This is a genomic window from Priestia sp. JNUCC 25, from assembly GCF_053667915.1.
In genome coordinates this window covers 3799718-3855510 of the sequence record NZ_CM132211.1, presented here as the reverse complement: position 1 = coordinate 3855510, position 55793 = coordinate 3799718, and the positions used below count along the sequence as shown (strand labels likewise).

General features: G+C 38.2%; 64 protein-coding genes. 48 read left to right on the top strand and 16 right to left on the bottom strand.

Features of this window, described 5'->3' with window-relative positions:
- Positions 1-2 precede the first annotated feature (2 nt).
- Positions 3-575: a YpmS family protein gene (locus tag JNUCC25_RS20330; protein WP_013058738.1), complete on the top strand. Its 573-nt coding sequence runs from the start codon at positions 3-5 to the stop codon at positions 573-575.
- 31 nt (positions 576-606) lie between these two features.
- Here the strand turns inward: JNUCC25_RS20330 and JNUCC25_RS20325 are convergent, their stop codons facing one another.
- Positions 607-1362: a DUF4397 domain-containing protein gene (locus JNUCC25_RS20325; protein ID WP_014458542.1), complete on the bottom strand. Its 756-nt coding sequence runs from the start codon at positions 1360-1362 to the stop codon at positions 607-609.
- A 214-nt stretch (positions 1363-1576) separates the two neighbouring features.
- Here JNUCC25_RS20325 and JNUCC25_RS20320 point away from each other — a divergent pair, with 214 nt between their 5' ends.
- The 13 genes from JNUCC25_RS20320 (at position 1577) to JNUCC25_RS20260 (ending at position 14171) form a co-directional block, all read left to right on the top strand.
- Entirely contained in the window at positions 1577-1738 is a 162-nt protein-coding gene (locus JNUCC25_RS20320) for a hypothetical protein (protein ID WP_013058736.1), read from the top strand.
- Complete coding sequence (locus tag JNUCC25_RS20315; protein ID WP_013058735.1) at positions 1728-2153, top strand: hypothetical protein; 426 nt, start codon at positions 1728-1730, stop codon at positions 2151-2153. The genes JNUCC25_RS20320 and JNUCC25_RS20315 overlap by 11 nt, the downstream gene beginning before the upstream one ends.
- Positions 2154-2244: 91 nt before the next feature.
- The gene (locus JNUCC25_RS20310; RefSeq protein ID WP_075419415.1) at positions 2245-2430 is read left to right on the top strand and encodes a YjcZ family sporulation protein; all 186 of its coding nucleotides are present in this window, start codon (positions 2245-2247) and stop codon (positions 2428-2430) included.
- A gap of 153 nt (positions 2431-2583) precedes the next feature.
- Positions 2584-3984 (top strand): ATP-binding protein, encoded by a 1401-nt coding sequence (locus JNUCC25_RS20305; RefSeq protein ID WP_013058734.1) that lies wholly within the window; start codon positions 2584-2586, stop codon positions 3982-3984.
- A gap of 217 nt (positions 3985-4201) precedes the next feature.
- Positions 4202-5671, top strand: a complete 1470-nt coding sequence (locus JNUCC25_RS20300) for an NAD(P)/FAD-dependent oxidoreductase (RefSeq protein WP_029323946.1) — start codon at positions 4202-4204, stop codon at positions 5669-5671.
- Positions 5672-6201: 530 nt separating this feature from the next.
- Positions 6202-7437, top strand: coding sequence for a dicarboxylate/amino acid:cation symporter (locus JNUCC25_RS20295; protein WP_013058732.1), 1236 nt, complete (start codon positions 6202-6204; stop codon positions 7435-7437).
- Between the two features lie 108 nt (positions 7438-7545).
- The gene (locus tag JNUCC25_RS20290) at positions 7546-8895 is read left to right on the top strand and encodes an aspartate aminotransferase family protein (RefSeq protein ID WP_029323944.1); all 1350 of its coding nucleotides are present in this window, start codon (positions 7546-7548) and stop codon (positions 8893-8895) included.
- Positions 8896-9597 (top strand): CoA transferase subunit A, encoded by a 702-nt coding sequence (locus tag JNUCC25_RS20285; protein ID WP_064472064.1) that lies wholly within the window; start codon positions 8896-8898, stop codon positions 9595-9597.
- The gene (locus tag JNUCC25_RS20280) at positions 9582-10244 is read left to right on the top strand and encodes a 3-oxoacid CoA-transferase subunit B (protein WP_013058729.1); all 663 of its coding nucleotides are present in this window, start codon (positions 9582-9584) and stop codon (positions 10242-10244) included. Before JNUCC25_RS20285 ends, JNUCC25_RS20280 begins: the two co-directional genes overlap by 16 nt.
- Before the next feature lie 13 nt (positions 10245-10257).
- Positions 10258-11523 (top strand): peptidase, encoded by a 1266-nt coding sequence (locus tag JNUCC25_RS20275; protein ID WP_029323942.1) that lies wholly within the window; start codon positions 10258-10260, stop codon positions 11521-11523.
- Positions 11524-11549: 26 nt separating this feature from the next.
- A complete protein-coding gene (ablB, locus tag JNUCC25_RS20270; RefSeq protein WP_078082120.1) occupies positions 11550-12398 on the top strand; it encodes a putative beta-lysine N-acetyltransferase in 849 nt (282 codons plus the stop codon).
- Positions 12399-12465: 67 nt separating this feature from the next.
- Entirely contained in the window at positions 12466-13878 is a 1413-nt protein-coding gene (gene kamA, locus JNUCC25_RS20265; protein WP_013058726.1) for a lysine 2,3-aminomutase, read from the top strand.
- A 14-nt stretch (positions 13879-13892) separates the two neighbouring features.
- Positions 13893-14171, top strand: coding sequence for a YokU family protein (locus JNUCC25_RS20260; protein ID WP_013058725.1), 279 nt, complete (start codon positions 13893-13895; stop codon positions 14169-14171).
- Between the two features lie 35 nt (positions 14172-14206).
- Here JNUCC25_RS20260 and dat read toward each other — a convergent pair whose 3' ends face one another.
- Together dat and JNUCC25_RS20250 are read right to left on the bottom strand one after the other, a co-directional pair.
- Positions 14207-15052: a D-amino-acid transaminase gene (gene dat / locus JNUCC25_RS20255; protein ID WP_013084681.1), complete on the bottom strand. Its 846-nt coding sequence runs from the start codon at positions 15050-15052 to the stop codon at positions 14207-14209.
- A 121-nt stretch (positions 15053-15173) separates the two neighbouring features.
- Complete coding sequence (locus tag JNUCC25_RS20250) at positions 15174-16211, bottom strand: acyltransferase family protein (RefSeq protein ID WP_013058723.1); 1038 nt, start codon at positions 16209-16211, stop codon at positions 15174-15176.
- 408 nt (positions 16212-16619) lie between these two features.
- Here JNUCC25_RS20250 and JNUCC25_RS20245 point away from each other — a divergent pair, with 408 nt between their 5' ends.
- From JNUCC25_RS20245 to JNUCC25_RS20235, 3 genes are all read left to right on the top strand, one after another.
- Positions 16620-16835, top strand: a complete 216-nt coding sequence (locus JNUCC25_RS20245) for a YozE family protein (protein ID WP_029323935.1) — start codon at positions 16620-16622, stop codon at positions 16833-16835.
- Positions 16836-17037: 202 nt separating this feature from the next.
- Positions 17038-17724, top strand: a complete 687-nt coding sequence (locus tag JNUCC25_RS20240) for a hypothetical protein (protein WP_013058721.1) — start codon at positions 17038-17040, stop codon at positions 17722-17724.
- Positions 17725-17989: 265 nt separating this feature from the next.
- On the top strand, positions 17990-18160 hold the full coding sequence (locus JNUCC25_RS20235) for a YozD family protein (RefSeq protein WP_013058720.1): 171 nt from the start codon (positions 17990-17992) through the stop codon (positions 18158-18160).
- Positions 18161-18218: 58 nt separating this feature from the next.
- Here JNUCC25_RS20235 and JNUCC25_RS20230 read toward each other — a convergent pair whose 3' ends face one another.
- On the bottom strand, positions 18219-19280 hold the full coding sequence (locus JNUCC25_RS20230) for a DUF2515 family protein (RefSeq protein ID WP_013058719.1): 1062 nt from the start codon (positions 19278-19280) through the stop codon (positions 18219-18221).
- A 117-nt stretch (positions 19281-19397) separates the two neighbouring features.
- Here JNUCC25_RS20230 and JNUCC25_RS20225 point away from each other — a divergent pair, with 117 nt between their 5' ends.
- The 5 genes from JNUCC25_RS20225 (at position 19398) to JNUCC25_RS20205 (ending at position 22681) form a co-directional block, all read left to right on the top strand.
- The gene (locus tag JNUCC25_RS20225; protein ID WP_078082119.1) at positions 19398-19652 is read left to right on the top strand and encodes a hypothetical protein; all 255 of its coding nucleotides are present in this window, start codon (positions 19398-19400) and stop codon (positions 19650-19652) included.
- A 3-nt stretch (positions 19653-19655) separates the two neighbouring features.
- Positions 19656-20492, top strand: coding sequence for a serine/threonine protein kinase (locus tag JNUCC25_RS20220; RefSeq protein ID WP_013058717.1), 837 nt, complete (start codon positions 19656-19658; stop codon positions 20490-20492).
- Positions 20479-21249 (top strand): sporulation protein, encoded by a 771-nt coding sequence (locus JNUCC25_RS20215; RefSeq protein ID WP_029323933.1) that lies wholly within the window; start codon positions 20479-20481, stop codon positions 21247-21249. The genes JNUCC25_RS20220 and JNUCC25_RS20215 overlap by 14 nt, the downstream gene beginning before the upstream one ends.
- A 235-nt stretch (positions 21250-21484) precedes the next feature.
- The gene (locus JNUCC25_RS20210) at positions 21485-22111 is read left to right on the top strand and encodes a phosphatase PAP2 family protein (protein ID WP_013058714.1); all 627 of its coding nucleotides are present in this window, start codon (positions 21485-21487) and stop codon (positions 22109-22111) included.
- A gap of 246 nt (positions 22112-22357) precedes the next feature.
- A complete protein-coding gene (locus JNUCC25_RS20205) occupies positions 22358-22681 on the top strand; it encodes a hypothetical protein (RefSeq protein ID WP_013058713.1) in 324 nt (107 codons plus the stop codon).
- A gap of 51 nt (positions 22682-22732) precedes the next feature.
- On the opposite strand, the gene JNUCC25_RS20200 is transcribed toward JNUCC25_RS20205, so the two are convergent.
- Positions 22733-22885, bottom strand: coding sequence for a hypothetical protein (locus tag JNUCC25_RS20200; RefSeq protein ID WP_013058712.1), 153 nt, complete (start codon positions 22883-22885; stop codon positions 22733-22735).
- 194 nt (positions 22886-23079) lie between these two features.
- Here JNUCC25_RS20200 and deoD point away from each other — a divergent pair, with 194 nt between their 5' ends.
- Together deoD and JNUCC25_RS20190 are read left to right on the top strand one after the other, a co-directional pair.
- The gene (gene deoD, locus JNUCC25_RS20195) at positions 23080-23784 is read left to right on the top strand and encodes a purine-nucleoside phosphorylase (RefSeq protein ID WP_013058711.1); all 705 of its coding nucleotides are present in this window, start codon (positions 23080-23082) and stop codon (positions 23782-23784) included.
- Between the two features lie 219 nt (positions 23785-24003).
- Positions 24004-25452: a SulP family inorganic anion transporter gene (locus JNUCC25_RS20190; protein ID WP_013058710.1), complete on the top strand. Its 1449-nt coding sequence runs from the start codon at positions 24004-24006 to the stop codon at positions 25450-25452.
- 243 nt (positions 25453-25695) lie between these two features.
- On the opposite strand, the gene JNUCC25_RS20185 is transcribed toward JNUCC25_RS20190, so the two are convergent.
- Complete coding sequence (locus tag JNUCC25_RS20185) at positions 25696-26862, bottom strand: FtsW/RodA/SpoVE family cell cycle protein (protein WP_029323930.1); 1167 nt, start codon at positions 26860-26862, stop codon at positions 25696-25698.
- Positions 26863-27551: 689 nt separating this feature from the next.
- On the opposite strand from JNUCC25_RS20185, the gene JNUCC25_RS20180 reads away from it, so the two are divergent.
- From JNUCC25_RS20180 to JNUCC25_RS20130, 11 genes are all read left to right on the top strand, one after another.
- Positions 27552-28097, top strand: coding sequence for a hypothetical protein (locus tag JNUCC25_RS20180; protein ID WP_050691585.1), 546 nt, complete (start codon positions 27552-27554; stop codon positions 28095-28097).
- 159 nt (positions 28098-28256) lie between these two features.
- Positions 28257-28745 (top strand): hypothetical protein, encoded by a 489-nt coding sequence (locus tag JNUCC25_RS20175; RefSeq protein WP_013058707.1) that lies wholly within the window; start codon positions 28257-28259, stop codon positions 28743-28745.
- Between the two features lie 140 nt (positions 28746-28885).
- Positions 28886-29512, top strand: a complete 627-nt coding sequence (locus JNUCC25_RS20170; RefSeq protein WP_013058706.1) for an FMN-dependent NADH-azoreductase — start codon at positions 28886-28888, stop codon at positions 29510-29512.
- Between the two features lie 254 nt (positions 29513-29766).
- The gene (locus tag JNUCC25_RS20165; RefSeq protein ID WP_013084668.1) at positions 29767-30264 is read left to right on the top strand and encodes a PTS sugar transporter subunit IIA; all 498 of its coding nucleotides are present in this window, start codon (positions 29767-29769) and stop codon (positions 30262-30264) included.
- 37 nt (positions 30265-30301) lie between these two features.
- Positions 30302-31129 (top strand): PRD domain-containing protein, encoded by an 828-nt coding sequence (locus JNUCC25_RS20160; RefSeq protein ID WP_454222393.1) that lies wholly within the window; start codon positions 30302-30304, stop codon positions 31127-31129.
- A gap of 178 nt (positions 31130-31307) precedes the next feature.
- Positions 31308-32687, top strand: coding sequence for a sucrose-specific PTS transporter subunit IIBC (locus JNUCC25_RS20155; protein ID WP_029323925.1), 1380 nt, complete (start codon positions 31308-31310; stop codon positions 32685-32687).
- Positions 32688-33192: 505 nt separating this feature from the next.
- The gene (gene yidC / locus JNUCC25_RS20150; RefSeq protein ID WP_013058701.1) at positions 33193-34011 is read left to right on the top strand and encodes a membrane protein insertase YidC; all 819 of its coding nucleotides are present in this window, start codon (positions 33193-33195) and stop codon (positions 34009-34011) included.
- Between the two features lie 361 nt (positions 34012-34372).
- Entirely contained in the window at positions 34373-35578 is a 1206-nt protein-coding gene (locus JNUCC25_RS20145) for a TolB family protein (protein ID WP_035439114.1), read from the top strand.
- Between the two features lie 35 nt (positions 35579-35613).
- A complete protein-coding gene (locus JNUCC25_RS20140) occupies positions 35614-36123 on the top strand; it encodes a GNAT family N-acetyltransferase (protein WP_013058699.1) in 510 nt (169 codons plus the stop codon).
- Positions 36124-36242: 119 nt separating this feature from the next.
- Positions 36243-37085: an ATP-binding cassette domain-containing protein gene (locus JNUCC25_RS20135; protein WP_013058698.1), complete on the top strand. Its 843-nt coding sequence runs from the start codon at positions 36243-36245 to the stop codon at positions 37083-37085.
- Position 37086: 1 nt separating this feature from the next.
- Positions 37087-37773, top strand: a complete 687-nt coding sequence (locus JNUCC25_RS20130) for a hypothetical protein (protein ID WP_057273894.1) — start codon at positions 37087-37089, stop codon at positions 37771-37773.
- 27 nt (positions 37774-37800) lie between these two features.
- Here JNUCC25_RS20130 and JNUCC25_RS20125 read toward each other — a convergent pair whose 3' ends face one another.
- From JNUCC25_RS20125 to JNUCC25_RS20115, 3 genes are all read right to left on the bottom strand, one after another.
- Positions 37801-38619 carry a glycerophosphodiester phosphodiesterase family protein gene (locus JNUCC25_RS20125; protein WP_013058696.1) on the bottom strand — a complete coding sequence of 273 codons (819 nt, stop codon included), beginning with the start codon at positions 38617-38619 and terminating at the stop codon, positions 37801-37803.
- A 128-nt stretch (positions 38620-38747) separates the two neighbouring features.
- A complete protein-coding gene (locus JNUCC25_RS20120) occupies positions 38748-39371 on the bottom strand; it encodes a class F sortase (protein WP_029323918.1) in 624 nt (207 codons plus the stop codon).
- Complete coding sequence (locus tag JNUCC25_RS20115; RefSeq protein WP_013058694.1) at positions 39368-40177, bottom strand: DUF4397 domain-containing protein; 810 nt, start codon at positions 40175-40177, stop codon at positions 39368-39370. The genes JNUCC25_RS20120 and JNUCC25_RS20115 overlap by 4 nt, the downstream gene beginning before the upstream one ends.
- Positions 40178-40435: 258 nt before the next feature.
- Between JNUCC25_RS20115 and JNUCC25_RS20110 the strand changes: the two genes are divergently transcribed.
- The 5 genes from JNUCC25_RS20110 (at position 40436) to JNUCC25_RS20090 (ending at position 44343) form a co-directional block, all read left to right on the top strand.
- Positions 40436-41326 (top strand): YitT family protein, encoded by an 891-nt coding sequence (locus JNUCC25_RS20110; protein WP_029323915.1) that lies wholly within the window; start codon positions 40436-40438, stop codon positions 41324-41326.
- Positions 41327-41550: 224 nt separating this feature from the next.
- Complete coding sequence (locus tag JNUCC25_RS20105; RefSeq protein WP_029323914.1) at positions 41551-42306, top strand: alpha/beta family hydrolase; 756 nt, start codon at positions 41551-41553, stop codon at positions 42304-42306.
- Between the two features lie 107 nt (positions 42307-42413).
- On the top strand, positions 42414-42782 hold the full coding sequence (locus JNUCC25_RS20100) for a GntR family transcriptional regulator (RefSeq protein ID WP_013058691.1): 369 nt from the start codon (positions 42414-42416) through the stop codon (positions 42780-42782).
- Positions 42779-43648: an ABC transporter ATP-binding protein gene (locus tag JNUCC25_RS20095; RefSeq protein WP_064472062.1), complete on the top strand. Its 870-nt coding sequence runs from the start codon at positions 42779-42781 to the stop codon at positions 43646-43648. Before JNUCC25_RS20100 ends, JNUCC25_RS20095 begins: the two co-directional genes overlap by 4 nt.
- A complete protein-coding gene (locus tag JNUCC25_RS20090; RefSeq protein ID WP_029323910.1) occupies positions 43648-44343 on the top strand; it encodes a hypothetical protein in 696 nt (231 codons plus the stop codon). Before JNUCC25_RS20095 ends, JNUCC25_RS20090 begins: the two co-directional genes overlap by 1 nt.
- 39 nt (positions 44344-44382) lie before the next feature.
- On the opposite strand, the gene JNUCC25_RS20085 is transcribed toward JNUCC25_RS20090, so the two are convergent.
- Positions 44383-44985 carry a DUF3885 domain-containing protein gene (locus JNUCC25_RS20085; RefSeq protein ID WP_013058688.1) on the bottom strand — a complete coding sequence of 201 codons (603 nt, stop codon included), beginning with the start codon at positions 44983-44985 and terminating at the stop codon, positions 44383-44385.
- A 227-nt stretch (positions 44986-45212) separates the two neighbouring features.
- On the opposite strand from JNUCC25_RS20085, the gene JNUCC25_RS20080 reads away from it, so the two are divergent.
- A complete protein-coding gene (locus tag JNUCC25_RS20080; RefSeq protein WP_253880635.1) occupies positions 45213-45584 on the top strand; it encodes a hypothetical protein in 372 nt (123 codons plus the stop codon).
- A 6-nt stretch (positions 45585-45590) separates the two neighbouring features.
- Here JNUCC25_RS20080 and JNUCC25_RS20075 read toward each other — a convergent pair whose 3' ends face one another.
- From JNUCC25_RS20075 to JNUCC25_RS20065, 3 genes are read right to left on the bottom strand one after another with little or no spacing between them, the layout of a single operon-like run.
- Positions 45591-46718, bottom strand: a complete 1128-nt coding sequence (locus tag JNUCC25_RS20075; protein WP_454222387.1) for a Ger(x)C family spore germination protein — start codon at positions 46716-46718, stop codon at positions 45591-45593.
- Positions 46715-47818, bottom strand: a complete 1104-nt coding sequence (locus JNUCC25_RS20070) for a GerAB/ArcD/ProY family transporter (protein WP_064472060.1) — start codon at positions 47816-47818, stop codon at positions 46715-46717. The genes JNUCC25_RS20075 and JNUCC25_RS20070 overlap by 4 nt, the downstream gene beginning before the upstream one ends.
- 21 nt (positions 47819-47839) lie before the next feature.
- The gene (locus JNUCC25_RS20065; protein WP_029323899.1) at positions 47840-49270 is read right to left on the bottom strand and encodes a spore germination protein; all 1431 of its coding nucleotides are present in this window, start codon (positions 49268-49270) and stop codon (positions 47840-47842) included.
- A gap of 118 nt (positions 49271-49388) precedes the next feature.
- On the opposite strand from JNUCC25_RS20065, the gene JNUCC25_RS20060 reads away from it, so the two are divergent.
- The 3 genes from JNUCC25_RS20060 (at position 49389) to JNUCC25_RS20050 (ending at position 50593) form a co-directional block, all read left to right on the top strand.
- The gene (locus JNUCC25_RS20060) at positions 49389-49793 is read left to right on the top strand and encodes a secondary thiamine-phosphate synthase enzyme YjbQ (RefSeq protein WP_013058683.1); all 405 of its coding nucleotides are present in this window, start codon (positions 49389-49391) and stop codon (positions 49791-49793) included.
- Between the two features lie 103 nt (positions 49794-49896).
- Positions 49897-50022 (top strand): hypothetical protein, encoded by a 126-nt coding sequence (locus JNUCC25_RS20055; RefSeq protein WP_016765283.1) that lies wholly within the window; start codon positions 49897-49899, stop codon positions 50020-50022.
- A 445-nt stretch (positions 50023-50467) separates the two neighbouring features.
- The gene (locus tag JNUCC25_RS20050; protein ID WP_013058681.1) at positions 50468-50593 is read left to right on the top strand and encodes a hypothetical protein; all 126 of its coding nucleotides are present in this window, start codon (positions 50468-50470) and stop codon (positions 50591-50593) included.
- A 152-nt stretch (positions 50594-50745) separates the two neighbouring features.
- Here JNUCC25_RS20050 and JNUCC25_RS20045 read toward each other — a convergent pair whose 3' ends face one another.
- Together JNUCC25_RS20045 and JNUCC25_RS20040 are read right to left on the bottom strand one after the other, a co-directional pair.
- Complete coding sequence (locus tag JNUCC25_RS20045) at positions 50746-51288, bottom strand: 5' nucleotidase, NT5C type (protein WP_013058680.1); 543 nt, start codon at positions 51286-51288, stop codon at positions 50746-50748.
- Between the two features lie 138 nt (positions 51289-51426).
- Complete coding sequence (locus tag JNUCC25_RS20040; RefSeq protein ID WP_064472059.1) at positions 51427-52104, bottom strand: C40 family peptidase; 678 nt, start codon at positions 52102-52104, stop codon at positions 51427-51429.
- A 345-nt stretch (positions 52105-52449) separates the two neighbouring features.
- On the opposite strand from JNUCC25_RS20040, the gene pfkA reads away from it, so the two are divergent.
- Positions 52450-53409 (top strand): 6-phosphofructokinase, encoded by a 960-nt coding sequence (pfkA, locus tag JNUCC25_RS20035; protein WP_013058678.1) that lies wholly within the window; start codon positions 52450-52452, stop codon positions 53407-53409.
- 26 nt (positions 53410-53435) lie between these two features.
- Here the strand turns inward: pfkA and JNUCC25_RS20030 are convergent, their stop codons facing one another.
- On the bottom strand, positions 53436-53579 hold the full coding sequence (locus JNUCC25_RS20030; protein ID WP_013058677.1) for a hypothetical protein: 144 nt from the start codon (positions 53577-53579) through the stop codon (positions 53436-53438).
- Between the two features lie 158 nt (positions 53580-53737).
- Here JNUCC25_RS20030 and JNUCC25_RS20025 point away from each other — a divergent pair, with 158 nt between their 5' ends.
- The 3 genes from JNUCC25_RS20025 to JNUCC25_RS20015 all read left to right on the top strand — a co-directional run bounded on the left by JNUCC25_RS20025 (position 53738) and on the right by JNUCC25_RS20015 (position 55213).
- Entirely contained in the window at positions 53738-54136 is a 399-nt protein-coding gene (locus JNUCC25_RS20025) for a universal stress protein (protein WP_013058676.1), read from the top strand.
- 12 nt (positions 54137-54148) lie between these two features.
- Positions 54149-54868: an NAD-dependent protein deacylase gene (locus JNUCC25_RS20020; protein WP_013058675.1), complete on the top strand. Its 720-nt coding sequence runs from the start codon at positions 54149-54151 to the stop codon at positions 54866-54868.
- Between the two features lie 114 nt (positions 54869-54982).
- Positions 54983-55213, top strand: coding sequence for a hypothetical protein (locus JNUCC25_RS20015; protein ID WP_035439113.1), 231 nt, complete (start codon positions 54983-54985; stop codon positions 55211-55213).
- The last annotated feature ends 580 nt before the right edge of the window (positions 55214-55793 follow it).

Sequence of the window (55793 nt, the reverse complement as noted above, 5' to 3'; positions counted from 1 at the left end):
ATATGAAGAAGTGGAAAACCCTATTTATCGCGTTATTAGGGATTAATGTTCTAGGGGCTATCCTTATTATTGCGTTTATTTTTCAACCGGTTGACAAGGCCAATCCAACTCCCTCTGAAAAAGTAGAAGGAGACGCAGAACTAACTATTTTGGCTAAAAAAGCGGACTTAAATGTACTGATTGATAAATATTTAAAAAAAGAGTTTAAGAATCAGCCGCTTAACTACAAAATTACTCTTACCGATGTAGTAAGAGTAGATGGTACGATTCAAGTATTCGGCGATGATATTAATATTCGAATGACATTTGATCCAATCGTACAAAAAAATGGAGATATTGTGCTTGAACAGCAGTCACTTTCTGTTGGAAAGCTGCAGCTTCCTGTCCGCACAGTGCTTCGATACGTGAATAATAACTTTGCGCTACCAGAATGGGTAACGATTGATCCAAAGAATGAATCAGTATACGTAGCGTTACAGCAGATGAAGTTAGAGAGTGATTTTGCTGTAAAAGTACAAAAGTTTGATTTAAAAAATGATGATATTCGCGTACGTTTAATTTCGCGCAGTGAATAAAAAAACCTTCCAAATTGGAAGGTTTTTTTTGTTAACGATCTTGGGAAATCAGCGCTTCTAACGCAGGACGGTTCTTAGCAAATCCGACGGCATATACCGTATATGTTCGATTCGGACGAAGGTTCAGTGCCGGGATTTCGAGTACTACATTTTTGGTTCCCGCTATGCGCACACTAAGTTGAACATGCATGGGGGATAAAGGCAAATATTTTGTGACTTCTTTAAACTGCACTCCAGAAAAAATGACGTCTCCGCCTCTAGCTGCAATATCCACAGCAGGAGCATCAGGAGAAAGATGCACAAACCGAAGCTTTGTTTCTCCACTTGGTACATCCGTATTGTCATAGATAAATAATAAATCAAGCTTATTTAGCTCATCTACCGCCGCTACCGTGTAATTTTGGTTTCCTTCAAATGTAAATGATTCCGTTAAAACAGGTCTTCCCGTTTCTCCAGCGGGATAAATAGAAATTGTATATCTTCCAGGTTCTTGTAATTCAATATAATCTGTTTCTTGTTTATAAGTTAAATTGCGAATCACTCGTTTGTTGTTAATATAAATATCTACAGATGGAGAATCTGGAGAAGCGTGAAGTATACGAATTTGCGGTGGATTTACGCGTAAATTCGTATTTTCAGAAGAAGTTAAGATGGCCTGCTGGATATAGTACAAATGCTTTTGATAATAATGAATATGCTTAGATGGATCACTATACTTATAGTAGTTAGCTAGAAAATCGTATTTCATTGCTTTTTTGATATATTGATCAAAGGAATAATTAGCCATATGTTCAGCTCCCTTATTGTCGGAGTATAAAAACATTTCCATACGTAACCAAACATATGCTAAAACTCATAATTTATGCCGATCACTGATCACTCCCGAGACCTCCAAGAAGAAACAATGAGCCAAATGCCCTCTATGTGCATATACTGAATCAAATTATTGACTGAAGGCTTATTGTACGACCGAATTTAGTATAGAAAAAAGGAGTGAGAGCATGCGCGATTTTTATGCTCGGATGCTACGGTTAATTATGTTAAGTTTTTTACTGCTGCTACTTTTGATTCAATTTACAGGGCGCTCTACTTCATTTAATCACATTACCCCCGCGCTAAATAAAGTAACCGAGCGAATTGAGCTGATTACCTATGATCAATAAATGTATGTTTTCTGCGTTTCGATATGTACTTGTTCTTTATGCTATCTGCTTTACATTTTTATTTGTTAGTACAGTTCCAAGCCTATTTGGTTTCACTGTGACCGTTCAAGAAACGGATTATCACCACCTGCATCGCGGAGATATAGTTGTCTTTAGAGACGAATCATCTTCTTCAAAGAATGAACTTGTACTGGCCCATAATCAAGAGCTAGATGTACTGGTTACAGCTCAAAGAGATTCTTTGTCTGCCTCTTTTAAAGTGATTGGAAGCTACGCATACCATCTCCCGTATATAGGGGTCATTATTGAGTTTATGAAAGATTTTACTACGTTACTGGTGATGGGAAGTATTTTACTTTTGTTGTTTTCGTATACGCTGCAGCCCAAAAGGCGAATATGGCGTAAGAGAAAGTAAAAAATGGGCGAATGCACATACAGGACAATCAACTAACGCATATAAAGTACAGTGTACGAAATGAATAAAAAAAACAAGAGGAGAGATTGCTATGTATAACTACGATTGTTACGATCCATGCCATCACGGAGGCTATCACCACCTATATGATACTTGCCACTATCCAATTAGCTATCCAATTGGCGGTTATCATCATTGCGGAACGGGCCAGTCATTTGCATTGATTGTTGTGCTATTTATTTTATTAATCATCATTGGCTGCACCTGTTTTTGCTGATTAGATCTCATTTGCTCGCATGTGCGAGCTTTTTATAACAGATGGAAAAGGACAAACTTACATATAAATTGTTTAAATAATAAAAAAATTTTGCCAAATCAACATTTACCATATTATACTATAGCTAGTAACTCAATAAGCGAAGGTGAATATATGGAAAAGGAAAAAGTATTTCAACAGCTATTTTCAATGTCATTTACACCAATGCTCGTAATGAATATGGATGGAGATATTCAAATTTTAAATGAAGCGTGCTGCCACCTTTTTAAAACAACGGAGGAACGACTTCTTTCCTGTAATGTATTTGAAGAGCCAAATCGCTTTTTTATTGAAAAGCATGAAGTGGAACCGTTAAGAAAGCAAGAGGAAGAAGTTGTTTTACTTAAGAAAAAAGTAGATCAGCAGTTTCCGATGCACATCCATATTCAGCGCACGGAAGGGGATATTCCGCTCTTAGTTGTTCAGTGGAAAGAGTTTTCCTCAAGTATTGAAAAGCAAGAGGAAGTCATTCGAAAAATGAAGCAATATAAGCAGTTTGTCCAGCAAAGCCAAGATGCATTTATTGTAACAAGAGAAGGCAGAATTCAATATTTGAATCCCGCTGGTGTTAAACTTCTTGGCGGCGAGAAAAAAGAAGAGTATATCGGGCGTCCTTGGCTTCATTTTATTCACCCCGAACATTTAGAAATCGTAAAAGAACGAATGGTTCAGCTGATGAATGGAATGTCCGTGAGGCCGCGTGTTGATGTGAAACTATTGACTAAAAAAGGAGTCGTCATTATTGAATCTTCGGCAACCAAAATTAAGTTTGAAGGACAGGATGCCATTCAGTATATTATTCGCGACGTAACGGATCGAAAAAAATATGATGAAATGGCAAGCAAATCTGAAAAGCTTACAATGGTGAGCAAGTTAGCGGCAGGAGTAGCACATGAAATTCGTAATCCAATGACGGCGATTAAAGGGTTTATTCAGCTGTTAAAAGCATCGAAACAGTACAACGAAGAATACAATGATATTATGCTTGAAGAATTGAATCGCGTCGAATCCATTATTCAAGAATTTTTAACGCTGGCCAAGCCTAAAATTGAAAATTCATACCACCCCAAAAGTCTCAATCAAATCATACGTCATGTGACATTACTATTAGATACACACGCCAATTATAAAAACTGTCGTATTATTAATGAGATTAGTGATGAGATTACAATCTTTTGTGAAGAAAATGCGCTTAAACAAGTTTTTATTAATTTAATTCAAAATGCGCTTGAGTCAATGAGCAAAGGGACAGTTAAAGTCACCGTTGAGAAAAGAAATGAATACGGCATGGTCATTATCGAGGATGAAGGCTGTGGAATTGATGAGCAATCTTTAGCTCGGCTAGGTGAACCGTTTTATTCCACTAAACAAACAGGAACGGGGCTAGGGTTAATGATTAGCTACCGAATAATCGAACAGCATCAAGGGCATATTTCATTTGCGAGTAAAGTAGGAGTAGGAACAAAAGTAGAAATTGCTCTTCCGTACATTAAAGAACCAGTGAACATTTCATAGCGCTTGCTATTCGTTCACTGGTTTTTATTTGTTTGGAATAAAAACGAATGTTTTTTAAATATTTTATTTTAATGTTCGTGTATATTGTTGACTAAAGGGTTTGTTTTTGATATATTATCAAATGGCTAGAAAATAACCGAATTATAATAAAAAAAGAAAATTCGGTCAATAACTTTTATCTTTTACCCAAAGAAAAAAGATGATGGGAGAATGTACAATGAACTCAAATTATGATGTTATTGTGGTAGGGGCAGGACCCGCTGGGATTTTTACTTGCTATGAGTTAACGTTAAAATTACCGGAAGCAACTATTTTATTAATCGATAAAGGACACGATATCTATCGACGTAATTGTCCGATTCTTCAGAAAAAAATTGAAAAATGTCCGCCTGCGGTTGGCAAAAAAGAGTTTGCTGGCTGTTTGCCTGCTTGTTCTATCACAAATGGTTTCGGTGGAGCCGGCGCATATTCAGACGGGAAGTTTAATATCACCAGTGAATTTGGAGGCTGGATGACGGATTATCTGTCTGAATCACAGGTGGTAGATTTAATTAAATATGTGGATGAAATTAATTTAAAACACGGAGCAACCGATACGATTACGGATCCGTTAACTGATAAAGTTCGTGAAATTGAAAAACGCGGATACGCAGCAGGATTAAAGCTATTACGTGCCCAGGTGCGTCATTTAGGAACAGAGCAAAATTTAGAAATTTTAAAAAGCATTTATGAATACTTAAAAGAAAAAATTGATATGCAGTATAAAACGGAAGTAGACGATTTAATAACAGAAAAAGAAGATGGTCAGCATATCGTGCGCGGTATCGAATTGAAGAATGGTGAAAGAATTACGGCTGATAAAGTGGTTGTTTCACCAGGTCGAGACGGCTCGAAGTGGATGAGTGACTTACTAAAAAAACGTCGTTTAAAAATGATTAACAATCAAGTGGACATCGGCGTTCGAGTCGAAACATCCAACGTTGTTATGGAAGAAATCAACAAGCACTTGTACGAAGGGAAATTCATTTACAATACGTCTGTAGGTACAAGAGTCAGAACGTTCTGCAGCAATCCTTCAGGACATGTGGTAGTAGAGAATCATTCAGGTATTATGTTAGCAAATGGACACGCATACAAAGATCCGAAGCTTGGAAGTCAAAATACGAACTTTGCGCTGCTTGTTTCCCATAAATTTTCGGATCCATTTGATCAGCCGAATGAATATGCGCACGAAGTATCAAGGTTAGCTAATATGCTGTCAAACGGGGGTTTAGTTGTTCAAAAGTATGGAGATATTTTAAAGGGCCGTCGTTCAACAGCGACTCGAATTAAAGAAGGCTTTTTAGAACCAACGTTAAAAGAAGCTGTACCTGGTGACTTGGGCTTAGTGCTTCCTTACAATACGATGAAAAGCTTAATTGAAATGACAGAAGCACTGGATCACGTAACGCCTGGATTAGCATCTGAACATACGCTATTTTACGGTGTGGAAGCGAAATTTTACTCCGCCCGTCCGAAGTTAAACGATAAGTTTGAAACTGAAATTTCTGGTTTATACGTGGGAGGAGACGGAGCTGGTATTACGCGAGGGCTCGCGCAGGCAAGTGCGTGCGGTGTGTGGGTAGCGCGTGACATTGTTGAAAAATTAAAGAATCGCAAAGCAAGTTCTGAACCTGTTACTGTATAAAAAAAAAGAGGCCGTCACGGCCTCTTTTTTTTTATGTGTTAAATAACGAGAGCGAATAAGTAAAAAGTAAAGAACTTGTACCGCTCCAACTCCGATAGTTTTATATGATAATTACCCGCTCCTTTTTTAAAAGATATTACGGAATCCATACTTCTATCGTGAGCAGAATTAAATAGAATAAGGCGAATTGATAATGTCCATTTATTTCCATCAATAAATTCAGTGAAATTTTAAGAGGGTTATATCAAGCAATACAAGGATAAAATCAACAGTTGAAAAGAGTTGTTTTTTGATGAGTAAAATATTTATGAAAGAAGTAAAGTACGCGGGTATTAGAATAATTATTCATATTTATGAATGGTGGTTTATGAAACCACGATATTCTCATGGTTTTTTATATAGCTGAAAAATATTAATCTGAAAATTTTTAATATATTGTATATTTTGAGTGTTACCGTTCTCAATGCATGGTAAAATAAGTATGGTAGTTAGAATCATTCTAATATAATTTATTTACGGGAGGTAAATCTATGAAGCTATCGACAAAGATCATTATCGCGCTAATTGCTGGTGCTGTTGTAGGAGTGTTGATTAATGCTTTTGCTCCAAGTGCTTTTGCTCCGCTGGACAAGTACTTGTTTACACCGCTTGGCCAAATCTTCTTAAGCTTAATTAAAATGCTTGTTGTACCAATTGTGTTTTTCTCTATCACGTTAGGCGTAGCAGGTTTAGGAGATCCTAAAAAACTAGGAAGAATCGGGGCTAAAACAGTTTCCTACTTCCTAGTTACAACAACCATTGCTATTATTATTGGTTTAATTTTAGCGTATGCAATTAAACCGGGTACGTTTGGATCTTTTGATACAAAAAACGCTTCTTTTGAAGCCGAAAAAGCACCGCCGGTTGGAGAGACATTCTTAAATATGATTCCAGTCAACCCAATTCAAGCGATGGCTGAAGGGAATATGCTTCAACTTATCGTTTTCTCTATCTTTATCGGTTTTGGTATTACGATGCTTGGAAGTAAAACAAAAGGGCTTTACAATTTACTCGAGCAAGGCAATGAATTGATGATGTATCTTGTAAATCTAGTGATGAAGTTTGCTCCTTACGGAACATTTGGGCTTCTTGCAACCGCGGTTGGAAGTCAAGGCTGGGAGGCAATTAAAGCGATGGGGCTGTACATGATTGTAGTCGTGCTCGCGCTGTTTATCCATTCGATCGTAACATATGGGGGATCAGTCGCGCTTATGGCCAGACGTAACCCTATTGAATTTTTTAAAGGTTTTGCTCCTGCGATGACAGTTGGATTCAGTACATCAAGCAGTAATGCAACGCTTCCGATTTCAATGAATGTGGCTCAAAAAAATCTTCGTGTCCCGGAGTCCATCAGCAGTTTTGTTCAGCCGTTAGGTGCTACCATTAACATGGATGGAACGGCAATTATGCAAGGTGTAGCGACTATTTTTATTGCACAAGTATACGGCGTTGACCTGTCGCTAGGTGCTCTTGTGACGGTTGTATTGACAGCGGTGCTTGCTAGTATTGGTACAGCAGGTGTGCCGGGAGTTGGTCTCATTATGCTAGCAATGGTACTGAGTTCGGTTGGACTGCCTGTAGCAGGTATCGGATTAATTATTGGAATTGATCGCTTGCTTGATATGCTTCGTACATCTGTAAATATTACGGGAGACGCTGCGTGTGCCGTTATTGTGGCTGAGTCAGAAGCAAAGCGTATCGATAAATCTGTAACGCAATCAGCTTAATAAGCGCAAAAGCTCTAGCTATATGCTAGGGCTTTTTTTATTGGCAAGAAACTCTTCGTTTCAGCATACAGTTTAATAAGAGTGTATGTTTGAAAGGAGAGTGCGGAAATGAATAAAACTCATGTAATAAAGCCGCTGCTCGACGATGACTACCCAGTTATTTCATATGGAAAAGGAATTTATTTGTACGACCAAGATGGAAAAAGGTACATAGATGCTTCGTCGGGGGCAGTTACAGCAAGTATCGGACACGGCGTAAAAGAAATTATTGATGCGATGACCGATCAGGCACAGAAAGTTGCGTTTGTATATCGGTCGCAGTTTACAAGTGACTCAACAGAAGCCTTAGCTAAGAAACTATGTGAATTAAGCAGCAATCATTTCCAGTGGAGTTTTTTTGTTAACAGCGGGACAGAAGCGACTGAAACGGCTATGAAAACGGCAATTCAGCATTTTCAAGAGCAAGGAAAGCCAACCAAAACAAAGGTTTTGTCACGGTGGATGAGCTATCACGGTATTACAATAGGAGCTCTGTCTATGTCAGGGCACGTTGGAAGACGAAAACGCTTCTCATCTTTGCTTGAAGATTATCCTTCGGTTTCACCTCCTTATTGCTATCGATGTCCGTTTCATCAAACCTATCCATCCTGTAATCTTGCTTGTGCACACGAATTGGAAACAGTTATCAAACGAACTGGCCCTGAACATATTGCTGGTTTTATTACAGAGCCCATTGTAGGAGCAGCCGGAGCAGCGCTTACACCTCCTCCCGGTTATTATGAAGTGATAAGAGAAATTTGTGATAAATATGATGTGTTATGGATTGCGGATGAAGTCATGACTGGGGTTGGGCGTACAGGCGTGATGTTTGCGTATGAGCACTGGGGAGTTAAACCAGACATCATGACGCTTGGAAAAGGAGTGGGAGCAGGATATACACCAATAGCCGTTACGTTGGCTAGCAGCAAAACGATTGAACCTATTATGAACGGATCCAAATTAATTATGAGCGGACATACGCTAAGCGCTAATCCGCTGTCATCGGCTGTAGGGCTAGCTGTTTTAACCTATATTGAAAAGCATGATCTCGTTCAAGAAGCAGCGCTGAAAGGAGACTACTTAGTAGAAAAATTGAAGAAGCTTCAGCTTCTTTATCCTATCATTGGTGATATACGCGGCAAAGGCTTACTAATTGGTCTTGAGCTTGTGCAAAATCCAAAAACGAAGGAGCCTTTTTCATCCTCGGAAAATATGACGGCACGCCTAATAAGTAAAGCCCAAAAAAATGGTCTTCTTCTTTACCCTTCACAAGCAGGAACAGACGGAGTCGAAGGAGACGGCATTATTATTGCCCCACCATTTACAATTACTCATCGTCAGCTTGATGAAACGGTCGATCTGCTTTCAAAAACATTGCATGAAGTACAAAATGAAAAACAGAGAAATGAGGTGAAATAAGTGACAAAGGTCGAAAACTCATTTCAAAAGATTACAACTGTGGAACAAGCGATTGGATATGTCGATCATGCTGCTACGCTAATGATAGGAGGGTTTGGAGGAGTAGGCAGCCCGCCTTCTCTCATTGACGGTCTGATTGAAAGCGGAAAATCAAATTTTACATTGATATGTAATGATTCAGGCTTTCCTCATATTGGCGCCGGAAAATTGGTAAGCCAAGGAAAAATTCAAAAGCTGATCGCTTCTCATATTGGGTCGAACCCAGTGGCTGGGACGCTCATGACAGAAGAAAAGCTAAAAGTTGAGTTTTCTCCTCAAGGAACGCTTGCTGAACGTATTCGAGCGGGAGGAGTTGGACTTGGAGGAATACTGGTTGATGTAGGAATAGAAAATGACATTATTCAATTGGGAAAAGAAAAAGTAGAAGTAGACGGCAAGACATTTTTAGTGGAAAAGCCGCTCACAGCCGACGTTGCTTTTGTGTATGCAAAAAAAGCCGATCCATTCGGCAACTTGCTTTATGATAAAAGCGCTCGAAACACTAATCCGTTAATGGCAATGGCAGGTCGTATAACTATCGCTGAAGTGGATGAAATTGTTCCTCTTGGCGACATTGACCCAGAGAACGTGATGACGTCAGGTGTATTTGTGGATTATATTGTTCCTTCAAAAGGAGTGAATTGGAAATGGGTTTGGGAATAGATATGCGTCATCGTATTGCAAAACGTGCTGCGGCTGAAATCAAAAACGGCATGATTGTTAATTTAGGGATTGGCATTCCTTCTCTTATTCCTAATTATGTACCAAGTACTGTTCATGTGATGTTTCATGCTGAAAACGGAATTTTAGGGTTAGGATCTTCGCCTCCTTTAGGTGAAGAAGATGAGAATGTCTGCAATGCAGCAGGCTATCCAACAACTACGGTTCAAGGGGCTTCATACTGTGACAGTGCTACAGCCTTCGCGATGATTCGAAAAGGGTACGTCGATATGACCATTCTTGGTGCGTTAGAAGTGAGTGAAAAAGGGGATTTAGCTAATTGGATTGTGCCAGGTAAGCGAGTTCCTGGGATGGGAGGAGCGATGGAATTAGCTCAAAAAGCGAAAAAAGTCATTGTGCTAATGAATCATACGAGCAAGACAGGAGAACCGAAGCTGGTTAAGACGTGCTCTTTACCTCTGACTGCTTCGGGCTGCGTGGGATTAGTTATTACAGATCGGGCGGTTTTTAAAGTGGAAAAAGATGCGCTTCTACTAACAGAGTTAATGTCTCCTTATACCGTAGAGGATATTTTGAGTTCAACAGAAGCGACAGTTCGCCTGAGTGATCAATTGATTACGATACCATAAGGAGGACCATTACATGAAGATACAGCAATCTATTCATAACTGGATGACAGAGCATCGTCAAAGTGCAGTGCGTTTACTCAAGCGTTTCGTAGAAGAAGCAAGCGTACAAGGTTCTGAAAAGCATGCGCAGGCAATTGTCATTGAACGCCTTCGACAGTTGCAGTTAGATATTGATATATGGGAACCGGACGAAAAAATACTTCGTAGCCATGAAGCTTTTGCCTCCAACCGTTCTACTTTTCGAGACAGTCCGAATGTGGTAGGCGTGTTAAAAGGGAAAGGCGGAGGGAAATCCATCATTTTGAATGGGCACATTGATGTAGTGCCACCCGGAGATCTTTCACAGTGGACGGAAGACCCTTATACGGCTGTTGTAAAAGATGGAAACTTATATGGGCGCGGAGCAACGGATATGAAAGGAGGAAATGTGTCGTTACTTTTAGCTATTCAAGCGTTGAAAGAGCTAGATATTTCACTAAAAGGAGATGTTATTTTTCAAAGCGTAGTAGAAGAGGAAAGCGGAGGTGCAGGAACACTTTCCTGCGTACTTAGAGGGTATAAAGCAGATGGTGCCATTATTCCGGAACCAACCAACATGAAGATCTTTCCTAAGCAGCAAGGCTCCATGTGGTTTCGAGTGACCGTGCATGGAGTAGCAGCACATGGAGGGACTCGGTATGAAGGCGTGAGTGCGATTGAAAAAGCGGCTGTTGTGCTTAAACATATTGAGGGTCTTGAAAAAGAGAGAAACAGTCGAATTACAGATCCGCTCTATAATAAAATTCCCATTCCCGTGCCGATTAATATCGGAAATATACAAGGAGGAACGTGGCCTTCTTCAGTCGCTGATCAAGTAATATTAGAAGGCAGGATAGGAGTTGCTCCGCATGAAAAAATGAAAAATGTCAGAGCAGAAATGAAAGCCTGGCTTGAACTTTTGCCTCAGTGTGATGAGTGGTTTGCTGAGCATCCTGTCGACCTGGAATGGTTTGGGGCCCACTGGCTTCCCGGTGAAATTGAATTGGAGCATCCGCTTATGACCTCTCTTTCGTCCTCTTTTTATCAAGTGAAACAGAAACAGCCGATCATTGAAGCATCTCCTTGGGGAACGGACGGAGGGATACTGTCACAAGTAGGGGATATTCCAACAGTTGTTTTTGGACCGGGAGTAACAGAAGTGGCCCACTTTCCGAATGAGTATATTTGTATTCAAACGATGCTTGACGCAGCAGAAATTATTGCTCTCACGGTAGCAGACTGGTGCAGTATTGCGGACTAAGCTAAAAAGGGAGAGGATACAAACAAATGGCGAAACAAGAAAATATTTGTCAACCAACCTTTGCTATGACTCTTTTTTTAGATGAATGTAACAAGCGTCTGAGAATAGATGATTACCGGGGAAATATGAACGATATTTACAGCTATATATATAAAGAAGTTGATAAGGCAACGTACGAAAAGTGGATTATAAAAGCACGTGCTGAACATCTGTTGGACTGGATGAGCTTGGGATTTTCTTTAGAAGCAACTGTTCCCTACTATTTTAACGGAAGCGACGCGTATCTTTTATGCTACTATACGTCTCAATCCCGCCGAGACAGCGGGGAGACGTTAAAAGAAACAGAGCTGCTTCAAGATGTTTTGAATTTGCCGACATCTAATTATTCTCCTTTATCAAATCAACTGATCATGCGCCGAGCCATTTCATCTGACGCTAAACAACTTTCTCAGCTCTATCGTCAAATCTTCACAGTGTATCCTACTCCCCTTTACGAAGAAGAGTATCTCTCTAGTTTGCTTCAAGAAGATAGTTTGTTTTATATCATAGTTGACAAGAACGATATCGTTAGCGCTGCTTCTGCTGAAATTGACTATGTTTATCATAATGCTGAACTAACGGATTGTGCGACTCTCCCTGCTTACCGAAAGTATGGATTCATGAAGCATTTATTAAGCGCACTAGAGGCGGAGCTAAAACAGCGGCATATTTTTTGTGCATACACAATAGCGAGAGCGCTTTCATTTGGAATGAATGCCGCTTTTCATCAGCTTGGGTATATCTATACGGGACGATTAACGAATAATTGCTACATTTATAAATCGTTAGAAGATATGAACGTATGGGTGAAGGATCTGTCAAAAAGTAAAGGGTGAGAAATAATTAACCAATTTATGGGCTGTAACATATAACAATAGTAAATCTTCATAAAGGAGCGATTGTATGTTATATGATTTATATAAGCCGTCCCGACATTGGAAAGATATTGAGTTATGGAAAGATGTTCCTGAAGAAAAATGGAATGACTGGATTTGGCAATTAACAAACACAATTCGAACGTTAGATGATTTAAAAAAGGTTATTAACTTAACTCCTGAAGAAGAAGAAGGAGTACGCATTTCAACCAAAACAATTCCGCTCAATATTACGCCTTACTATGCATCTTTAATGAATCCAGATGATCCTCGCTGCCCCGTCCGTATGCAGTCTGTTCCGGTTGGCAAAGAACTTCATAAAACAAAATACGATCTAGAAGATCCCCTAGATGAAGACGAAGATTCTCCCGTGCCAGGGTTGACTCATCGCTATCCTGATCGCGTTTTGTTCTTAGTTACCAATCAATGCTCCATGTACTGCAGATACTGTACTCGAAGAAGGTTTTCAGGACAAATCGGAATGGGCGTTCCAAAAAAGCAGTTAGATGCTGCGATTGCTTATATCGCCAAAACACCCGAAGTACGAGATGTACTCATTTCAGGCGGTGATGGCTTGCTGATTAATGACAACATTTTAGAATATATTTTGAAGAATTTACGAGCTATTCCCCATGTGGAAATTATTCGAATTGGCACAAGAGCACCCGTTGTGTTTCCGCAGCGAATAACGGAAAATTTATGTGCCATTTTAAGAAAATATCATCCAGTATGGTTAAATACTCACTTTAATACATCCATTGAAATTACGGAAGAGACAAAAAAAGCATGTGAAATGCTTGTCGATGCAGGCGTTCCAGTTGGCAATCAAGCCGTTATTTTAGCTGGGATTAATGACAGCGTAGCTATCATGAAAAAGCTTATGCACGACTTAGTGAAAATACGCGTTCGTCCTTACTATATTTATCAATGTGATTTATCAGAAGGAATTGGGCATTTCCGTGCACCTGTTTCCAAAGGGCTTGAAATTATGGAAGGGCTGCGAGGTCACACGTCTGGCTATGCTGTTCCAACGTTTGTTATTGATGCGCCAGGAGGAGGAGGAAAGATTGCGGTTCAGCCAAACTATATTATTAGTCAAAGCGCAAGTAAAGTTGTTCTGCGAAACTTTGAAGGAGTGATTACGACGTATCCGGAGCCAGAAAGCTATGTGCCTGGGGGTGCAGATGATTATTTTCGAGCTGTTTATCCAGCATCGGATACTAAAGATTCTTCCATCGGCATCTCGGGTCTTATGAATGATGCTCAATTCAACCTTGTACCGGAAGGGTTAGGGAGAGTAAAAAGACGTAAAACATATGAAAGTGACAGTGCTCACGAAAGCCTAAAAGACAAACGTGAAAAAAGAGATGAATTAAAAGATAAAAAGTTTAAAGCACAATTGAAAAAAGACGGTAAAAGCGACGATGCTCCATCATCTTAAGGAGGTCCTGTAATATGACTGTTCAATGCGCATGGTGCGAAGAAGAAAAAGCGGTAGAAACAACCAATACCGCATACTGGGAATTGCCAGACGGAACGAGAAGTATTGAAATTACTCATATGCCATGTATCAGCTGTTCAGGTTGCGGGATGTCATATCAAGAAGAAGAGATCATAGAAGAAGTGGAAACACAGCTGCTTCTTGTCGATACAAAAAAACTTGATGAATCCATTCGGTATGATGAGCTATTGAAAGTGCCGAGATTATTAAAGCGCAACTACTTTAAATTCTAAAAAGCCGTCCCTTATTTTGTAAGGGGCGGCTTTGCTTATTGATAAGCCTTTGTTCCAGCAGTGCGCAGGCTGTAGGCGTGTTTTAAAGCCACTGTAACAGGACGGAAAGTTGGAAGTTCGACTTCGTCTATTTTTGAAACGGGCAAGAGACCAACAGATGTGCTCGTAATAAAAACTTCATCAGCGTCTTTTAAAAAGGAAGGAGTCATATTTTGTTCTCGGATTTGAATGGCTTGTTCCTGCGCACATTCGAGTACGTTAGCGCGCGTAATACCGGATAGAATTTTTCTTGTGGCAGGAGTCGTGAACAAGACGTTGTCTTTTATCGCAAATACATTGCTGCTCGACCCTTCGGTTATGTATCCGTCTTTTACTAAAATAGCTTCTTTACATCCTTTAGAAGCCGCAGCTTGTTTGGCCAGAAGGTTAGGAAGTAAGTTCAATGATTTGATATAGCAATTAGCCCATCGCTCGTCTTCCAAAAGAAGCGTAGAAATGCCTTTTTCATAGGCTTCTTCAGGTGTTTGGCGAGGGTGGCGTATTGTGAGTGCTAATTGTGCAGGTACATCGGGAAATAAATGATTTCGAGGAGCAATCCCGCGCGTAACTTGAATATAAATATCAGCGTCTTTTAACGTTGATTTTTCCATTGCTTGGTGAATGATGTCCTTTAGCTCTTGTCTTGAAACCGGCAGTTCGATAAAGATTGCCTTTGCACTTCTTTCTAAGCGGTCTAAGTGACGTTCAATCGAAAACGGAACTCCTTTGTATACGCGAATAAATTCATAAACACCGTCTCCGAACTGGTGACCGCGTTCATCAATTGGAATAACAGCCTCATTAATATCTCTAAACTCTCCAGCATAATATGCTAATTCCATCTTGAAAAACTCCCTTCCTTTAGATATTAAAACGTTAACATAAAATTCAGCAAAATGAAATTATTTACTTGGTTTCTTCGAAGAAAATGAAAAAAGTCATACTCCTTTAGGAGTATGACTTTTATGAAAACGTACGTTTGAATGCTAGTGAAAATTTCTGAATGGCTTTTTTAGGTGTAACAAACTGAACAATGAGCTTGGTACCGGTGATGAACCAATCGACAATACGGCTGCCGAGAAGCATCGTTACTAAAATGGACAGGGCGATTAAGACGATAATACCCCATGATGTTGGCTCTAGACTTTTTGAGAAGTCAGTTGTAAAGAACCATTTTAAAATGAAGCCGTGCAATAAATACACGTATAGGGATCGCTGTCCAATGCTTGTTAAAGCAAAACCGCGCGTTGGAATTAAAGCCATAAAGGCAAAAGATACAAGAAAAGCAATTCCATAGTGAGAAACGCGCATTAAAAATTCGGCCACATTGTCGTACGTGTTCGTTCCATACAGCATATCTGTGTAAGCCGTGTCGTCTAAGAAAGAATAGCTTCCGATTAATGTCACTAGTAATACGATGGATGCAATGATTCGATTTCGCGCTGTCAAAAGATTTGTAAAAGGCTCTTGTCGCTGTGACAAATAGTAGCCTAAAAGGAAAAACGGGAAGAAGACAAACATTCGGCTAATGCTTAGAATTTTATCAAATCCGTCAATATCAATGAAGCCCATTGCAAGTCCAAGCGAAATAGAGACAGTTAAGCTAATCCACATCGGGAATTTCGCAAAGAAAGGAAGCATTAATTTCCAAAAAATTAAGCTCAGTAGAAACCACATTGCCCATCTAGGAACCAAATATTGAAGCGTGTACGTTTCATCTGTATAAAGCACACTATAATAAAGGGTATAGATAGTTTGGAAAGCTAAGTAAGGAAGAGCCACCTTTGTAAATATTTTTTTGTAATAGCCTTTTTTATGAAAATTTTTTGAGAAATAACCTGCTAGTAAAATAAAGACAGGCATATGGAAAATAAAGATAAAGTGATAAATGGACAGCATTCCGCTACTATCTGTTCGGTACGGAGAAATCATGTGTCCAAATACAACTAAAAAAATTAATACAAATTTAGCATTATCAAAGTAAGCATTTCGAGTATTCATAGTATTATTTTTCCTCAACATATGCTGATGTAAACCTCCCACCAACAAGATTTATTTAAATGGCGATTATTGTTAGAATAACCTTTCACTACGGAATTAAAACATGAATTCTTCTTTTTTGCAATTACATAAAGGCTTGAGAAACCTGTCGAATCAACGCTTTTGTTATAAAAACGATGTGTTTTTGTTACAAATGTCTTTTTGAAAAAAGAAAAATATTGATATAACAATATTTATTCGTTACGCTAATAGTGAAATTTGTTTTGCAACTGTAACATGAATTTAATATTTTTTGTCCGGTAAACCACTTATATTGCAGTGTTCGACATCTACATAACACAGAAGAAAGTTGTAGATTTCTTGAAAAAATGATAGAAAAGATACACATACCGCTGGAGGGGGAGTACGATGAAATCCTTTTATCACTATATAATGAAATTCCGATCAAATAAAAAACATGATCGAATGGGAGAGTTTGCGCGAAGTGCTTATGATGATCACAGCTTCCCGAAATCTTCAACAAATTATGACGAACTGAGTTCTTATTTAGAGCTCAACGGACATTATTTATCAAGTATGACCGTATTTGATGAAGCATGGGAGCTTTATCAAAATAATGCGTGAGAAATAAAAAAGCAGGCTGATGGATATCCATCAGCCTGCTTTTTTATTTTCTTTAGCTCATGCAATAAGCAGGGGTAAAAATGATAGAGGGCAATAGATAATAAAGGCTTGGTTCTAAAGATGTTATACTTCCCCTTTTTTAGTTACTGCATATAATATTGTAACTTTTCAGTAGGTGTATGTTTACTAAGGAGGTGCGACGATGGCAGGGAAGAAAAAACCTAAATACGGAATTGGTGAAACAGTCGTTGTAACAATATACGGGACCGTTGGCACTATAACCGATATAAAAGTAATGGATGGGATTTTTGTATACGAAATCAACCATAGTGAAGGTCTTTTTTTAGAAGATACAATTGAGCTTCTAGAAGAATATGAAGGTCAAATATTAGTACAGGAAAGAGTAGAGCTTGAATATAAATTTTTCTTCGGCGATATCGTCCAGGTTTTTAATTATGGAAAAGAGTTATTTAAAATCATTGGTATTCGAACAGAAATATGGCGTTATAAAGAGGATTCATGGGAAGATATTGTCTATGAATTGTCACGTGTAACAGATGGAGAATGGCTTGAGGCTAGTGAAGAAGAACTCATTCTCGTAACTCCTCATGAGGAAACAGAAAATTATGCTCAAAGTGTTGATATGTTGTATTTAGGTAAAGAAATTAAAAAGACGGAGTTGCTACCAAAGATGAAAAAACAAAACGGTTCTGAAAAAGAAGAAGTGAGGTTAACTAAAGAAAAGCATGAGATTATAAACGGTCTTTTAGATGTGTACAATGATTATAAATTTTTGTATGAGCTTTTTGAAGATGAAGAATACGCTGAAGTCATGAACTTAGTGCTGAAACATTTAAAAAAGATAGCAAAATCCGAACAAGGAAAATAGCAGGTAGATGCCTAATAAATAAAAGATAGCCGAGATAGATCATCACATCTCTCTTAGCTATCTTTTATTGTGTATACGGCGATGGTAATGAAAAAAGAATGGGGATAATTACCTTTCTATTTAAACTGCTGAAATTTTAGACATACTATTGCTGAATTGTTCATAAATGTGTATAAGGTAAAACTTCAAGCAGAAGATGGAGTGAACCTATTTTTAAGAAAAGTAAGGTACGCTAATCCGTTCAAACGGGATAAGGAGTGATATTGTGAAAGAAATCGAAGTGGTCATTGATACGGAAGAAATTGCGGAGTTCTTTTACAATGAACTAGTCAAGCGAGGCTATGTTCCCGCTGAAGAAGAGCTAGGCGAATTAGCGGATATAACTTTTGATTATCTCATTGATAAATGTATTATTGATGAGCAAGATGAAGAATAAAAAGATAGATACATCTGTAACGACGGGGAAACTCGTCGTTTTGTTTATGAGACAGCGGCTATGAAAAAGGGTTAGCAGCTTTAATAGCGGATTGCACTTTTATATGATGCTGAATGGGAATTTTTTTAACTGAAGAAGCGGGAATAGACTCAAGGAGAGAAAATATGCTTTCGTCTTCAAACCACTCATCTTTTCTTAAAAAAAGGTGTACGCGGTCTCCCCAGCTCATATTTAAAGTCGGGCTATACAGCTTTTTGGAATGAGTTCGATTCTTTGTAAATATATCCGTATTATAATCGCTTCGAGACCCTGTGTGGGGGTGTTTAAGGCTAAATGTATAGATAGAATCATGCAAGTTTGAATAAAAAAGAAGAACGTATAAAGTTTTTCCCACTTCAATCCGTTTTAAGACAGACTCGAAATGATACACTTTTGTTCCACATAAATCAATGTTATTACCTGAATAATAGGGAAAGACGATTTGAGTCATACCGAGAAAGTTTTGAGTGTGAAACTGCCAAGAGTGAAGAACATCCCGCTGAAACTCTTTTTTAAAGAGAACATTTTTTTCGATATGATACTGTTCGTTCACAATCAGGGCTATTGATAAGAGCGTTTTGTTTCTATGCTGCCAAAAGTCATTCCAAACAGTTTTCATAAAAAAAGATATGTGAAAAGCGGGTAGTAAATGAAACAGATTGCTGTTTTGCTCTTTGCTTTTTTCATAGAGTAACAGCTGAGCGTAAGCATCATGAAAAATGGCGGAATTGGAATGTTCTAAAAACAAGAAGTACGCATGCTGTTTTTCTGGAGAAAGCAGGGATTTTATTAAGGTAGTGGAGAGATCTGTCATGTAATAGCCGCCGTTCCGTGAAACCAAGTGTGCTAAAAAAGCCCAGTGAATTTCGGGGTGTTTTTGATAATAGTCTAAATAAGCTTGGGTACGTGTAACATTGTTTTGATTAGCTTTTTTTACTTTTTTTCGAATCTCTTGAATCAATTTTACGTCTTCTCCGATAAAAGACAGCGGGAGGGTAGCAGGAGGTTTGAGCTGCATCATCTGCTGCAGGCGAAGAACATCCTCCAATTTAATGAGAGAATTTGTGTCAGTAGAAGTCATGTTAAGCCTCCTTTGAAACGTTTAACTATATAAAAAAAGGGTAAGGGATTTTTTGAAACCTTTATAACATTTCGTACGTATAAAGGGTAACAAATGTTAAGAAAAGAGGTTTTCTTTATGTTCAGAAAAATTTTTGAATCATTAACTGGATCTAAACATCGACGCTACAGCAGCAGCGATCGACACTATCGACGTCCTCGTCACTACAGCAGCAGTGATCAGCATTACAGACGTCCTCGTCACCATAGCAGCAGTAGCGATTATAAACGAAGCAAATATTATGACAGCCACAGTCATTCAAAATATGGCCACCACCACTACAAGCGCAAACGTAAAAGTGGAAGCTTCTTCTCAAGCTTTTTCTCAAGTTGATTTATGATGAAAAATCGAATGTTCAAACACCTTCATCGCTGGTTAGTTGACCGCCCTTTTAAAAAAGGAAAAGTCATTTGCGGGCGCTATGAAATCATAGATGTACTGGGAATGGGAAGCTATGGTATAACATATGTTGCTAACGATATTGTGCAACAAAAAGAGGTAGTAGTAAAACAGCTCCGTAAAACAAAGCAGCGCACGTCTCAGGGGCTGAAGTCTTATCATTATGAAGCGAAACTGCTGTCTCAATTAAATCATCCTCAAATTCCTTCACTGTATGAAGCTATCGAAACAGATGAAGGCTGTTTCTTAGTGATGGAATTGATTCAAGGAAAAACGTTTGAAGGTTTAATTTTTGAAGAGAAGTGCGTGTATACGGAAGAACAAGCGCTTGACATTTTACTTAATATTCTAGACGTAGTTTCTGCTATTCATGAGCAAGGAATCATTCACCGTGATCTTCGTATTCCAAATATTATTGATGTTAACGGAACCATCTATGTTATTGACTTTGGTCTTGCTAGATTTTTAGGGGACCATGAAGAAACAAGCACCCTTATAGAAGAACAGCAGTTTATGAGACAAACATCCGCTGCAAGCGATATCTATGCACTTGGTCATTTTCTTTTATTTTTATTATACTCTGGTTATGAGCCGACGGAAAAACAAGAAAGAAGCTGGGAACAAGAGCTAAGTTTGTCGACACCTATTAAGATCATCATTCAAAAAATGCTGAGAGCAGATGAATCGTATGAAAGCATTAAAAGTTTACAAAAAGATATTTATGACTATATAAATAGTAAGAACTCAGGGAGGGGAAAGTATGGCGCTATTTAATAAAGCGTTAGCCCGCATTGGAATTGGTGCAGCGCGAGTGGACGCTAAGCTTGTCAATGATGAATTTCGTGCTGGTGAAAAGATTGAAGGGATTGTTGAAGTGTACGGAGGCAATGTTGAGCAGAAAATTGACAGCATCTATCTGCGTCTATTCACAACTTATGTAAAAGAAAGAGACGATAAAAAATACAAGCAGGATATTGAGCTCAATACGTTTAAGATTAACGACCCGTTCACTATTCAACCAGCTGAAACGAAATCTATTCCTTTTACCTTTCAGCTGCCTGATGATACGCCTGTTACATTAGGGAGAACCCGGGTTTGGGTGGCGACGAGCCTCGATATTAAAGATGCCGTTGATCCGTCAGATATTGATCATGTAAAAGTGCTTCCTAACCTTATGGTAACAAGCGCAATTGAAGCTATGGAACAGCTTGGCTTTCGCTTGCGCCAAGTCGAGTGCGAAGAAGCCCCTCGCCGGATGAGAAAAAGACTTCCTTTTGTTCAAGAATTTGAATTTGTTCCAAGCGGTGGATTGTACGCTGGGAAAGTAGATGAAATTGAAATCATCGTACAGCCGAGCGGCTTACATGACTACGATTTATTTATAGAAGTAGATCGACGTGCCAGAGGGTTTGGCGGCTTTCTATCTGAAATGCTGGATGCAGATGAGTCGCTCGTTCATGTTCATGTTTCTGAAAAAGAAATTCCTCAGTTAAAAAATATATTAACCAATATTATTTCACGCTATAGCTAACGTGCATAGCTCTCCTTTATTTTTCGTATATTAAAGACAGTAAAAAGAAAGGAGAGAGGTATATGCCGCAATCAAAGCAAACGAAAAAAATAAATGCAAAAGAGGAATTTTCGGCTGAATTTGTCGTTCATCAAGCTCCTAAGCCGGAAGACTATATTCAGCCAAAACGTGTGAATAAGTAAAGCATGTAGAACGCTACATGCTTTTTCTTTTAATAGGTTGGAGGAAATAAAAAATGGTAAATCGCACTACAAAATATTCTCTATTTATTGTATCGCTTTTAGCTTTCTTTTTACTCATTTTATTTACGTTTAATACACCTTGGGTGAAACAGCTTGACTTTAATGTACTTCATACCATTGAAGGATGGAGGACGGACACGTTAACACCCATCATCATATTTATAACAACCGTAGGATCTTGGTATGTCACTGCGCCAATATGGTTTGCAATTATAGTATTTCTTCTTTATAAACGAAAAGGGTTGCTCGCTTTATATATCACGCTCGTTTTTTGGGGAGTTCGCGCTTTAAATTGGGGATTGAAGGAGATTTTTGCAAGACCAAGACCTGATTGGAGTCAAGTCGTTCCCGCCTCTCACTATAGTTTTCCGAGCGGACATGCCATGAACTCAATGGCGTTTTACAGCGGAGTACTTTTGTTAATATGGATGTATACAAGAAGCAGGGCTGTTAAAACGGCAGCTGCATGCGTAATAGCTATTGTTATTTTATTAATTGGATTTAGCCGTTTGTATTTAGGCGTACACTTTTTAACGGATATACTAGCAGGATATTGTTTAGGACTTGCTTGGTCCTTAGGAGTCTATCTCCTTTCTAAACGCCTATATAACCAAAAATAGGAGCAATGGTTACATTTTTTTCGTTAATATTTCATTTTGTTTAAGTAGGCCTATTGATTCATCCATTCAAAAACAACTAATGATAAAATGGGAAACAAATATTTTATGTACATATTTAATAAGAAAAAACTAGTAATTTCGACAAAAAACGTTTTGATTCGATAAAGGATTTTCGGATTTTATCACTAATTATATAAGAATACATGACGTAAAAGAGTAAATACTTGCTTTTGGGTGGAGGGAAGAATGTTGAGTGTGTGGACCACAATAAAAAAACAATTTAATATTAGCACAGAATATGATGTAACCATTATGCAAACAGAAGAAAAAGGCGAAAAGCGCGGATATAAGCCTGTCCATCGTCTAACGATTACAGCATTCGATCATCAAGACGCAGCAACACAAGTATTTCAAATGTTTAATATTGCTGATAATTTGCCAAAAGATTGTGATGCGAGGTTTATCAGCACAGGCGATATTTTGTTAATTGATGAAGGTACTCGAGGAAAGTATTACTACAAGTTATGGACAGACGGCTGGCAAAAAGTGAACCGCCTGCACGTACGCTAAACATAAGGTAAAAGCGACCTATCTGGCCGCTTTTTATTTATATGTTGACCCTTAGTAATCACGAGTATGATGGCCAGGGCCATTTTTTCGGTTTGTTGCTGAATATTCATCTCCATGGGCTTCATGTTCTGCTATAATTGCTTCTTTTGGAATATGATTATTCTTTTTAGGCGAATTAATTCGATTGCGATGTTTTTTCCCCATACATATCACCTCAGCTAACGTTAGTAAATCCCTTGCGCTATTAGCGTACCCTTATATAAAAAGACATACTACGCCATTTTTTGGGCTGTATGTCTTTTTATTTTTGACGCATAATGTTAGAAGTAAATAGACAAGCAAGGGATACAATATGGTATAGTGAAAGCGTAAGATTTTTTACATATAGGAGGTACGAAATGAGCGTACATATTGGGGCAAAACAAGGTGATATTGCAGAAACGATTTTACTTCCAGGTGATCCACTTCGTGCAAAATACATTGCAGAAACGTTTTTAGAAGATGTAACTTGCTATAACGAAGTGCGCGGTATGCTTGGATTCACAGGAACATATAAAGGAAAGCGCGTTTCTGTTCAAGGAACAGGAATGGGTGTACCATCAATTGCTATTTATGTAAATGAACTAATGAATGAATATGGTGTTCAAAACCTAATTCGCGTTGGTACATGCGGAGCAATTCAAAAAGATGTAAAAGTACGTGACGTTATTTTAGCCATGTCTTCGTCAAGTGATTCACAAATGAACCGCGTTAAATTTGGTCCTATTGACTATGCACCGACAGCTAACTTTGATTTATTAAAGCGCGCTTACGATGCAGGTGTTGAAAAAGGCCTTCAGTTAAAAGTAGGAAGTGTATTTACATCTGATCAATTTTACAATGAAGACGGCCAGCTAGAAAAATTGGCAGCTCACGGCGTATTGGCAGTTGAAATGGAAACAACGGCTTTGTATACCCTAGCCGCTAAATACGGCCGTAATGCTTTATCGGTTTTAACAGTAAGTGATCACATTTTTACTGGTGAAGAAACAACGTCAGAAGAGCGTCAAACGACGTTTAACGATATGATTGTTGTTGCGCTTGAAGCAGCAATTAATGAATGAACATAATTTCATTTCGTTTATTTGCTGAATGGCAGCGAAATGCTGCGGCGTAACAAATAAAAAGGCGAGAAGCAATCAAGCTTCTCGCCTTTTTATTTGTGAAAATTAATTGTTTCCAAACGGGAAATTGTATGGTACGATTTGATACGTTAAAAACGGCTTTGATTTTCGTGAAAGTCGAAAATTGTATAAAAAATTCATAAGAGGTGATCAACCATCATGATGGCAAGTATTAAACAGCAGTGGTTTTCAAACGTTCGAGCAGATATTTTGTCTGGGATGACAGTTGCTCTTGCGCTTATTCCAGAAGCCCTTGCTTTTTCCATTATCGCCGGTGTCGATCCCATGGTTGGCCTGTATGCATCTTTTTGTATGGCAATTGTGATTGCTTTTACAGGCGGAAGACCAGCTATGATTTCAGCTGCAACAGGAGCAATGTCTTTATTGATGATTGACTTAGTCAAAGATCACGGCATTGAGTATTTATTTGCAGCTACTGTTTTAACCGGAATTATTCAAATTTTACTTGGTGTTTTGAAAGTAGGAAGGTTTTTATCATTTCTTCCTCAAACAGTTATGATTGGATTTGTAAATGCGCTAGGTATTTTAATTTTTACAGCACAGCTTCCCCATTTTCAAGGAGCAAATTGGATGATGTACGCAATGGTAGCCGGAACGCTGCTCATCGTCTATTTGTTTCCGCTCATGACCAAAGCAATACCATCTCCGCTTGTTGCCATTGTCTTGATGACGATTGTAGCGATTGTCTTTCATTTAGATTTAAAAACGGTAGGAGATATGGGGAATATTACGCGTTCGCTTCCGGTTCTTCACTTTCCAAAGGTTGATTTATCAGTGGAGACACTGCTTATCATTTTACCTTATTCGCTTCCTTTAGCGATTGTAGGCCTACTTGAATCTATGCTAACGGCAACGGTGCTGGACGAAATTACAGATACGCCTTCGAATAAAAACAAAGAAGCGCGCGGTCAAGGCATCGCTAATATTGTAACAGGTTTCTTTGGAGGAATGGCTGGCTGTGCCATGATTGGACAATCTATGATTAATGTAAAATCAGGGGGACGTGGAAGGCTATCTACCTTAGTGGCCGGAGTCTTTTTATTGTTCTTAATTATGGTGCTTGGCGATGTTGTTAAACAGATTCCAATGGCTGCTCTTGTAGGCGTTATGTTTATGGTAGCTGCCGGTACATTTGATTGGCAGTCCCTTAAAGACTTAACGAAATATCCACTATCGGATGCCATTGTAATGGTTGTTACGGTGGTTATCGTATTGTTTACACATAACTTAGCATTAGGAGTAATGGTAGGTATTGTTTTAAGTACGATTGTATTTGGCTGGAAGATGGCTAAAATCAAAACAACTTCACAAACAGAAGGCAATATGAAGCAATACAGGGTTTCAGGGCAATTATTTTTTGCTACCATCAGCTTCTTCATGGATGAATTTCAGTATGAAACAGACCCGGATACCATCATTATTGATTTTAGTTCTTCTCATATATGGGATCAATCGGCCGTGATCGGCATCTCAAAAATTATCGATAAATATGAGCGATTGAATAAAAAGGTTATTGTAAAAGGATTAAATGAAGACAGTAAAAAAATTGTAAGGCAAATTGGCATAACGTCGCTGTCGAACAAATAAAAGGTGTGCAGTAGCACACCTTTTTTACTTGTTTCGTTTTAGTAGCTGTATGAGCCAGGTGGAAAAAGAAGTTGTAGATGAGGGTACGGATGTCTGTTTTAACAAAATAGCATAGGCTTTGCGCCGATATTGGTAATCAAGCATGCATATCCACTCCTTTTAAAACAGGATTTGGAAACGTTTTCTTCATTGTAGCATGCTTAATAGGGAGATAAAAGAAAAAAGAGAGACCATCGTCTCTCTTTAATCATTTCCAAACATATAGCGTTTATGATGCCATGAGATTCCAAACATCAGACCCATTGCAAACATGTTCCCCATCAGTGAACTACCTCCATATGAAATAAAAGGAAGTGGAATTCCGGTAATAGGCAAGACTTGAATGGTCATACCGATATTTTGAAATACGTGGAACGTAAGCATTGAAATAACGCCTACACATAAGTAAGAATTGAATTCATTTTTTGTTTCAAGGCCTAGCTTGATCAAGTAATAAACGAGTACGAAGAAAAGACTAATAACAATGCTGGCGCCTATAAAGCCAAACTCTTCTCCAATAACCGCAAAAATAAAGTCGGTCTGTCCCTCTGGCAAATAGACAACTCCATTTCCGATTCCTTTACCGTTTACCATTCCTGATCCAATTGCATCTAACGATTTCTTTAAATGATAGCCCTCTCCCGAACTATATGACTCAGGATCAAGCCAAGAATAAATACGTCCAAATTGGTATTGCTTAACCCCTAGATACTTTTCTAATAGGTTAGGTGCATAAACAACAAGTCCCAAAATGACAGAACCAACCGCCGTAATACCTAAAAATGCAGGCGCGATGATTTTCCAGCTTACGCCTGAAACAAATACAAGTCCGATCGTGATTGCTAAGAACACAAGAGCGGTACCTAAGTCAGGCTGCTGCATAATTAATAATAAAGGTAAAGCAAGTACAGCACCCAGTTTACCAAGCAGTAAAAAGTCTTCTCTTACTGTCCGGATACGATATTTTTCATTGTGTTTAACAATGACCGTACTCAGTGTGATAATCAAAAACACTTTCATAAACTCTGATGGCTGTAACGAAAAGCCGGGAAGTGTGAACCAACTTTTTGCCCCGTTAATTTCTCTGGCAATGCTTGACGGAGCCACTAGTAAAAGAAGTAATAAAAAGTTCCCAAATCCATAAAAAACCCACGTTAGCTTTTGAAGCTGATCGGAGTCAAAACGCATGATAAACCCTATAATCACCATTCCGATTATATAAAACACAACTTGTTGCGCTACGAAGTTCTTATCATACTGCCCAATTTTTTCAGCACTATGGATTGCCACAACGCTTACGCAAAACAATAGGAAGATTAGGAAAGCCAAGTTCCAGTCAAATCTACTAACATTTCTTTGATTTTCACCCATATTATTCACCTGTCACTATTAAATCTCATTCTTTCTTTATGATAAAAGAAAAATGCTGGTTTTTAATGCAAAGTCGATTAATGAAGAGTCGCACTAACCCCACTTTGCAGTTTTTGCTTTGAATATAGACTTGCTAAAAGTAAGAAAAGATATGTCGCAAGCTGCGTTACCATACAGCCTTTTATTATACATGAATTATTCTATAACATAAATAGGAGAAATGATAACAATTTCTTTTTTTCTAAAAACTCTATTTGCAGGGATTTATTCAATTCATCTTCTTTATCTCCTTAAAGGTTAATATGAAAACATATTATAGGAATTCATCTTTTTTTGCACGTGAAAAGATAAAGAAACGTGTATATATATAACGAAAGAAAGGGCAAATAGTTTCATATGAACGACTGAAAAATTCTAAACTGCGAGGACTAAATCTAGCAAGCTATACATATGAATAATAGTAAAGATAAGAGAAAGTGTTCTATACTATCTTTTTCTACATGCAGACATTCAACTTCTTAGCACTCCCACGAGTAAACAGTTGAGACAAGAATACAGTTATATTCTACTTTCTTGCTGATGAACGAATGTATAGAAGGTATACGGATAGATTAACGAATAAGAGACACAGGATATTAGGAAAATAATAGATAGAGATTAATAGAATCATAACGTAGAGAGGTGTGTTTATGATTATAGGGGCAAGTGTGACAGCATTTTTATTATTATGGTGGACAATTTTTTATAGCGGGCGCTACTATCATTATGTTTCAGAGCCTGTTGGCAAAAGAATTTCCCTTCACGTAGGAATACATGTCACCTTAGTGGTTGGAGTGAATGCATGTCTCTGGCTTGAGCAGCCGCTGCTTTTTTCTAGCATTTTAGCAGGGTGTGCAGGACTAGGAGCTGGATGGTTTGTAGGGATTCCTTTTTCGGTAAAAAGTATTTTAAGCGGAATAATGGGGGGCATAGGAACAGGTGTTAGTTTTTATATCTCTATGAGCATGTGGATGGATCAATTTAACTGGCTATCTTTTTTATTGATAGGAACGAGCGTTATTTTTAGCGGAAGCTCGTTATTTCAAGTGTTAAAATCGATTCCGTCATTTGAAAAGGTACTGGTAAAAATGTGGGTTCAGCATCCTTTTCTAATAGCTCCTATTTTGATTACCGTATTTTGGCTGTATAATTTTATTGAAAAATATTTCCCGCAAGCAGATCCAACACGCAAGTAGTTTCCGTGTTGGATTTATTATTTCCTCCGGTAAGGCTCCCCTTTGAGCTCATCAAGTTTGACACGTACAATTAGTCTATAGAAGGTAAAAGTAGACATTCACCTATCTTCATTATGATGCATATTGTAACGTAGCAAGCATTATAAAGGGGGAGTGCGTATGTATCCATATCAATACGATCCACGTTTTCAAAATTTGTTTCCACCTGGAGGAGGTCAAGGGTTTCCATCGTTTCCACCTGGAGGAGGCCAAGGATTTCCGCCACCGCCACCTGGAGGAGGAGGCCAAGGATTTCCGCCACCGCCACCTGGAGGAGGAGGTCAAGGGTTTCCACCGCCACCACCTGGAGGAGGGGGCCAAGGGTTTCCCCCGCAGGGAGGAGCGCAGCCGCCTTCAAGTCCACCGCCAGCTTTTACACCTACACCAAAGCTAGGTTCAGGAGGTCCATCGCTTTATGCTGTTGATCCAGGCGCTATTTCAGGATGCTTATACCGATATACCTATATATGGCCGAGAAATGGTCGACCTTACTGGTTTTACCCAACCTTTGTAGGCAGACGCTCAGTTGCAGGATATCGCTGGACAGGATCTTTCTGGGTGTATGCTGGGGTAGATGTAAATCAAATTCGAGAATTTCAATGTGTATAAAACTCCGCTTGCGGAGTTTTTTTGTGCGAAAAGGTTGACGCATAAAAAATGGCGTTATATAATAAATCTCGAATTAAAGATAATTTGTTTAGTAATATCTCGAACTAATGATAATAGACACTTTTTAGGAGATGACATTTATGGCAAATGTATTATATGTAAAAGTAAATCCGCAGGTTGATGAAGCATCATTTTCAACTCGTTTAGCACAGGTTTTCTTAGATGAGTATAAAACAGCAAACCCGACTGATACAGTGACAACGCTTGATCTGTATAAAGAAACAGTTCCATTCATTGATGGAGATGTTTTAGCGGCATGGGGAAAAGCTGGAGCTGGTGAAGAATTATCAACCGTTGAATTAGAAAAAGTAACGCGTATGGGTGAATTAGTAGAGCAGTTTTTACAAGCTGACAAAGTTATTTTCTCAGCTCCAATGTGGAACTTAAGCTTCCCTCCACTAATGAAAGCATATATTGATAACATTTTAATTGCAGGAAAAACGTTTAAATATACTGAAAATGGTCCAGTAGGATTAGCTTCAGATAAAAAAGTAGTATTACTAGAAGCTCGTGGAGGAGTGTATTCAGAAGGCCCTGCGGCAGAGCTAGAATTTACTCAAAGCTATTTACGTACAGTGATGAGCTTTATTGGTGTTCAAGATTTCCAACTGGTTGTTGCAGAAGGCATGGCTTACACACCAGCAGAAGCAGACAATATTCTAGCAAAAGCATCTGAAAAAGCAAAAGAAGTTGCATCAACGTTCTAATGTCAAAAGCCCTTTAAAAGGGCTTTTTTTAGGTTTAAAATTCAATATCCCGCCTTCGGAAAATATGTAAAGGGTTACATAAAATGCAGCGTAGAGAACGTACTTCTTATAAAAACGATTATACATTTTTATTTACAAGACAAAAAAAGCATGGTTAAATAATGACCATGTTAACGTAACATCGGGATAGGGGAAGTTTTTCTGCAGAATCATTGGGGTATGCTACAAGTACAATCTAAAAAAGGGTGATTGAGATGTTTAAAAAATTATTTGGTAATAAGACAAAATCAAAAGAAACAACCGTTCTAGCTCCGCTTTCAGGTAATATCCTGCCAATAAGCGAAGTGCCAGATCCAGTGTTCGCACAGAAGATGATGGGAGACGGTTTTGCAATCGAACCTTCAGAAGGACAAGTTGTTTCACCTGTTGCTGGGGAAGTCGTTCAGCTTTTCCATACAAAACACGCGGTAGGCTTAAAAACAGAAGCCGGTACGGAAGTATTAATACATATCGGCCTTGAAACAGTGGCAATGGAAGGCGAAGGATTCGAAGCTCACGTGGCACAAGGTGACAAAGTAAGTGTAGGAACACCTCTTATCACATTTGATTTAGCGCTTATTCAAGAAAAAGCGAAAAGCATTATCACACCAATCGTTATTACAAACAGTGATGCAAGTGAAAGTTTCGAAATTTTGGCTCAAGGGACGGTTCAAAAAGGCGAAACGGCTTGTGCAAAAGTAACGATGAAGTAATAAGCAAGGCCTTTTCCTTTAAGAAAGGAGAGCGCATTTGAAGATTTTAAAAGTGTTAAATAACAACGCCGTTGTCTTTAAGGAAGGCGGAGTTGAAAAAATTGCGATGGGTCCCGGTATTGCTTTTCAAAAAGGTAAAAATGATCTTATTAATGCTGCAAAAGTGGAGAAAGTCTTTGTCATGAAAGAAGAACAGGAAAAGTTTCAGGAACTATTAAAAAACCTTCCTGAAGAGCATATTCAAGTGGCGGAAGAAATCATTTCTTATGCTGAGCAGCAGCTTTCTGCTACGTTAAGTCATCATGTGCATATTGCTTTGAGCGATCATTTATCTTTTGCTGTTGAAAGGATAGCCCGCGGTATTTTCATCCAAAATAAATTGCTTAATGAAATTAAATCTCTCTATCAGCCTGAGTATGCAATAGGAGTATGGGCTCTTCAGCATATCAAAAAGAGATTAGATATCACGATGCCGGTTGACGAAGCGGGATATATTGCGCTTCATATTCATACGGCGAAACTGAATTCACCGGGAATGCAGCAGCTCATGATGAATACAACGATTATTAATGAAATGGTTACGATTATAAAAAAAGAGCTGAATACGGAGATTGATGAAAACAGCATGTCCTATCAGCGGCTGCTGACTCACTTGCGCTTTGCGTTAAACCGTTTAGCGCAAAATGAACCTTTTCATGAAATGGATGAAGAGATGCTCGACGTATTAAAAGTCAAATATAAAAAATCGTATCAGTGTGCTGAAACGATAAAGCAATTTGTCAAAGATGAGTACGAAATTAATTTTCCAGAAGCGGAGCTAGGATACATTACGCTTCACATTTGCCGAATAGAGCAAAGAATATAGAAAAAAACATTGACGAATATTGTTGCTTTGAGTACAATGAAAGCGTATTAATTGAATAATCGGGATTGTGACTGGTAAAGCAGGCAAGACCTAGAATGCGCATGAAGGACAAGTGTGTCTTTTATAAGCGTGTTTTAGGTCTTGCTTTTTTTATGACATACAAAAAGGAGGAAGTAAGATGGACGTAAAAGAAATTGCTAAAAAACTTGTTCCGCTTTTAGGAGGAAAAGAAAATATTGCTAGTGCGCAGCACTGTGCTACGCGTTTGCGCCTAGTTATTCGAGATGAAAGCAAAATCGATCAAAAAGGTTTAGATGAAATAGAAGATGTAAAAGGGGCTTTTTCAAATTCAGGACAGTTTCAAATCATTTTTGGAACCGGTCTCGTTAATAAAATCCACGCTGCTTTTGTGAAAGAATTAGGTGCTGACGAGGCTGCTGCCCCAGCGGATCATCAAAAAGAAATGAAAAAGAAAATGAACCCATTCGCCCGTTTTGCCCGCATGCTTTCCAATATTTTTGTTCCGATTATTCCAGCCATTGTAGCCAGTGGTTTACTAATGGGACTGCTCGGGATGATGAAAGCGTTCCACTGGGTCTCAAAAGATAGCGCGTTGTTTGTGTTGTTGGATATGTTCTCAGGCGCAGCATTTATCATTTTACCGATTTTAATCGGGTTTTCAGCTGCAAAAGAATTTGGTTCAAATCCTTATCTGGGAGCGGTTATCGGCGGGATCTTAACGCATCCGATGTTATTAAATCCGTGGACATTAGCAGATGCTAAGCCAGAATATATGGATTTGTTTGGCTTAAGTATTCCGCTGATTGGCTATCAAGGTACGGTCGTTCCGATTTTATTGGCTATCTACGTCATGAGCAAAATTGAAAAGGGACTCCGGAAAATTGTGCCGAATTCGGTTGATTTACTTGTTACGCCTTTTTTAACTGTTATTATCACAGGCTTTGTGTCACTTGTGTTTATTGGTCCTTTCGGTCGCTATATTGGAGATTTAATTTCGATCAGCCTTCAGTCTCTATACGATGTAGCCGGAGTGTTTGCAGGAATTTTGTTTGGTGGCTTATATTCCACCATTGTATTGACAGGCTTGCAGCACAGTTTTCATGCTATTGAAGCAGGACTGCTTGCTAATCCGAAGATTGGCGTTAACTTCTTACTTCCTATTTGGGCCTGCGCGAATGTGGCGCAAGGAGGAGCAGGGCTGGCTGTTTACTTTAAGACGAAAAATGCCAAAACGAAAAAAATTGCGATTCCAGCGGCTATTTCTTCCTTCTTAGGAATTACAGAACCGATTATTTTCGGCGTCAACTTAAGACTTCGCAAGCCATTTATTGCGGCGGCTATAGGCGGAGCAGCCGGAGGAGGCTATGTTGTACTTATGCACGTAGTAGCCAATGCCTACGGACTCACAGGTATTCCAATGATGGCCATTGCTGCACCGCTTGGTATGAGCAATTTAATTCACTATATAATCGGCATGATTATTTCTGTAGGTGTAGCATTCGGCGTTACGTGGTTCATGAAACTAAAAGAAGACTGAGAAGCAGCGGTAAGCATACGAGAATAAAGAATGGTATTAGATTTGCTCATCATATTTTATGGTGAGCAAATTTTGTGTCGTAAATATGAAACTTTTTAAAAAGTAATACGTAGAACAGCCAAAGAGATAAGTTGATGTTGTGTAACAGGAACGTAAATGCTACACTACATATATTGGATTGTACTATTATAGTCAGAAAGAGAGCTGGCACATGGAATTTTATCACGATCTTTTTCTATATGCGCCGTATTTATCTGCTTTCGTTTTATACATCCTTTGTTATTATATGCTTCGTGAAGCTAGGTTTACGGCTTTTCATGCGGAACCTGTCACCGACCATGTGAATGCAGGGATTGACCCTTCAGTATTAACAATATGGAAAAGACGAAATGTATTTATACATGTGTATAGAAAAACACCAGTTAAAGAGAAGAATAATGATGAAGAAGATCCTTTCCTTCTGAAAAACACTTCATACATTTAGTCATTATTAGGAGGAAAGAATATGAAAAGAAATAAAAAATTATTATTGCTTGGTTTAATGGGAGCGCTTCTTTTAGCTCTAGCCGGCTGTAGCAGTACAAAAACACCGGTCACGGCTACAAGCGGCGGATTCTGGGATCATTATTTTGTTTACCCTTTATCTATGGCATTAACGAAAATTGCTGAGTGGGCAGGCGGAAGCTATGGTCTGTCTATTATTATTGCGACGGTTATCATTCGTTTAGTTCTATTGCCACTTATTTTAAAACAGCAAAAGAGCACGATGGCTATGCAAGCACTTCGTCCAGAGATGGAAAAGATTCAAAAGAAATATGCTGGTAAAAAAGATCCTGAAACACAGCAAAAGCAGCAAAAAGAAATGATGCAGCTTTACCAAACGCATAAAATTAATCCGGTTGGCGGATGTTTGCCAATCTTTATTCAAATGCCTATTATTATCGCATTTTATAATGCCATTGCACGAACGCATGAAATTGCGCAGCATTCATTCTTATGGGTAAGTTTAGGAAAGCCAGATCCTTACTTCATTTTACCGGTAGTTGCAGCGATTACGACATTCTTACAAATTCGTGTAAGTATGACGGATGAAATTCAACCTCCAATGAAAATGATGATGAACATTATGCCAATCTTCATCTTAGTAGCGGGAATTTCACTTCCATCTGCTCTTGCATTATATTGGGTAATTGGTAACTTATTCGGAATTGGACAAGGTTACTACTTGAAAAAACGTATGAGTTTATTAAAAGAAAAAGATGCGGCTAATAATACAGCACAAGCTAAAACAAAGCCATCACCAAAATCTAAGTCAAAATCATAATATACAAAAAGCGCAGCTATTCGCTGCGCTTTTTTATTTTTTTAAAACAGGCTGGGACAAAAGTAGTTTAGCCGAAGTGAAAAACGAACCATTAATCAAAATATTTGATTAGTGGTTTGTTTTTTTTGTTATGGTGAACGGAGATTTCATCTATTTCGTTGCTTCTAGCAGTTGATTGGAGGGCTAGACGAAGTCTTGCACGGAAATCAACTGCGGTGTCACAAGAGGTTCAGCTCATGTATCCCATTTGTTCGTCTTTCGATTAAATTCATTTCGTTATGTCTTAACCTCTTTTATTTTTTCAAAAATGTGATGAGATGAGGAGATTTGTGTAACGCTATAAAAAAAGACAGGAGTGAACATGGTGAAAAAAATAGCGTTATGTCTGCTTTTTCTTATGTTGTTCCCTATGCAAATAAATGCTGCCAATACAGTGAAAGTCAGTTTTATACGGCAAGGAAACCTATGGGTATATGATAACGGTACCGAAAGGCAGTTATCCTATGCCCGTCATGCCTCTATGCCTCAATGGTCATCACATGGAGATATAGTTGCTTATGCAGAAAATGATTCTTTAATGATTGCACCGTTAAAAGGAAAGCCGTTACTTGTTGAACATGATGTGACTCATTATCAATGGTCACCGGTTGCTGAGGAACTTGCGTATATTTCGAATGGAATCTTAGTATATTACAACGTTAAAACGCATGAAAAGAAGCGTGTAGCCGTAGGAGTTGATCAGTTTTCATGGTTTCCAGAAGGAGATCGATTTTTAATTACGTCAGCTGCTGCGCTGGCGCCGACCGGATGGGGACCGGTAAAGCTATATACAGTGAGCAAATATGCAGGGTTAGACGTAAAAAAAGTGGAGGCTTTTACGACGCTGCCAGCAGAAAATGATTCATTTTTTGCCTATACAACAAGCAGCTTCAAATGGTCTCCTAACGGTCAATGGATTAGTTTTATTGCTATTCCAACGGCTTCGATGTCTGCAGATGCAAATAAGCTGTGCATCATTACAAAAGAAGGGAAAGCTTTTCAAGTAGTGGGAGATATGCTTAATGTACCCAATTGGTTTAAGTGGAGTAATGAAGAGCCAGTACTGGCATTTATTAATGGGGAAGGAAGGTTTGCCACTGAAAATAAAAAGTTCACTTTAAAAGAGATGCCGGTTTTTAAAGAACATGTGTTTACTCCAAATGGCTTCGCAGATTGGGATTTTACTTGGACAGAAAAAGATAACATCATCATTTCACGTGTGCCCGAAGCAGGGTGGTCGAATGATGAAAAAAAGAGGCCACTGCCTTTTTTGTATAGCATGAACGTAAAGACCAATAAGCAAAGTCAGTTCACATTTCCACAAAAAGGCTTAGGAGATTATGCGCCTGTTTATCATAAAGCAACGAATCAAACGATGTGGATTCGTACAAATCGAAAACAAGCAAATCTTTTAACACGCGTAAAAGACACGAAAAATGATAAGGTACTTATTTCAGGCTTAGACCTGCCGGAAAATTATTATGAGCTGTATCGGTGGAATGAAGTATTTAGCGTGTACAACCCTTAATAGCTAATTAAAACATAAGAAACTAAGGTGAAAAAATGAATATACGATTGTTGGTAAAAGAAGACGCTGACGCGTACTTTGAACTCCGTCTTCGTGCTTTAAAAGATCATCCCGAAAGTTTTATTTTAAGTTATGAAGAAGAATATGAAAAAGAAATTGCTGACATCCGAAATTATTTTCCAAGCAGTCAATCAGAATTTGTAGTAGGAGCTTTTATAGAAAAACAGCTTGTGGGGATCGTAGGGTTTCAGCAGCAAAAGCCTTTAAAAGTTCAGCATAAAGGAGATATTTGGGGGATGTACGTAGCCCCTGAAGCAAGGGGGAAAGGTCTTGGAAAGAAGCTGTTAAAAACCGCTGTTGAACAAGCTTTTTCAAAAACAAATGTTTTGCAAATCTACCTGGCCGTCGCTGCTAAAAATGAAGGAGCAAAAGTCCTATACAAAAGCCTCGGTTTTACTTCTTATGCGTATGAAAAAAGAGCTCTTCAAGTAGATGGTGAATTTATCGATGAAGAGCATATGGTATTGTGTATGAAAAGCCTTTGATCATATCAAAGGCTTTTTTGTGCGGGAAAAATTTAGCTGAAACGTATAGAGATGGAAGCACATTTCCCATAAATATGCTATGATTTAACATATAGGATTATGGAGAGGCGAGGCAGCAGATGGAAAAACTGATTGAATTAAAAAATGTTGCAAAAGTATACAAAAAACATACCGTATTAGAAAACATTCACACGACCCTTTATAAAGGAGAGACTGTCGCGATTGTTGGAAAAAACGGTGCGGGAAAAAGTACGTTTTTAAAGCTAATTGGCGGATTATCTAAACCGACTAAAGGGACAATTCACCTTCATAAAGAAACCGGTACGCCTGGATTTGTGGTGGAACAATTTCCTCAGGAGCTGCGTTTTACGCTAGCAGGTTATCTGCAGCACATGGGGCGAATTCAAGGATTGTCTAAGAAAAAGCGCAGCTCTAGAATTGAAGAACTGCTCGAAACTTTCGAAATGGTAGAGTTTAGACATGAAGAAATCATTTCTTTTTCAAAAGGAATGAAGCAAAAAGTCAACATGATGCAAGCACTGCTGAGTTCTTCTAAGCTGCTATTGCTTGATGAACCTCTATCAGGATTAGATGCTCGTGCTCAGCTAGAAGTAGAACGGATTTTTACAAAGCTCAAAGAACGAGGGATGACCATTGTATTTACGTGTCATGAAGAAAGGCTCATTCATGCTGTAGCCGATCGTGTTATCACCATTGGCTCACAGCGCATTTTAAAAAATGAGCGCGTTCAACTCATTGAGCATTTAACGGTTATTGAGGCAAATGTCATTCTCAATAAGCCGCTTCGTTTATTAAAAGAAAAGTGCACGAAAATTGAACAGCACGGAAACTACTGGATTTTTTATATAGATAAAAAATATGTAAATGAGTTTCTTGCAGAATTGCTTGCTGTTCAAGCTGAAGTTGTAAAGCTATATCATATGGAAAGGGAAGAAATTTAAGATGGGTGCATTGATTCGCTATCATTTTATTACATACATTAAATCGTATCGATATATTCCGCCGCTTGCACTTTATATTATTTCGCTGTGTATGAACTATACATATAGACCGAACCCGGTGCTTGATAGCTTTTTTAATACGGCACTTTTCCTCTTTTTTCTAACCACTTGGTTTACGATGTCGCTGTTTCACGCAGAAGATTCCAGTCAAGAAGTTATTACAAAACTTCATGTAGGGAAAAAGAACAAGTACTTTATGAGCAAGCTTATTACCTGTATGCTGCTGTTTACGTTTTTATCAGCGGTTTCTATTGCTTATCCCGTGCTGCTTGATATGTTTGAAGTGGATATATCCACTAAGCAAATGGTGTTTGGGTTTATTATTCACTGGACGTTTAGTTTGCTTGGTATGAGCATAGGTCTTGTTTTTACAAGAGATGTTGTAAGAGAAGGCAGCTTATCATGGTTTGGACCTCTATTTATTTTAATCGTTACGCTTGCAGCGGCAGGCGTCTCATTTCCGTATCAAGGAGGCGGACTGCTGCTGTATGTGTTGCCACCCGTATCTGCAATCATTCAATTTATTAACGAAGGATTAAACAAATTTTTGGTGTTTGGCTGGGCTTTGCTTTATGCCATAGCATTAATTAGCCTGTACTTGTGGAGAGCGAATAGAAGAGATGTATAAAGAATAAACACTTGCCGCGGCAAGTGTTTATTTATTATGAAGCACGTTATAAAGACGATCCGGGTAATTAGTAAACATACCGGTTACGCCCCACTCGATAAGCGTTCTCATTTGTTTTTCGTCATTTACTGTATAAGGATGAACGTCTAAATCGTACGAGCGAGCTTTTTGTACATATGGTTTTGTCAGCGTGTTTGCGTTCGGACCGATGCCGTTCGCGTACGTTTTGATTTGTCTGAACTGCTGATCTGTTAACATATTGGTTTGCTTAGAACGAATCAGTTGAATTAGTTTCATAGTAGGTCGGTATCGATGGACGGTTTTTAAGCTTTCAGGACTAAATGATTGTACAATGACGTGATTGGTATGAATGTTGTACTTAGCCATCAACGTCAACAATTCCTTTTCCATACCTGGATATTCATGAGGAGATTTTGTTTCAATATAATAGTTTGTTCGATTGCCAAACGTACGGAATATTTCTTCTAAAGTTGGAATGACGGCTTTTTTATTACCTTTTCCTGCGTTCAAACGCTGAAGCTGCTTCACTGTATATTGTTTTACATATCCTGTTCCATTTGTCGTTCGGTCAACTTTGTAGTCATGAATTGCTACAAGCTGCTGATCTTTAGACATGTGAAGATCAAGTTCAATGTAATCCGCTTTTTGCTGGACGGCCGCGAGATAAGATTGCATCGTATGCTCTGGCTCATACCCTGATGCGCCTCGATGAGCAATAATGGCTACTTTTTCTGCTTGAATAGAAGCTGCCTGCGTATGTATAAACATAAAAATGCCGCATAAACAAAGAGTGAGTGAGCTTACAAACCACCATTTTCGTCTCATATCAAAACTCCTTTTTATTGAGGGGTCATGCATTAGTTTACTAGTGAGATGTTGTGTTCATATTAAGGCTGTGTAAATATTTAAATAAAACGAACCAGTATGTAATTAAAAGTAATAAACGCCGATGTTTAGTGAGAAACATCGGCTGTTTTTTCCGGGCGAAGGCTTGTATAAATAACGAGCCTTCGCTCATGAGTTTTCTGTTTATGATCAAACGTTCCCGTACAGGTGATTAAATTAAGCTGGTGTTGAAAAGTTGGACCGAAAATCTCTCTGATAGGAGCAGAATCTCGGGGATAAGAAGCTTTATTGGTAACAACAAAGGTCAGCTGATCCCCTTGCTGATCGGTTACAAAAATTTCATCTCCTTTTGTGAGCTTGTCGAGATGATAGAAGATAGCGGGTCCTTTTTGATCATCAACATGTCCTGCAATGACCGCATTTCCTTCCTCTCCGGGTCTTGCTCCAAGCTTAAACCAAGCTACATCATGACCATTATCAGGAACGCTCATTTCACCTTGGTTAGTAAGGCCCATTCCTTTTATGAAAGCCTTAATATGAAGCTTCGGAATAATAAGCTGAGATGGAAGAGGCGTAGAAGCGTTTCCTGAAGGTGTCAAGGATTGAGCCGATTTTGTTTCAGCCATCTTCACAACAAAATCCGTCGAGCCGTTTGCAATTGCTGGTTGGGCAAACCAGCTGCTCATGAATAGTATAAAAGAAAAGGTGAAAACCCCTCCTATCCATTTCATTCGCTTTCGTATCCTCTGTGACGACGAACAACAAATATAGCGACCGCTCCAATTCCTAATAAAGTAAGAACTGGCACAATTGAATTATAATTATCCTGTGAAGCACCGCCCATACCTGTTTTTGGCATTTCGGAAGGCATAGCCGTATTATCTTTTAATAAAAGCGTTTCAAGACTGTCGGCTTTGTTAATAGCGAGCACTGTGTAGACCGTGTTAGCTTCTAAATTAAGGTTTGGAATGTCCAGTACTTTTTTATTGTCTTGACTAGTTGCGATGGTTAAATCATAGGTTCCGGCATCTACTTCAGAATAATTTGTCATTTGTTTAAAGGCAGTGTCTTTAAACAAAGTAGGGCCGTGATTAATACCTACATTAACAGCGGGAGCATCTGGAGAAAAGTGAGCAATTCGAATTTTACTCTTTCCTTTAGCTACGTTCATATCATCTTGAGCTACTTTTAATTCTAAGTGTGCAACTTGGTTAATAGCAGCAAGAGTATAGGCCTTGTTTGCTTCGACGGTTACATTAGTGGAAATGACAGGTTTTTCTTTTCCTTTTGTACCTATGGCGTATACCTCTATTTTATGAGACCCCGCAGGTACTTTAAGGTAATCTGTCACATCTTTAAACGATGCGCCGACTACGATGCTTTGATTGTCCACATATATATCTACTTCAGGTGCATCAGGTGACGCATGCACAACTCGTATCATCGCCTCCTGCACAGCTGCAGAAGTGAAATTATCTGAAAAAGCTAGCAATAAAACTGCGAGTAAAGAAGCAGCAATAATCTTTACACGGTTCATAACGTTTTACTCTCCTTTTAATCTAAGTTTGTCCTGTTAGTCCCGTATGAAAAGTGGTGGGCATGCATTCACTTTTGAACATGATCGGGCATTTATTCACTTGTTATCATCTACAATTTTATCCAATATATGCATAATTTATTTCATTAGATGAAATTTTGTAAAAGAGCAGGTAAATAGTTTGAATTTTGTGATAATATTAAAAGAGAGGGTTTGGTTAGTAGTTGATGTCTCTATCATAAAAGGAGGGGAAGTTATGTGCTGCAAACGGATCATGAAATAAAAAAGGTTGTTCATCGTTCGCTATCAGCTAAAATGATTGTAAAGCGCATGCTGTTTATTTTAGTGGGAGCCCTTTTAATGGCCGTCGGGCTAGAATTTTTTCTTGTCCCTAATGAGGTTATTGACGGTGGAATTGTAGGTATATCTATTATTTTATCCCACTTAACGGATGTTCAAATCGGCTTTTATATCTTCGTATTAAATCTTCCATTCTTTTTTATTGGCTACAAGCAAATTGGAAAAACATTTGCGCTATCTACGCTTTTAGGTGTTATCATTCTATCCATTGCTACCTCTATTTTTCACGACTTACCGGTCTTAACAGGTGATCCTCTTTTAGCCACTGTGTTTGGCGGAATTGTTCTCGGTGTGGGAGTAGGAATTGTTATTCGGTACGGAGGTTCGCTAGACGGCACCGAGATATTAGCTATTTTATTTAATAAGCGTACGCCTTTCTCTGTAGGTGAGACGATTATGTTTTTTAATTTATTTATTTTGGGAAGTGCCGGTTTTGTATTTGGCTGGGATCGCGCTATGTATTCTTTAATGGCTTACTTCATTGCTTTTAAAACGATTGATATTGTGATTCAAGGGTTAGATGAGTCTAAGTCAGCTTGGATTATCAGTGAACAATATGAACAAATTGGCGAAGCAATTCTTGCTCGTTTAGGGAGAGGCGTCACGTATTTAAATGGGGAAGGGGCGTATACGGGAGATGATAAAAAAGTAATTTTTTGTGTTATTACCAGGCTTGAAGAAGCAAAGCTAAAAGCGATTATCGATGAGATAGATCCATCTGCTTTTTTTGCTGTAGCAGCTATTGCTGAAGTTAGAGGAGGGAGGTTTAAGAAACGAGATATTCATTAGTGAAGGTTGTCTGCTAATGAGGCTGTCCCGTTATTACATGCAGCAGCCTTTTAAATTTTCTCTCTTTGTTTCGAGTATATGGAATGGTTTATGTCACTTCTGCTGCGTCCTGCTTTGGGCATATCGAACCTCTCTTTTTTCTTGTATATCTTTAAAACAAACATGTAAAATGTCTAAAAGATATAAAAAGAGTACATAGTAAAAAAACAGAAAGAGGGAGTGACATGAAAAAAACGTTAAAAACATTAGGAGTCGGTCTTGCTGTTCTTGTTGCAGTAACCGTGTCTTTTTTTGTCATATGGTCAGGTTTTGATTATGAACCTTCAAAGCAGCTTCACTCACTAGTAGATGAGAAAAAAGTAGTGAAGAAAGACGATTATTACGTATTCAAGCCTCAAACGAACAAAGAGATAAAAGCCGGCTATATTATTTATCAAGGTGCTAAAGTAGAGCCGTTAGCATATGGCTATTATGCTCAGCAAATTGCAAATGAAGGATATCTTGTTGCTGTTGTAGATTCTCCGTTTAATATGAGTTTTTTTAGTCAAAACAAAGCAACGGATATTGTGAAGAGCTACCCGAAGATTTCCGCATGGTTTATCGGAGGGCATTCCCTTGGAGGAGTGAGTGCAGCCTCTTATGCGTATGATCATCAAGATTCAATAAAAGGCTTAGTTCTTTTAGCATCGTATCCGATGAATAAAAATAATTTTTCAACTTCCACTTATCCTATTTTGTCTTTAACCGGTGAGAAAGATGGTTTGTCGACGCCTGGAAAAATTAAAGAAACCAAGCATTTACTTTCAAAAAATACGGAGCTGGTCCAAGTAAAAGGAGCTAATCACGCACAGTTTGGAATGTACGGGAAACAAAAAGGCGACAACAAAGCCAGTATTTCCACTAAAGAGCAGCAGGATGAGCTAGTAAAAAGAACGGTCAAGTGGTTAAACAGTCAAATGAAAAAGTCCGTCAGTAACTAACTGACGGACTTTTTTTCTTTTTTTTTGGAAATAACGCTTGAAAAAATAACCAGTCAGTTATATAGTTAGTTACATGAGTAATGAACCACTTAAGTGAGGTAGTCAAAATGAAACAATCACTAGATCATCAGCGACCAATTTTCCAACAAATCAAAGAAACCATCGAAGAGAATATTTTGAATGATGCTTTTCCAGAAGAAGAAAGAGTACCGTCTACGAATGAGTTTGCCAAAATGTATCGCATTAACCCTGCAACGGCAGCTAAAGGAATTAATCAGCTAGTTGACCACGGAATATTGTATAAAAAGAGAGGGATAGGGATGTTTGTATGTGCGGGCGCCAAAGAAGTATTGCTTACACAAAGAAAAGAAGAATTTTATAACCGTTTTATCGTTCCCCTGAAAAAAGAAGCACAGCATTTGGGGATTACGGTAAACGAGCTAAAAGAGCTGTTAGACAAGGGGGAAATAAAATGAATATAGAAGCGCAGCTGTTAAATAAATGCTATGGGTCTAAACAAGTGTTAAAAGACATTTCACTTACGCTAGCACAAAATAAAATATACGGGTTGCTAGGTAGAAACGGAGCCGGCAAAACGACTCTGATGCAAATTGTAGCAGGACATATTCCAGTTACGACAGGAGAGGTAAAAGTGGGAAATCAATCTCCATTTGAAAACCGCTCTGTTTTGCAAAACATCTGCTTAATTAACGAAAGCGGAAATTTCAAAAAAACATTAAAAGTCAAAGACGTGCTAAAAATTGCGTCACTTTTTTATCCTTACTGGAGTGAAGAAGCTGCTGAGAGGCTTATGGAAGAGTTCGATTTAGATTGTAATATGAAAGTGAAAGCATTATCTAAAGGTATGGAATCAGCATTAGGAATTATTGTTGGGCTATCTTCTCGAACGAGCATCACAATCTTTGATGAACCTTATATTGGACTTGATGCTGCGATGCGAGCGCGTTTTTATGAGCTTTTATTGGATGAATATGAAGAATATCCACGCACGTTCATTATTTCAACGCATTTAATTGATGAGGTAAGTAATTTATTTGAAGAAGTACTCATTATGCAAGAAGGAAAGCTGATTCTTCAGGATACGGCAGAAAATTTGCAGCAGCGCTGCGTAAGTGTGAAAGGACCTAAAAGCCAAATTGAAGAATATGAAAAAGGAAAGCAAGTAATCCATGAACAAGTATTCGGAGGAGAGAAAAAAATAGTCCTCTTTAATGAAGATATTTATGCTGAAGAGCTTGTCGACAGTTCATTTCATGTAGAAGCTGTTCACATACAGGATATTATGATTTATCTTACAGCAAATCGTGGAGGTGTAGCATAATGAAAGGACAGTTTGCCGCCATTAGTTATTCGCTCTACGTTGAACTAAAGTATTTAATGATTCGCTTTTGGACGATTCTGTTAGCTTTTGTTGTAGTAGATATTTTAGTGTTCAGTCAGGTGAATGAGCATCTTCTATTAGTAACAAGTATGCCGCAGTACATCTTTTCAGGTATTGTAAGTTTTATTATCATTCGAAAAAGTTTCTCCTTTTGCTTAAAGTTAGGAGCTACTCGTAAAGCATATCTTTTAACGATGACCTGTGTTTTTGCTTTATTTGCAATTGTAATGTCCCTTATCAATGTTGTCATCATGAGCATTTCAATAAAGGTGATTAATAGTTTCAATTTAATGAATGTTCAGCTTTATTATGCGAGCGATTTTATCTTTCATGACCCTACTGTCGCTGTTCACTTTTTAACGGACGCTGTATTTATCTTTTTTATTACAGCAGCATCGTGTTTGCTCGGCAGTATCGTTTACAAATTCGGGCAAACAGGAGGGATGATCACCGGTGCTGTTTTAATTTTACTGTTTACGATTCCAGTGACAAAAGAACCGGTTATTCATTTTATAAAAAGCCTTTCGAACGGGTCGCTGTTACTTACATTCGGAACAATGGTTATCGTAAGCTTCTTATTCTTTCTTATCAACTGGCTGTTTTTAAAAAAAGCGTCTCCTGTCCATCAAGCCTAATAAAAAAGCAATCATTCCTTTACTGAATGATTGCTTTTTTTATTGTACTTTTTTAGAGCAAGCTGCATCAATATCTAGAATCCAGTCGTGAAACTTTTGCTGAAGAAGTTGAAGAGAAGACTGATTGTTCGATACAATGTCCAGTCCGCGCTCGTCGTATAGGTGGAAGATGGTTTCTTTATTCAAATTCACAATATAACACTCTTCTTCAATAGCCGGATGAATATGAAGATCGCGGTTGGCAATTGATTGCAAAAGAAGCTTTTCTTTCACATCATTTGTTTTACAGGCAATAATATACTCAGCGTTATTTAATAATGCTACGGATTGAACTTCTTGTTTCTTCAGGCGAGAGCGAATGAATTTTTTAATAGCTGTTTCTTTTTTCTTTTTTAAAAGTAAATCATCCTGTGCAGCATTCGCTTTGAAAACAAGTAACAGCTCATCATTTTTTTCATGGAGTGTCTCAAAAATTTCATAAGCGCGTGCGTACACATTTTTCATGTATTCTCGTTCCCATACGCCTTTTTGATTGGTAAGCGTAAAGCGGATACCTGCGGGCGCGTTATAAAAAAGAGGTCTTTTCATTTGAACATTTGGAAACATTGTTGTTAAGTATGATTGAAGCCGCATTGTAGTCATACGCAACACCTCATTTAGTTTAGTCCTGACTTAATATGTTGAGTTTAGTCTATCACGTGATTAGCTAAATTTGTAAAGAAGTAATGTTATTTAATCAAAAGGTAACCAAACTGTTATATTTTGTTGATTTTGCATTATTTCTTTACACAACCTTTGCGGATGAACAGGTTTTTTCATACGCCTGTCGTATTACTTAACGTAGTAAAGACGTGAAGAAAGGATGATATATGGTGAAAAAACAGCTTGTTCTTATTTCAATTATTACAGCTGCTTTCTTTGTGCTCATTTTTCACAAAACGATCTTTCAAGAAGGTAATCCTCTCCCCATTGCATGGAGTATTGTAAAATTAAAATCTTCGGGTGAAGATGTTGTTCAAATATCCGATAAGCCTAAAAGGTATCTCATTCATTCAAATGACTACTTAACGTTTATTAAACAAATGAAAAAGAAGAAAGTGAATTTTCAATATCAAGATGATAAAAAATTTTATTTTAATAACGACAATGAACGCCAGCTGTTCGTCAGCAAAAACTATACCGATAAGTTCATGATTATGGAACTAAAGAAAAAAGAGCTCACTGAAGCTGGCGTTGAGTAATAAGAGCTAATCTCTGCCCTGTGTCCCAAAATCTTTAATTTGAACCTGAATATGATAGTCGATGGTCGACTGGCTAAAAATTTCATCCCATTCATGCTGATGTTTTTTCCAAAAATGAGGATGATGAATTCGTACGTAATCATGCAGGTCAATCACATCAGCTTTGTAGTTGTTTTGCAATAAGCGGAGTGTTTTTTCTGCGTCTTTTCGAATGATTTTTCCTATTTTTTTTTCGGTGTTCTTTACATTAGAGGCGGCAAGAGCCTGTTTTGAAGTCTCCCAATCTTCTGATAGCCTGCCGCTTGTTTGAACGTTGATGTCAAAATGAATGGAGTGATTTGAATCAATGCGGGCCTTCACATCTTGCTGAACATCTCCAATTTCATAGGAAAATGGGTATGATCTGTGTTTGCCATAAATAATTCCGCCTTTAATATTCCCCGTTAACCACGTTAAACCCTCCACTTGGTGCTGAGTTAAGGTGAATTTTGCTTTTTTATCTTTTATGATTGCCGCGCCGTCTATTTCAACGCTATTTTTTATTTTAGAAAGCCGCTGTATTAAAAAGCTTTGATCGGTTTTTAACTTAGCCGATAGCTCTCCCATTGTTAGGGGATTTAGAATTTTATTCGTTTTGAATTTATTGTAAACAAGCTCGTAAATTAAGTTTACAGGCGGTACAGACATTCCTTGAATCGTTAAAACGTTTTTAGCATCGCCTTTTGTAACAAACGCAAGGCTGCTGCGCCGTATTTCATTGTCACGGACAAACTGATTGATGAGCGCATCAAGAGGGATGGTCTTGCTCGCTTTTTCTCCTATTAAAAGTGCTCGCTGATGCTGGCTGTATATAGGATCAGATTTCAGCGAAATATTTCGCGTAATTTCATGAATTGTAGGACCAGCTGTTGTAATGTTTTTGTATGGAATGGAAGAAGACATATTTCCGGATTCCGTTTCGGTTAACGTTTGATGAGTCAGCACAAGCTGGTTTTTTCCTGTTTTTGGTTCGATTTTCGATGTAATATCCATTGCCACTCCTATAACAAGAGCAAGTTGTTCAATGTTTCGATGATTTGTGCAGCCGCACAATAAAAAAATGGCCATTATGACAGGAAGACATTTTTTCGTCATTTGAACACAACCTTTTTTATTTTCATTAACATGCTGAAAAAAAGAGGGATAACTAAAAATGTCACTAAAAATGCCCAGCCTAGAACAGTTGAATAATTCGACACGTCGCTTGCTGTTTTGGGGGCTAAAGAGCTCATAAATAGAACGGGCACAAGAAAGATAATATTAGTAGTTGATCGGTTTTTGAAAATTTTTTTAAATCCTGAAACAGCTAAAAAGAAATACATTACAAAGGTTAAAAAAAACTGAAGAAGCCAGACAATAAGTAAAAATAATTCAAGCCTCTCAAAGAAAATTCCTTTTACTTCATGCGTCTGAACAAATTCAATGGTAGGCCAAACGGTTGTTTTTACTTCCGGGACGGATAACGCGCCGACAACTAATACGTAAGTGATAATATATAAAAGTAAAGGAATGGAAAATCCGATGATAGAAACTTTTCGTAAATGATTTTTGTTTTTCATATGCTTTGGAAGAAATACAATCGTTTCAATCCCTAAAAAGGAGACAGAGACGGTTGTAAAAGCAGAAAGAAGCGGACTGAAGCCATCAGCTAACACAGGCTGCAAGTTTTTTAAATCGACCATTCCAATACTAAGAAGATATAAGATAAGAAGAATAATGACCGTTACAGGGAAACATAGCGCCATTACTTTTCCGATAGAATCAATGCCGCCAGTGATTAAATAGACGCCTGTCAAAATAAACGAAAGGATAATTAACTCAATGGGCATCGTTTCCAGTAAATAAAAATGAATCATTTCTGCCATAGCTCTTACTTCAAAACTTGCTACAGATGTGAAATAAACGACTATAGAAAAATTGAATATATTTCCAATTAGCTTGCCGGTTACTTCTTGCGAGAAATCAAACATACAGCTAATCGTAAAATACTTAACCATCCAGACTAAAAAAAGAACAATTCCAATAAACAAAAGGCCGTCCATAATAAGTACAATCCATCCATCTGCATTATTTGTCTGGTTTGTAATGCTGCTTGGCAGTGTTAATAAACCGACGCCCAGCATGGTTGAAGAAATAATTGAAATGGCATAAAAGTCTGAAAGAAGCTTGCTTGATTGTGACTGTGATTGTTCCATATGGTCCTCCTTGTGTCAGTTTTATTCCGATTTATTTTTAGACTGTTTTAGACTTTTGTTTGGCAGACGAATATAAGAGTCTTTCCAGGCTTTTTTATTTAACGCAAAAAACGGTTTGAAGTAAGCCATACCAAAACTTTCGAGCTTGGTTAGATGAATGACGAGAACAAGAAAAAACATGGTAACGCCATATAACCCAAAGATTGCTGCAATCATCATAGATACGAAACGCAAAATTCGAAACGAAAGGCCAATTCCGTACTGAGGAACGGTAAAGGACGCAATTGCCGATACAGATACAACAATAATCATAACGGAGCTAACGATATGGGCTTCCACCGCTGCTTGACCAATCACAACCCCGCCTACAAGTCCAACTGTTTGTCCAACAGGAGTAGGGAGACGCAGCCCGGCTTCGCGCAATAATTCAAGCGTCACTTCCATGACCACTGCTTCGATAAAAGGAGAAAAAGGAACGTTTTCTCGTGTGGCCGCAATCGTAATAGCTAGCTCAGTCGGAAGCAGGCCTTGGTTAAACGAAACGAGTGAAATATAAATAGCTGAAAAGAATAGGGTAATAAAAATAGACAAGTACCTTAGTAATCTTAGCAATGAACCGGCTATCCATCTTTCGTAATAATCATCGGGTGATTTCATAATCATATCGAAAGTTGTAGGCACTAAAAGAGCAAAAGGAGAGCCATCTACTAAAATGGCTACTCGCCCTTCATTCACCGCAGCGAGAACACGATCCGGTCTTTCTGTATTTTGTACTTGAGGGAACGGTGAGTAAGGTGCTTCTTCTAAAAATTCTTCAATCATTCCTGAGTCTTGAATGTTATCTAAAGGAATGTCTAATAATTTCTCTCGGACTTGATTCACGATGTGAGTTTGACAGTGTTTATTATGAAAAACGATACTTGTTCGATGTTCCTTTGTATTTCCAATATAAATGTCTTCAATAACCATTTCTTCTTCGGTAGAACGCTGCCTTAAAAGACCAAGGTTTTCATCTAAGTTTTCGATAAGAGCAATTTTAGGGCCACGCACTACTTTTTCTGTTGTAGGTTCACTTAAAGAGCGCTGTTTGGTCATAGACATATTTAATGAGTATGCCGTGGTGCTTTCGCTAATAAACAGCAGGGGCTGACCTTTAAAAAAACACGAGATCGCTTGCTTGTATGTATAAACTTCTTTGTCTTTAATGACAGAAATAAACGAATCGATGTCATCGAGTGTTTGCGTTTCACTTTTTGCTTTTGTCTCAACAACATGCTGAGTAAGATTATCAAGTTTTTCTCCGTCGACTAATCCTTGGAGATAAATAATGCATATATATTTTGTGGGAGACAGCCATAATTTTTTGGAACCAACATCTGTATTTTGACCCACCAAATCTAGAAACGTTTGAACGGTGTAGTCTGCATTGGGCTGAAATTTTGAATCGAGCATAAATAAACTCACCGCCTGTTGTATTAATGAGCTTAGTGTTTACGATGTAAAAACGAGTTATGCGAAAAATGTGGAAGAATAGAAAAGATATGTTATGGTAAAGAAAAGAGGTGATGATATGCTACATTCATTTACGTTAAAAACGAATAAGCGTGACGAAATGATTGACGTTACGAGTCAGGTGCAGGCAGTACTAAGAACAGAAGGGTTAAAAGAAGGGGCGGTAGTTGTTTACTGTCCTCATACAACCGCTGGTATAACAATTAATGAAAATGCGGATCCGGATGTAAAAACCGATATGATCCGACGCTTCGATGAAGTATATCCTTGGGAACATAAGTTAGATCTTCATATGGAAGGAAATACGGCGGCGCACCTCAAAGCGAGCACGGTCGGCTCCTCTCAGCATATAATCGTTCACGATGGGCAGCTGCTGCTAGGAACGTGGCAAGGAATTTATTTTTGTGAGTTTGATGGACCGAGGACTCGTACGTATTATGTGAAAATTTTATCGGCACAATAACTTTTTTTCATACGTCATTGTCCAACTTTTTTCTGAAAATTGTTATAAAACAAAGTTAATTTAATATAAATGTTATATAACAGTTAAAGGGAGAGATTGAACAATGGAAAAGATAGGTGCAGAACAAGAAACAGTAAAAAAAGAAAATGAAAAAACAAATTTTACATGGGTGGAAGAATACCCAACCATTTTAGACATTGTCAATGAGTATTACAGTACGTGTCGATAAAATGGGGAAGGCCGGAACAAAAGTATTTCAGTTGAAAGAGGATCCGAACGATGAATCGTTCGGATTTTTTCATTGTGATGGTGAACGCAGGTTTACTGCATGTAGCTATGTCTCAATATTTTTTTATAAAAAAGATATAATAGTAGCAATTTTCTTGAAAGGTTTAATATAATAAATATTAGGGTACTGAATTGTATGAAATAAAGATAAAACGCATCGTTTCATACTATTTCCTTTTTTACCGCTAGTACAGCCTTGAAGAAAAAGTTTCATTTGATATACTAACTATACGCTTAGTCTTTAAGATAAAGATGAAGATTCATTGTTATTGTTACACGCAGTGAATGAGCTGCCTTTGCTTGGCGAAAACGTCGTACAAACAAAGACAGATAGCGAATTGTTTTGGGTGCGTTCATTTAGTTCAAAACAGGGAGGCGATTAGTCTATGTTACTTGTACGTATGGCCATGATTGGTTTCTTTTCATTAACAGCCATATCATTGTTCTCTTTTCAGTCCGTTGAAATTATCCATGCCATTATGGACTTTTTTTCATCAGCTGATAAGTACTAAAAAACTATATCTTTTTTAAATAAAAAGAGGATAGCCCTTAGGGGGCTATCCGTCAAAAACCGCCTTTTGGGCGGTTTTTTTATGCTTATAGCTGTGCTAACAAACGAACTGCATTCATTCTCTGATGACAAAGTCCACGTGTTTTTTTTAGCTCAACATTCGTTGAAATAAGTATTTACGTACTGTTCAAACTGAAGCCAATCGTCCACGCGAGGGACCTTTACTTCTTCGTTATACGGGTAGCTCATGGCAACAGCATGGCGACCTGTAGCTTGAAAAGCCTTCAAATTATGCGGTGCATCATCAAATAGCAAGTCTCCGTATATTTTATCTTTTTGGTGTGTAAACACGATATTGTATTTTCCGATAAACGGAAGGTGTTTTTCAACCCACTGCTCTTTTTCTGTATAAGCATAGGTACGGCTGCTTGTGACAATTAAAATGGCAAACCTTTCATAAAGTCGTTTAAGAACCTCAACAGCATGGGGCAGAGGTTTTAAATGTAAAAAAAGTCCCGGCTGATCGAGGTAGTCATAAATTTTTGTGCCGCATTCCGGCTTTACATACTTTTCTGATTCCCAGCATTTTAACTTTTCAACCGATAAGCTGTCGCAATAATCTTTGTTATATTGGTTATGCCAATCCGTCATAAGATCACAAATGACAGAATCCATGTCAATTAAAAGGGTGTGCATTTATTCAACTTCCTTTACAGTATTCATCTACACGCTTGGTTTTGCAATGTAATGTGCTGCTTCTACTATACCAAATCTTTTACATGCAGAAAAAGAGCAAGCCGCATCAAAATCGCACAGCTTGCCCTTTTATAGAAACTACATTCTTTTAGCACCTAAATAGCGTTTGCTCCAATAGCTCTCTTTCAGAGAAGAGATGCTCACACCTTTAGATGAAGAGCAGTGAAGAAACTGGTTATTTCCTAAATAAATTCCTGCATGAGAAGGCCCTTTTGTATAGGTTTGAAAGAACACAATATCTCCAGCTTTTGGACTTGAGACGCGCGTTCCTTTTTGATAAATTTGAGCTACTGTTCGAGGAAGTTGAACCCCGCCGCCATGTTTGAACGCATAGCCAATAAAACCGCTGCAGTCAAAGCCGCTTGGCGTTGTTCCACCCCAGCGATATCGAACGCCCATATACTGTTTTCCTTTGTTAATCACTGCGTTAGGGTTATAGCGCGCTGAGCTAGAAGAATATTTACCCTTTGCTGAAACGCCTAGTTTAGCATACGTTCCTTTTCCAACAATACCATCTGCTGCTAGTCCATTTTTGCGCTGAAATGATTTTACAGCAGAAGTTGTAACAGTCCCAAAGTATGTAGTCGTATTCCCTTTAAAATAACCTTTATTTTTCAACGTTTGTTGTAGTTGTTTAACATCTTGATGATTCATGCCTTGGCGAAGCGTTTGGTCGCCTAGAGCCGCTTGGCTGACAATCGGGCTAGTAGAAACAATAACGCCAGCAAGCGTAAGAGCTGCTATTACTTTTTTCATAAAACTAGTACCCCCTGAAAATTTTTCCTGATTTGAGTAAATTCATCATATCATCTTTCGACAGTGTTCTACGTTACAATTTCATTACATATATGAAAAAAATGAAATATAAAGGTGAATATAGTCTTATAAAAGCTGTAACTAAAAGGGTTCTTTAGATGTGCAATATTGCTAGAAAAACTTTGAATATTTGACGGTAAATAACTAAAAGATATGAAAAAGTATGTACATTTAAAATTTAACAAAGAAATATGTTGTGAATTACTACACAAAAAGTTCGAACTCGGGTAAAATGTAGAACTATAATATAGTAGTCATGTATGTGACTTTGATGAGGTGAAAGTAATGAAAAGAATAGGTGTATTAACAAGCGGCGGAGATTCTCCAGGTATGAATCCTGCGGTTCGTGCTGTTGTGCGTAAAGCAATTCATGAAGGTATGGAAGTTTACGGTATCTATCAAGGATATCAAGGGTTAATAGAAGGAAATATTAAAAAGCTAGAAGTTGGAGATGTTGGTGACATCATTCAACGCGGTGGAACTATGCTTTATTCTGCAAGATGTCCAGAATTCAAAACAGAAGAAGGGCGTTTAAAAGGTATTGAAAACCTTAAGAAGCACGGTATTGAAGGCTTAGTAGTTATTGGTGGAGACGGATCATATATGGGAGCTGTAAAACTAACAGAGCTTGGTTTCCCTTGTATCGGTATCCCAGGAACAATTGATAACGACATTCCAGGAACAGATTTTACATTAGGATTTGATACGGCTCTTCATACGGTTATCGATGCAATTGATAAAATCCGTGACACGGCGACTTCTCATGAACGTACGTTTATTATTGAAGTTATGGGTCGTAATGCAGGAGACATTGCTCTTTGGTCAGGTCTTGCTGGCGGTGCGGAAACAATCCTTATCCCAGAAGCAAAAGATGAGTTCCAAGAAATGGTTGATCGTTTGAGAAAAGGCCAAGAGCGCGGTAAAAAGCACAGCATTATTGTAGTAGCTGAAGGTGTAGCCAATGGTAATGAAGTGGCGAAGCAGCTTCATGAAGCTGCAGGTATTGAAACGCGTGTAACAGTATTAGGACACATTCAGCGCGGTGGTTCCCCAACTGCTCAAGATCGTGTGCTAGGAAGCCGTTTCGGCGGTCGTGCAGTCGAGCTTCTGCTAGAAGGTAAAGGCGGCCGTGCAATCGGTATCCGTAAAAATGAAATTGTAGATTATGATATTATGGAAATTTTAGGTGAACCTCACCATATCAATGCTGATATGTACCGTTTATCTAAAGAGCTTTCAATCTAATCACAGTGTTGCTGAGGCGAAACTTCTTATATTGAAGGAGTTTCGTCTTTTTTTGATTGCATCCCTGTCCCTTCGCAGTGTTTGCATGTTTTCATGTAACCGATACCAGGAATAACGGCTAGCTTTCCGAGCCCTTTGCAAAAAGTGCAAATTAATTCAAAACCAAACATCGTTCCATCCCCTCTGTACACGTTTTCTTTCAGTTTATCATAAAAGTAGACAAATAATTTTAAAAATTATAGAAATAATTAAAAAAATGATTACATTTGAACAGCGAGTGATATAGTAAAGAGAGAAGACCATTTTACAAAAGAGGAGAGGAAGCGTGATGTTTAAACGAATTTTACTTGCCTCAGATGGCTCAGAGCATGCAGCTAAAGCAACAGAAAAAGCCGTTCAGCTGGCTCAGCTGACGGAAAACAGTTTTATTCAAGTTATTTATGCAGTAGAGGGTGATTCAAGATTAAAATCACTTAGCCGCGACGAGGAACGGGAAAGTCGGATACATACAACAGATGAAATTTTAAAGCAAGGAAACGTGGAGTATGAGATTACGTTTATGCATGGAGACGCGGCTAAAACAGTGATTCAATTTGCTAATCAAAATTCATTTGACCTTGTAGTAATAGGAAGCAGAGGGTTAAATCCTGTAAAAGGCATGCTGCTTGGAAGCGTGAGTTCTAAAATTGCACAGCAAGTAACGATTCCTGTGCTAATTGTTAAATAGGAGAGAAATGCAATGTCAAAACAGTACAAAGAATTAAAACAGCTCATTGATGATGCTAAACACATTTGTTTTTTTACGGGAGCAGGAATGAGCACAGAGTCAGGCATACCGGACTTTCGCTCTCAAAATGGCTTATATCGCCAAAACAAAAGCTTTGTGGACATAGTAGCTGCTGACTTCTATGAACAGTATCCTCATGAGTTTTGGCCGCTGTTTAAAGAGATTTTTCATATTAAAATGCTGCATCAGTATAAAGCAAATACGGGCCATCGCTTTATTGCTGAACTAGAAGAAGCCAAAACCGTGCATGTGATTACGCAAAATATTGATGGCTTGCACCAAGATGCAGGAAGCACGAACGTTTTTGAGATTCATGGATCTATTAAGAGAGCTCATTGTCCAAGCTGTAAAGAAGAGTATGGCTTAGCGTATTTAAATCAGTCGGCTCTCCCACAATGTACAGCGTGTGAGCGCCTTTTAAAGCCAAATGTTGTTCTCTTTGGAGATGCCATTCATCAGTTCGATGAAGCAGTTACAGCAGCGCTGTCATCTGATTTATTCATCGTGCTTGGTTCATCGCTTGAAGTAGCACCGATTAATCAGATTCCGCTGCTTGTGAGCCGGTACAATCGTACAAACATGGTGATGATTAATAAAGAACCTACGCATTACGATTATTTGTTTGATTTGGTTATCTATGATTCCATTGGACAAGTGGTCGCAAATTTATAAGCGTCTATGCATGGACATAGCGCTTTTTTAGCATTTAGTGATAAAGTGTAGGGATGTATCATATGGTGTAGTACATCATCCATTCGCTAATGGATAGAAGGGATGTTTTCGCATATGAGTGTAGGCTTGAGAGTTTGTCTCTTCATTGTTGGTATTGCACTCAAAGTGACAGCTGTTTTGACTTTGATTTTTGAAATGAATCTTGTCCCTATTCACGGAAGGAGTCTCACTTATTATGCTGAAGCGATAGGTGTGAAACTCCCCATTATCTGTTTTGTCCTTGGTTTTTTTTGTGTAGCAGCAAGCTTTTATTTACCTGCTAAAAATCGCCGCACCAGTAAATAGCAAGGGCAGGAGACTAACTAAAACGTTTGACTGCAAAGTTTTTAACATTTAAAATAAAGTCAATAAGTTTAAAAAGAAATAGGATAATTATTCCTTATTCTTTTTAGATATACGGAAATAGAGGTGATTGGATGGGGCAGTGTACCACGTTGGCGAAGTAGCATTATATGCACCAGTGTCAAAGCGTACAATACAGTATTATATAAACCTACATTTGCTTCACGCATATCGCTCTTTATCACATAATCGCTCTTTTAAGACGTTAACAGACTTTAACTTTATAAAGATTGTAAACTACTAAATTTTTTATAAATGAATGGAAGAGAGAATCAGCGCTGAAGCAACATCATGAAATGAAGCGATGTGAGCCATTGCTTCACATCTAGAACAGCTGAATAAAGAATGACCTGCTACACTAACGAGTGAAACGTGAGATAAGGAAGAAAGACTGGCAGTTTTGCTCCATATAAAAATGTTTATACATTTATCATGTGATTCCTCCTTATATGCACTTTTCCAAGTGATCAGTACAGGGATAGAGTTCTTTATCCAAATTTTTTATTTTTTAGGAGGTGAGTCC

Bases quoted from the DNA above. Each gene is read 5' to 3' on its own strand.
- JNUCC25_RS20330 (WP_013058738.1), top strand. From the start codon at position 3: ATGAAGAAGTGGAAAACCCTATTTATCGCGTTATTAGGGATTAATGTT.
- JNUCC25_RS20325 (WP_014458542.1), bottom strand. From the start codon at position 1,362: ATGGCTAATTATTCCTTTGATCAATATATCAAAAAAGCAATGAAATAC.
- JNUCC25_RS20320 (WP_013058736.1), top strand. From the start codon at position 1,577: ATGCGCGATTTTTATGCTCGGATGCTACGGTTAATTATGTTAAGTTTT.
- JNUCC25_RS20315 (WP_013058735.1), top strand. From the start codon at position 1,728: ATGATCAATAAATGTATGTTTTCTGCGTTTCGATATGTACTTGTTCTT.
- JNUCC25_RS20310 (WP_075419415.1), top strand. From the start codon at position 2,245: ATGTATAACTACGATTGTTACGATCCATGCCATCACGGAGGCTATCAC.
- JNUCC25_RS20305 (WP_013058734.1), top strand. From the start codon at position 2,584: ATGGAAAAGGAAAAAGTATTTCAACAGCTATTTTCAATGTCATTTACA.
- JNUCC25_RS20300 (WP_029323946.1), top strand. From the start codon at position 4,202: ATGAACTCAAATTATGATGTTATTGTGGTAGGGGCAGGACCCGCTGGG.
- JNUCC25_RS20295 (WP_013058732.1), top strand. From the start codon at position 6,202: ATGAAGCTATCGACAAAGATCATTATCGCGCTAATTGCTGGTGCTGTT.
- JNUCC25_RS20290 (WP_029323944.1), top strand. From the start codon at position 7,546: ATGAATAAAACTCATGTAATAAAGCCGCTGCTCGACGATGACTACCCA.
- JNUCC25_RS20280 (WP_013058729.1), top strand. From the start codon at position 9,582: ATGGGTTTGGGAATAGATATGCGTCATCGTATTGCAAAACGTGCTGCG.
- JNUCC25_RS20275 (WP_029323942.1), top strand. From the start codon at position 10,258: ATGAAGATACAGCAATCTATTCATAACTGGATGACAGAGCATCGTCAA.
- ablB (WP_078082120.1), top strand. From the start codon at position 11,550: ATGGCGAAACAAGAAAATATTTGTCAACCAACCTTTGCTATGACTCTT.
- kamA (WP_013058726.1), top strand. From the start codon at position 12,466: ATGTTATATGATTTATATAAGCCGTCCCGACATTGGAAAGATATTGAG.
- JNUCC25_RS20260 (WP_013058725.1), top strand. From the start codon at position 13,893: ATGACTGTTCAATGCGCATGGTGCGAAGAAGAAAAAGCGGTAGAAACA.
- dat (WP_013084681.1), bottom strand. From the start codon at position 15,052: ATGGAATTAGCATATTATGCTGGAGAGTTTAGAGATATTAATGAGGCT.
- JNUCC25_RS20250 (WP_013058723.1), bottom strand. From the start codon at position 16,211: ATGAATACTCGAAATGCTTACTTTGATAATGCTAAATTTGTATTAATT.
- JNUCC25_RS20245 (WP_029323935.1), top strand. From the start codon at position 16,620: ATGAAATCCTTTTATCACTATATAATGAAATTCCGATCAAATAAAAAA.
- JNUCC25_RS20240 (WP_013058721.1), top strand. From the start codon at position 17,038: ATGGCAGGGAAGAAAAAACCTAAATACGGAATTGGTGAAACAGTCGTT.
- JNUCC25_RS20230 (WP_013058719.1), bottom strand. From the start codon at position 19,280: ATGACTTCTACTGACACAAATTCTCTCATTAAATTGGAGGATGTTCTT.
- JNUCC25_RS20225 (WP_078082119.1), top strand. From the start codon at position 19,398: ATGTTCAGAAAAATTTTTGAATCATTAACTGGATCTAAACATCGACGC.
- JNUCC25_RS20220 (WP_013058717.1), top strand. From the start codon at position 19,656: ATGATGAAAAATCGAATGTTCAAACACCTTCATCGCTGGTTAGTTGAC.
- JNUCC25_RS20215 (WP_029323933.1), top strand. From the start codon at position 20,479: ATGGCGCTATTTAATAAAGCGTTAGCCCGCATTGGAATTGGTGCAGCG.
- JNUCC25_RS20210 (WP_013058714.1), top strand. From the start codon at position 21,485: ATGGTAAATCGCACTACAAAATATTCTCTATTTATTGTATCGCTTTTA.
- JNUCC25_RS20205 (WP_013058713.1), top strand. From the start codon at position 22,358: ATGTTGAGTGTGTGGACCACAATAAAAAAACAATTTAATATTAGCACA.
- JNUCC25_RS20200 (WP_013058712.1), bottom strand. From the start codon at position 22,885: ATGGGGAAAAAACATCGCAATCGAATTAATTCGCCTAAAAAGAATAAT.
- deoD (WP_013058711.1), top strand. From the start codon at position 23,080: ATGAGCGTACATATTGGGGCAAAACAAGGTGATATTGCAGAAACGATT.
- JNUCC25_RS20190 (WP_013058710.1), top strand. From the start codon at position 24,004: ATGATGGCAAGTATTAAACAGCAGTGGTTTTCAAACGTTCGAGCAGAT.
- JNUCC25_RS20185 (WP_029323930.1), bottom strand. From the start codon at position 26,862: ATGGGTGAAAATCAAAGAAATGTTAGTAGATTTGACTGGAACTTGGCT.
- JNUCC25_RS20180 (WP_050691585.1), top strand. From the start codon at position 27,552: ATGATTATAGGGGCAAGTGTGACAGCATTTTTATTATTATGGTGGACA.
- JNUCC25_RS20175 (WP_013058707.1), top strand. From the start codon at position 28,257: ATGTATCCATATCAATACGATCCACGTTTTCAAAATTTGTTTCCACCT.
- JNUCC25_RS20170 (WP_013058706.1), top strand. From the start codon at position 28,886: ATGGCAAATGTATTATATGTAAAAGTAAATCCGCAGGTTGATGAAGCA.
- JNUCC25_RS20165 (WP_013084668.1), top strand. From the start codon at position 29,767: ATGTTTAAAAAATTATTTGGTAATAAGACAAAATCAAAAGAAACAACC.
- JNUCC25_RS20155 (WP_029323925.1), top strand. From the start codon at position 31,308: ATGGACGTAAAAGAAATTGCTAAAAAACTTGTTCCGCTTTTAGGAGGA.
- yidC (WP_013058701.1), top strand. From the start codon at position 33,193: ATGAAAAGAAATAAAAAATTATTATTGCTTGGTTTAATGGGAGCGCTT.
- JNUCC25_RS20145 (WP_035439114.1), top strand. From the start codon at position 34,373: ATGGTGAAAAAAATAGCGTTATGTCTGCTTTTTCTTATGTTGTTCCCT.
- JNUCC25_RS20140 (WP_013058699.1), top strand. From the start codon at position 35,614: ATGAATATACGATTGTTGGTAAAAGAAGACGCTGACGCGTACTTTGAA.
- JNUCC25_RS20135 (WP_013058698.1), top strand. From the start codon at position 36,243: ATGGAAAAACTGATTGAATTAAAAAATGTTGCAAAAGTATACAAAAAA.
- JNUCC25_RS20130 (WP_057273894.1), top strand. From the start codon at position 37,087: ATGGGTGCATTGATTCGCTATCATTTTATTACATACATTAAATCGTAT.
- JNUCC25_RS20125 (WP_013058696.1), bottom strand. From the start codon at position 38,619: ATGAGACGAAAATGGTGGTTTGTAAGCTCACTCACTCTTTGTTTATGC.
- JNUCC25_RS20120 (WP_029323918.1), bottom strand. From the start codon at position 39,371: ATGAAATGGATAGGAGGGGTTTTCACCTTTTCTTTTATACTATTCATG.
- JNUCC25_RS20115 (WP_013058694.1), bottom strand. From the start codon at position 40,177: ATGAACCGTGTAAAGATTATTGCTGCTTCTTTACTCGCAGTTTTATTG.
- JNUCC25_RS20105 (WP_029323914.1), top strand. From the start codon at position 41,551: ATGAAAAAAACGTTAAAAACATTAGGAGTCGGTCTTGCTGTTCTTGTT.
- JNUCC25_RS20100 (WP_013058691.1), top strand. From the start codon at position 42,414: ATGAAACAATCACTAGATCATCAGCGACCAATTTTCCAACAAATCAAA.
- JNUCC25_RS20095 (WP_064472062.1), top strand. From the start codon at position 42,779: ATGAATATAGAAGCGCAGCTGTTAAATAAATGCTATGGGTCTAAACAA.
- JNUCC25_RS20090 (WP_029323910.1), top strand. From the start codon at position 43,648: ATGAAAGGACAGTTTGCCGCCATTAGTTATTCGCTCTACGTTGAACTA.
- JNUCC25_RS20085 (WP_013058688.1), bottom strand. From the start codon at position 44,985: ATGACTACAATGCGGCTTCAATCATACTTAACAACAATGTTTCCAAAT.
- JNUCC25_RS20080 (WP_253880635.1), top strand. From the start codon at position 45,213: ATGGTGAAAAAACAGCTTGTTCTTATTTCAATTATTACAGCTGCTTTC.
- JNUCC25_RS20075 (WP_454222387.1), bottom strand. From the start codon at position 46,718: ATGACGAAAAAATGTCTTCCTGTCATAATGGCCATTTTTTTATTGTGC.
- JNUCC25_RS20070 (WP_064472060.1), bottom strand. From the start codon at position 47,818: ATGGAACAATCACAGTCACAATCAAGCAAGCTTCTTTCAGACTTTTAT.
- JNUCC25_RS20065 (WP_029323899.1), bottom strand. From the start codon at position 49,270: ATGCTCGATTCAAAATTTCAGCCCAATGCAGACTACACCGTTCAAACG.
- JNUCC25_RS20060 (WP_013058683.1), top strand. From the start codon at position 49,389: ATGCTACATTCATTTACGTTAAAAACGAATAAGCGTGACGAAATGATT.
- JNUCC25_RS20055 (WP_016765283.1), top strand. From the start codon at position 49,897: ATGGAAAAGATAGGTGCAGAACAAGAAACAGTAAAAAAAGAAAATGAA.
- JNUCC25_RS20050 (WP_013058681.1), top strand. From the start codon at position 50,468: ATGTTACTTGTACGTATGGCCATGATTGGTTTCTTTTCATTAACAGCC.
- JNUCC25_RS20045 (WP_013058680.1), bottom strand. From the start codon at position 51,288: ATGCACACCCTTTTAATTGACATGGATTCTGTCATTTGTGATCTTATG.
- JNUCC25_RS20040 (WP_064472059.1), bottom strand. From the start codon at position 52,104: ATGAAAAAAGTAATAGCAGCTCTTACGCTTGCTGGCGTTATTGTTTCT.
- pfkA (WP_013058678.1), top strand. From the start codon at position 52,450: ATGAAAAGAATAGGTGTATTAACAAGCGGCGGAGATTCTCCAGGTATG.
- JNUCC25_RS20030 (WP_013058677.1), bottom strand. From the start codon at position 53,579: ATGTTTGGTTTTGAATTAATTTGCACTTTTTGCAAAGGGCTCGGAAAG.
- JNUCC25_RS20025 (WP_013058676.1), top strand. From the start codon at position 53,738: ATGTTTAAACGAATTTTACTTGCCTCAGATGGCTCAGAGCATGCAGCT.
- JNUCC25_RS20020 (WP_013058675.1), top strand. From the start codon at position 54,149: ATGTCAAAACAGTACAAAGAATTAAAACAGCTCATTGATGATGCTAAA.
- JNUCC25_RS20015 (WP_035439113.1), top strand. From the start codon at position 54,983: ATGAGTGTAGGCTTGAGAGTTTGTCTCTTCATTGTTGGTATTGCACTC.